At 49.9% G+C, this 57671-nt stretch carries 50 protein-coding genes and 1 tRNA gene (1 of these 51 running past the window's edge); 20 read left to right on the forward strand and 31 right to left on the reverse strand.

Translation table 11 applies throughout. From position 1 onward, the window contains the following. Positions 1 to 287: 287 nt before the first annotated feature. Positions 288 to 1052, forward strand: a complete 765-nt coding sequence (locus E6C74_RS08350) for a DNA repair protein (RefSeq protein WP_136484245.1) — start codon at positions 288 to 290, stop codon at positions 1050 to 1052. Positions 1053 to 1123: 71 nt separating this feature from the next. Further along, the gene (locus E6C74_RS08355; RefSeq protein ID WP_136484246.1) at positions 1124 to 1900 is read left to right on the forward strand and encodes a tRNA isopentenyl-2-thiomethyl-A-37 hydroxylase MiaE; all 777 of its coding nucleotides are present in this window, start codon (positions 1124 to 1126) and stop codon (positions 1898 to 1900) included. Between the two features lie 140 nt (positions 1901 to 2040). Here the strand turns inward: E6C74_RS08355 and pyrF are convergent, their stop codons facing one another. The 13 genes from pyrF to tig form a co-directional block, all read right to left on the reverse strand. Beyond that, positions 2041 to 2736 carry an orotidine-5'-phosphate decarboxylase gene (gene pyrF / locus E6C74_RS08360; protein ID WP_136484247.1) on the reverse strand — a complete coding sequence of 232 codons (696 nt, stop codon included), beginning with the start codon at positions 2734 to 2736 and terminating at the stop codon, positions 2041 to 2043. A gap of 89 nt (positions 2737 to 2825) precedes the next feature. Further along, the gene (gene lapB, locus E6C74_RS08365; protein WP_136484248.1) at positions 2826 to 3995 is read right to left on the reverse strand and encodes a lipopolysaccharide assembly protein LapB; all 1170 of its coding nucleotides are present in this window, start codon (positions 3993 to 3995) and stop codon (positions 2826 to 2828) included. 12 nt (positions 3996 to 4007) lie between these two features. Further along, on the reverse strand, positions 4008 to 4292 hold the full coding sequence (locus E6C74_RS08370; protein ID WP_136484249.1) for a lipopolysaccharide assembly protein LapA domain-containing protein: 285 nt from the start codon (positions 4290 to 4292) through the stop codon (positions 4008 to 4010). 279 nt (positions 4293 to 4571) lie between these two features. Then, the gene (ihfB, locus tag E6C74_RS08375; protein ID WP_136484250.1) at positions 4572 to 4856 is read right to left on the reverse strand and encodes an integration host factor subunit beta; all 285 of its coding nucleotides are present in this window, start codon (positions 4854 to 4856) and stop codon (positions 4572 to 4574) included. A 233-nt stretch (positions 4857 to 5089) separates the two neighbouring features. Then, positions 5090 to 6760 carry a 30S ribosomal protein S1 gene (gene rpsA, locus E6C74_RS08380; protein WP_136484251.1) on the reverse strand — a complete coding sequence of 557 codons (1671 nt, stop codon included), beginning with the start codon at positions 6758 to 6760 and terminating at the stop codon, positions 5090 to 5092. Between the two features lie 104 nt (positions 6761 to 6864). Then, complete coding sequence (gene cmk, locus E6C74_RS08385) at positions 6865 to 7545, reverse strand: (d)CMP kinase (protein WP_136484252.1); 681 nt, start codon at positions 7543 to 7545, stop codon at positions 6865 to 6867. 291 nt (positions 7546 to 7836) lie between these two features. Then, on the reverse strand, positions 7837 to 8148 hold the full coding sequence (locus E6C74_RS08390) for a ComEA family DNA-binding protein (RefSeq protein WP_136484253.1): 312 nt from the start codon (positions 8146 to 8148) through the stop codon (positions 7837 to 7839). Between the two features lie 135 nt (positions 8149 to 8283). After that, positions 8284 to 10143: a peptidylprolyl isomerase gene (gene ppiD / locus E6C74_RS08395; RefSeq protein ID WP_136484254.1), complete on the reverse strand. Its 1860-nt coding sequence runs from the start codon at positions 10141 to 10143 to the stop codon at positions 8284 to 8286. 189 nt (positions 10144 to 10332) lie between these two features. Beyond that, positions 10333 to 10605, reverse strand: a complete 273-nt coding sequence (locus tag E6C74_RS08400) for an HU family DNA-binding protein (protein ID WP_136484255.1) — start codon at positions 10603 to 10605, stop codon at positions 10333 to 10335. Between the two features lie 190 nt (positions 10606 to 10795). Then, on the reverse strand, positions 10796 to 13150 hold the full coding sequence (lon, locus tag E6C74_RS08405) for an endopeptidase La (RefSeq protein ID WP_136484256.1): 2355 nt from the start codon (positions 13148 to 13150) through the stop codon (positions 10796 to 10798). Positions 13151 to 13270: 120 nt separating this feature from the next. Beyond that, positions 13271 to 14551: an ATP-dependent protease ATP-binding subunit ClpX gene (gene clpX / locus E6C74_RS08410; protein WP_136484257.1), complete on the reverse strand. Its 1281-nt coding sequence runs from the start codon at positions 14549 to 14551 to the stop codon at positions 13271 to 13273. An 83-nt stretch (positions 14552 to 14634) separates the two neighbouring features. After that, entirely contained in the window at positions 14635 to 15261 is a 627-nt protein-coding gene (gene clpP, locus E6C74_RS08415; RefSeq protein WP_136484258.1) for an ATP-dependent Clp endopeptidase proteolytic subunit ClpP, read from the reverse strand. Positions 15262 to 15368: 107 nt separating this feature from the next. Beyond that, positions 15369 to 16673 carry a trigger factor gene (tig, locus tag E6C74_RS08420; protein WP_136484259.1) on the reverse strand — a complete coding sequence of 435 codons (1305 nt, stop codon included), beginning with the start codon at positions 16671 to 16673 and terminating at the stop codon, positions 15369 to 15371. A gap of 513 nt (positions 16674 to 17186) precedes the next feature. Here tig and E6C74_RS08425 point away from each other — a divergent pair. The 3 genes from E6C74_RS08425 (at position 17187) to E6C74_RS08435 (ending at position 20627) form a co-directional block, all read left to right on the forward strand. Then, entirely contained in the window at positions 17187 to 19037 is a 1851-nt protein-coding gene (locus tag E6C74_RS08425) for a sensor histidine kinase (protein ID WP_136484260.1), read from the forward strand. Then, entirely contained in the window at positions 19030 to 20367 is a 1338-nt protein-coding gene (locus tag E6C74_RS08430; protein WP_136484261.1) for a sigma-54 dependent transcriptional regulator, read from the forward strand. Before E6C74_RS08425 ends, E6C74_RS08430 begins: the two co-directional genes overlap by 8 nt. A gap of 80 nt (positions 20368 to 20447) precedes the next feature. Beyond that, the gene (locus E6C74_RS08435) at positions 20448 to 20627 is read left to right on the forward strand and encodes a hypothetical protein (protein WP_136484262.1); all 180 of its coding nucleotides are present in this window, start codon (positions 20448 to 20450) and stop codon (positions 20625 to 20627) included. Positions 20628 to 20634: 7 nt separating this feature from the next. Here the strand turns inward: E6C74_RS08435 and E6C74_RS08440 are convergent, their stop codons facing one another. The 10 genes from E6C74_RS08440 to E6C74_RS08485 form a co-directional block, all read right to left on the reverse strand. Continuing rightward, positions 20635 to 21996 carry a TRAP transporter large permease gene (locus E6C74_RS08440; protein ID WP_136484263.1) on the reverse strand — a complete coding sequence of 454 codons (1362 nt, stop codon included), beginning with the start codon at positions 21994 to 21996 and terminating at the stop codon, positions 20635 to 20637. A 3-nt stretch (positions 21997 to 21999) separates the two neighbouring features. After that, positions 22000 to 22668: a TRAP transporter small permease gene (locus E6C74_RS08445; protein ID WP_136484264.1), complete on the reverse strand. Its 669-nt coding sequence runs from the start codon at positions 22666 to 22668 to the stop codon at positions 22000 to 22002. Positions 22669 to 22737: 69 nt separating this feature from the next. Then, entirely contained in the window at positions 22738 to 23736 is a 999-nt protein-coding gene (locus tag E6C74_RS08450; protein WP_136484265.1) for a DctP family TRAP transporter solute-binding subunit, read from the reverse strand. Between the two features lie 547 nt (positions 23737 to 24283). Beyond that, entirely contained in the window at positions 24284 to 25396 is a 1113-nt protein-coding gene (gene ugpC, locus E6C74_RS08455; RefSeq protein WP_136484266.1) for a sn-glycerol-3-phosphate ABC transporter ATP-binding protein UgpC, read from the reverse strand. Between the two features lie 5 nt (positions 25397 to 25401). Then, a complete protein-coding gene (locus tag E6C74_RS08460) occupies positions 25402 to 26259 on the reverse strand; it encodes a carbohydrate ABC transporter permease (RefSeq protein WP_136484267.1) in 858 nt (285 codons plus the stop codon). Further along, complete coding sequence (locus E6C74_RS08465) at positions 26256 to 27179, reverse strand: sugar ABC transporter permease (protein ID WP_136484268.1); 924 nt, start codon at positions 27177 to 27179, stop codon at positions 26256 to 26258. Before E6C74_RS08465 ends, E6C74_RS08460 begins: the two co-directional genes overlap by 4 nt. 97 nt (positions 27180 to 27276) lie before the next feature. Beyond that, positions 27277 to 28524 (reverse strand): ABC transporter substrate-binding protein, encoded by a 1248-nt coding sequence (locus E6C74_RS08470; RefSeq protein WP_136484269.1) that lies wholly within the window; start codon positions 28522 to 28524, stop codon positions 27277 to 27279. Positions 28525 to 28645: 121 nt separating this feature from the next. Continuing rightward, a complete protein-coding gene (locus E6C74_RS08475; protein WP_136484270.1) occupies positions 28646 to 30100 on the reverse strand; it encodes an ATP-binding protein in 1455 nt (484 codons plus the stop codon). Between the two features lie 2 nt (positions 30101 to 30102). Beyond that, positions 30103 to 30828, reverse strand: coding sequence for a response regulator transcription factor (locus E6C74_RS08480; protein WP_136484271.1), 726 nt, complete (start codon positions 30826 to 30828; stop codon positions 30103 to 30105). Between the two features lie 118 nt (positions 30829 to 30946). Beyond that, the gene (locus E6C74_RS08485) at positions 30947 to 32416 is read right to left on the reverse strand and encodes a protein adenylyltransferase SelO (protein ID WP_136484272.1); all 1470 of its coding nucleotides are present in this window, start codon (positions 32414 to 32416) and stop codon (positions 30947 to 30949) included. A gap of 539 nt (positions 32417 to 32955) precedes the next feature. Here E6C74_RS08485 and E6C74_RS08490 point away from each other — a divergent pair. Continuing rightward, positions 32956 to 34323 carry an L-serine ammonia-lyase gene (locus tag E6C74_RS08490; protein ID WP_136484273.1) on the forward strand — a complete coding sequence of 456 codons (1368 nt, stop codon included), beginning with the start codon at positions 32956 to 32958 and terminating at the stop codon, positions 34321 to 34323. A gap of 108 nt (positions 34324 to 34431) precedes the next feature. On the opposite strand, the gene E6C74_RS08495 is transcribed toward E6C74_RS08490, so the two are convergent. After that, positions 34432 to 35175 (reverse strand): hypothetical protein, encoded by a 744-nt coding sequence (locus E6C74_RS08495; RefSeq protein ID WP_136484274.1) that lies wholly within the window; start codon positions 35173 to 35175, stop codon positions 34432 to 34434. A gap of 252 nt (positions 35176 to 35427) precedes the next feature. Here E6C74_RS08495 and E6C74_RS08500 point away from each other — a divergent pair, with 252 nt between their 5' ends. From E6C74_RS08500 to E6C74_RS08510, 3 genes are all read left to right on the forward strand, one after another. After that, complete coding sequence (locus E6C74_RS08500) at positions 35428 to 36960, forward strand: bifunctional GNAT family N-acetyltransferase/carbon-nitrogen hydrolase family protein (RefSeq protein WP_136484275.1); 1533 nt, start codon at positions 35428 to 35430, stop codon at positions 36958 to 36960. Positions 36961 to 37288: 328 nt separating this feature from the next. Continuing rightward, positions 37289 to 37771 (forward strand): oxidoreductase, encoded by a 483-nt coding sequence (locus E6C74_RS08505; protein ID WP_240798150.1) that lies wholly within the window; start codon positions 37289 to 37291, stop codon positions 37769 to 37771. 24 nt (positions 37772 to 37795) lie between these two features. Then, positions 37796 to 39721 (forward strand): bifunctional diguanylate cyclase/phosphodiesterase, encoded by a 1926-nt coding sequence (locus tag E6C74_RS08510; protein ID WP_240798151.1) that lies wholly within the window; start codon positions 37796 to 37798, stop codon positions 39719 to 39721. A gap of 102 nt (positions 39722 to 39823) precedes the next feature. Here the strand turns inward: E6C74_RS08510 and E6C74_RS08515 are convergent, their stop codons facing one another. Beyond that, positions 39824 to 40579 carry a ferredoxin--NADP reductase gene (locus E6C74_RS08515; protein ID WP_136484399.1) on the reverse strand — a complete coding sequence of 252 codons (756 nt, stop codon included), beginning with the start codon at positions 40577 to 40579 and terminating at the stop codon, positions 39824 to 39826. A gap of 172 nt (positions 40580 to 40751) precedes the next feature. Here E6C74_RS08515 and E6C74_RS08520 point away from each other — a divergent pair, with 172 nt between their 5' ends. The 7 genes from E6C74_RS08520 to E6C74_RS08550 all read left to right on the forward strand — a co-directional run bounded on the left by E6C74_RS08520 (position 40752) and on the right by E6C74_RS08550 (position 49336). Further along, the gene (locus E6C74_RS08520; protein ID WP_136484276.1) at positions 40752 to 41231 is read left to right on the forward strand and encodes a thioesterase family protein; all 480 of its coding nucleotides are present in this window, start codon (positions 40752 to 40754) and stop codon (positions 41229 to 41231) included. Between the two features lie 95 nt (positions 41232 to 41326). Then, the gene (locus E6C74_RS08525) at positions 41327 to 41947 is read left to right on the forward strand and encodes a LysE family translocator (protein ID WP_136484277.1); all 621 of its coding nucleotides are present in this window, start codon (positions 41327 to 41329) and stop codon (positions 41945 to 41947) included. Positions 41948 to 42221: 274 nt separating this feature from the next. Further along, entirely contained in the window at positions 42222 to 42854 is a 633-nt protein-coding gene (locus E6C74_RS08530) for a recombinase family protein (protein WP_136484278.1), read from the forward strand. A gap of 293 nt (positions 42855 to 43147) precedes the next feature. Continuing rightward, positions 43148 to 45031 (forward strand): beta-glucoside-specific PTS transporter subunit IIABC, encoded by a 1884-nt coding sequence (locus tag E6C74_RS08535; RefSeq protein WP_136484279.1) that lies wholly within the window; start codon positions 43148 to 43150, stop codon positions 45029 to 45031. 11 nt (positions 45032 to 45042) lie between these two features. Continuing rightward, complete coding sequence (locus tag E6C74_RS08540; protein WP_136484280.1) at positions 45043 to 46482, forward strand: 6-phospho-beta-glucosidase; 1440 nt, start codon at positions 45043 to 45045, stop codon at positions 46480 to 46482. Between the two features lie 136 nt (positions 46483 to 46618). Continuing rightward, a complete protein-coding gene (locus tag E6C74_RS08545) occupies positions 46619 to 47605 on the forward strand; it encodes a LacI family DNA-binding transcriptional regulator (protein WP_136484400.1) in 987 nt (328 codons plus the stop codon). A 321-nt stretch (positions 47606 to 47926) separates the two neighbouring features. Beyond that, complete coding sequence (locus tag E6C74_RS08550) at positions 47927 to 49336, forward strand: hypothetical protein (RefSeq protein ID WP_136484281.1); 1410 nt, start codon at positions 47927 to 47929, stop codon at positions 49334 to 49336. A 161-nt stretch (positions 49337 to 49497) separates the two neighbouring features. On the opposite strand, the gene E6C74_RS08555 is transcribed toward E6C74_RS08550, so the two are convergent. Next, positions 49498 to 49574: transfer RNA gene (locus E6C74_RS08555), tRNA-Arg, on the reverse strand. A gap of 202 nt (positions 49575 to 49776) precedes the next feature. Between E6C74_RS08555 and folD the strand changes: the two genes are divergently transcribed. Further along, positions 49777 to 50634: a bifunctional methylenetetrahydrofolate dehydrogenase/methenyltetrahydrofolate cyclohydrolase FolD gene (gene folD / locus E6C74_RS08560; protein WP_136484282.1), complete on the forward strand. Its 858-nt coding sequence runs from the start codon at positions 49777 to 49779 to the stop codon at positions 50632 to 50634. A gap of 111 nt (positions 50635 to 50745) precedes the next feature. On the opposite strand, the gene E6C74_RS08565 is transcribed toward folD, so the two are convergent. The 4 genes from E6C74_RS08565 to E6C74_RS08580 form a co-directional block, all read right to left on the reverse strand. Continuing rightward, positions 50746 to 51951 (reverse strand): NupC/NupG family nucleoside CNT transporter, encoded by a 1206-nt coding sequence (locus tag E6C74_RS08565; protein ID WP_136484283.1) that lies wholly within the window; start codon positions 51949 to 51951, stop codon positions 50746 to 50748. 316 nt (positions 51952 to 52267) lie between these two features. Then, a complete protein-coding gene (locus E6C74_RS08570; protein WP_136484284.1) occupies positions 52268 to 53206 on the reverse strand; it encodes a LysR family transcriptional regulator in 939 nt (312 codons plus the stop codon). Positions 53207 to 53302: 96 nt separating this feature from the next. After that, a complete protein-coding gene (locus E6C74_RS08575; protein ID WP_136484285.1) occupies positions 53303 to 54274 on the reverse strand; it encodes a lytic murein transglycosylase in 972 nt (323 codons plus the stop codon). A gap of 24 nt (positions 54275 to 54298) precedes the next feature. Further along, positions 54299 to 54577, reverse strand: a complete 279-nt coding sequence (locus E6C74_RS08580) for a YcgL domain-containing protein (RefSeq protein WP_136484286.1) — start codon at positions 54575 to 54577, stop codon at positions 54299 to 54301. A 191-nt stretch (positions 54578 to 54768) separates the two neighbouring features. Here E6C74_RS08580 and minC point away from each other — a divergent pair, with 191 nt between their 5' ends. Genes minC through minE form a run of 3 tightly spaced genes read left to right on the forward strand, consistent with a single transcriptional unit; the run spans position 54769 to position 56549 of the window. Continuing rightward, the gene (gene minC / locus E6C74_RS08585) at positions 54769 to 55431 is read left to right on the forward strand and encodes a septum site-determining protein MinC (protein WP_136484287.1); all 663 of its coding nucleotides are present in this window, start codon (positions 54769 to 54771) and stop codon (positions 55429 to 55431) included. Between the two features lie 35 nt (positions 55432 to 55466). Further along, positions 55467 to 56279, forward strand: coding sequence for a septum site-determining protein MinD (gene minD / locus E6C74_RS08590; RefSeq protein ID WP_136484288.1), 813 nt, complete (start codon positions 55467 to 55469; stop codon positions 56277 to 56279). A 6-nt stretch (positions 56280 to 56285) separates the two neighbouring features. Beyond that, positions 56286 to 56549: a cell division topological specificity factor MinE gene (minE, locus tag E6C74_RS08595; RefSeq protein WP_136484289.1), complete on the forward strand. Its 264-nt coding sequence runs from the start codon at positions 56286 to 56288 to the stop codon at positions 56547 to 56549. Between the two features lie 49 nt (positions 56550 to 56598). Here the strand turns inward: minE and E6C74_RS08600 are convergent, their stop codons facing one another. Beyond that, a protein-coding gene (locus E6C74_RS08600) for a M3 family metallopeptidase (protein WP_136484290.1) crosses the window boundary here: on the reverse strand, positions 56599 to 57671 show its 3' portion. The gene runs 775 nt beyond the window's last position; the window shows 1073 of its 1848 coding nt (coding positions 776-1848); its start codon lies off the right edge, out of view — the gene reads right to left on this strand; it ends in the stop codon at positions 56599 to 56601.

Consider the following 57671-nt stretch of genomic DNA (forward strand, 5'->3'; position numbering starts at 1 on the left):
GTAGATTTTGAGCGACGCACGTCATCGCAAATTCATAGTTTATAATTATTAGTTATAACGTGTTGAGAACATAATTCAAAGAGGAACGGCGAAATTGTTTTTGAAAACACTGCCCTTTTCGAGCAACTGAAGAAAAAACTGCCACCGGGCACCCAAAGTTACCAATCCGTTAAAGCGTCTGCGCAATAAACAGACGATAATACGATTTATAAAATTGTTGGTGTAGTAGAAAGTTAGGATAGTGTATCCTTTGTCAATAGGCCTTTGAAAATGAAGACACGGATTATATGAATATCGGTTTAATTATCGCTCTGATTGCCATCTTATTGGTGCTGGTTTTGGGCTATAACATCATGCTTCAGTACAAAGTCAAAGTTGAAACCGCGAAGAAGCAAGAGTCATCCCGTTACCTGACCATCATCGATGCCACTGAGGATCTCATCGGTAATGCGCACCATTTGCCCTACAGCAAAGAGTTATTGGTGTGCCTTAACAACCGGATTCTCGACGCACTGCAAAACATGTACGAACTCGATCCGAAGAACAAGCAACTGGCGCAGCGCATCGAGAACATGAAGGAGCAGATCAACAATCTGCAGCAAAATCATTCCGGCAGTGAGAGTACAACCTTTAAAGTGCCAAGCAGCGATAAACAGGCGATTGTGATGCTCAAACTGGTGAAGCGTCTGCGCGATACTATCCGCAGTGAACACAATAAAGGCCGTTTTGAAACCCAGGCCTATGTGGCAGAAAATGCACGCCTGGAGACCATTCAAATTCGCATCAACATCGAGAACGTGATTAAACGCGCCAACGACTCGATTGTGCGTGGTCAGCCAGGAACAGCAGTACAACTGCTGCGCAAAGGCCTTGATGTTCTGAGTTCGAAGAGCGACAGCTACTCGGTACAGGCTCGGGAAAAGCTGCAAACCATGTACGACGATCTCGAAAAACGTCGCCAGAGCAAAAATGCGGCGGATTTGGAGAAGAAAGAAGAAAGCGAACGCCAGCACGACATGGACATGCTCTTTGGCGAAAAGAAAAAATGGTAATATACTAGCCGTTTTCGAACCGATTAATTAACACAAAGGTCGCCAAGGCGGCCTTTGTTATTGTTGCGACCATGATAAATACCCCTGCGATTGAAAAACTTCTCGAGCCTATCCATCAGTTTCTGCATTGCGAGACTCCGGTTGAATGGATAGAGGAAGCGCGTAAGCCGGACAACCTGCCGGTCATTCTGCTTGATCACCTGATGTGTGAGCTCAAGGCAGGCCAGTCAGCCATGTATCTGATTCGTAAGTATGCGGTAGACCAACAGAGCCAGCACTCGCTGCTCGACTGGTTTAAACCTTATGAAGACTTTACCTATCGCAACATTGGCAGCATTGAGACGCTGAAAGGCAAAAGTCAGATCTCCAAGGCCATCATGGCCAAATCAGATTCGCCCTACAGCCAGGATCTGATTGATAAGATGGTATTACTGATCAAAGAAGAATTGCACCACTTCTATCAGGTACTGGAAATCATGCACAGCAGAGGCATCAGTTACGAATCAATTCCGGCCAGCCGCTACGCCAAAGGATTGCTGTCGCATATGAAAACCCATGAGCCGCAAACCCTGATCGACAAACTGATCATCGGTGCGTACATTGAGGCCCGCTCATGCGAGCGCTTTGCGCGCCTGGCACCTCACCTCGATGATGATATCGCCAAATTTTATATCTCGTTGCTGCGCTCAGAAGCGCGTCATTATCAGGATTACCTCAGTCTGGCTGAGCAGATTGCCGGGACAGACATTTCACAGCGCATTGCCTATTTTGGCCAGATAGAAGCAGAATTGATTCGCTCGCCGGACAGTGATTTTAAATTTCACAGCGGTAAGCCAGTGTTAAACTGAGGCCTGTGTTCAACAGAAGCCCGTGTGAAACAGAAGCTAGTGTGAAACACAAGACTCACTGCCTGGCTATGCAAAGCCAGGCAGTAAAAAGGTCAGCCTGTGAGCTGACCTTTTTCGTTTTGTCCGAGCCTGGCAAAGATTTACACCAGCGAGGCGTTAATCGCCGTCAGAACTTTGGCCGGATCGGTGGCCTGAGTGATTGGACGACCGATAACCAGGTAATCCGACCCCGCCTGAAGCGCTTCATATGGCGTCATAATACGGCGCTGGTCACCCGCATCAGAGCCCGCAGGGCGAATACCCGGAGTCACTAGTTTGAACTCTTTACCCAGGCCCTGTTTCAGCACTGACGCTTCCTGTGCCGAACACACCACGCCATCCAGACCCGCATTCTTGGTCAGAGTCGCCAGACGCATCACTTGCTGCGCAGGTGCGACATCCAAACCGATCCCGGCCAGGTCGCTCTGTTCCATACTGGTCAGCACAGTGACTGCGATCAGCAACGGACGATCTTTACCGTAGGGCTCAAGAATTTCGCGTGATGCGGTCATCATGCGTTCCCCACCGCTGGCGTGAACATTGACCATCCAGACACCCAGTTCAGCAGCAGCACGAACCGCTTTGGAACAGGTATTTGGGATATCGTGGAATTTCAGATCCAGAAAAACCGAAAAGCCCCTTTTGTGTAGTTCACGAACGAATTCCGGACCAAAGAGTGTAAACATCTCTTTGCCGACTTTTAACCGGCAACTGGCAGGGTCGATCTTGTCGACAAATGCCAGGGCATCCGCTTGGTTGTCATAATCCAGTGCAACGATCACTTTCTGGTCGTTCATTTCTACTCCTAAGATATGCTTTTAGCCTATAAAAATGCAGCTCATACAAGCTGCAAATCTGAAACAACCGGCGTAAGGCCAATCATTATTTATTCTCCGTCCAAGCCTCGAATCGGCTTGATCGAACCCCACCCCTTACATGAAGGACAGTGCCAGTATAGTGAATGGGTAGAAAAACCGCAGCGGCGGCAACGATAATGCGGTTTGACTTTGAGCTGCTCACCAACCAACTTTTGCAAAGTCGACAAACTGGCCTTGGCACGGCCCTCTTCCGCTTCGGCAATATGGTAATCGATCAGGCGATAAAAGCCTTTCATGGTCGGGTTTTTAACCAGCTGACGGGTTAATAGCTCCTGTGCTGAAGCCACGCCTTCATGTTGCGCGACCAGTTGAGCCAGCATCAGCTCCGCAGATACCCCTGCCTTGTTCGAGATACATTCACGCAGAAACTGAACCAGTTCCTGCTCACGGCCGAGGTGGTGATAGCATTCCGCCAGTGTCGGCAGGACTTCACCAATGAAATCGATATCCTGTTCGAGTACCTTTTCCATGTATTGAATGGTTTTGTCATACTCTTCATTCTCGAGATGCAGCTTACCCAGAGAGATGCTGGCTCGCACGCACTTAGGATCTTCCTGCAAGGCCTTTTTAAACAGGTTAATCGCTTTGCTGTTATTGCTGTCTGCTTTTTCCATCATGGCCAGCTCACACCAGTAATGGGCAATGCTGGTTTTCATCCGTTTACGGCCCATCTTGACCAGTGCCTGCGCGGCATCAATAGCTTTATGCCATTCACGGGTTTGCTGGTAGATAGACGCCAGTTGCTGCAGCGCCGACTCACGATGTTCCGGCTCATCGACCAACTGCTCAAAGATTTTCTCAGCCCGATCCAGAAAACCGGACACCATGTAATCTTTAGCCAGTTGCTGCAGCGCCAGATTTTTCTGGTCTATGGTCAGCCCGGAGCGGGAGATAAGATTCTGGTGGATGCGGATAGCGCGATCCACTTCGCCGCGCGAACGAAACAGGTTACCCAACGCCAGGTGGGTATCAATGGTTTCATTGTCGACTTGCAACAGTTCAATAAAGTGATCAACCGCTTTGTCTGACTGATCAGACAACAGCAAGTTAAGACCCGTCACGTACTGACGGGAAATTTGGTGGGAATGTTTCTGCTTGTCTTGCTGGGCACTACGATTACCCATATACCACCCGTAAGCGGCAGCAATTGGCAATAACAAGAAGAGGATTTCTAACATCTAAAAACGACCTTATTCGATATTCGCTTTCTGCTCTGAAACGTCGTTGGCCGATGACTGTTTTTTCAGCTTTCTGTTTAGCTTGCGAATTTCAAGTTGTGATTTTAAATGCATGCTGCCAAAAATGAGCCAGGCAATCAGAAAACCAACCACAAACACTGAACCCAGAAGGGTAGATAAATGGAACTCGCCCTGTGCCAGCAGATAATTGAAAGTCACTATCTCCTGATTCTGCGAGCCTAATGCCAACGCAATCAGGAAGAGAGCAAGTAACACCACGATTTTTATTATTTTCATAATCCATTACCTATCTATTCACGAATACAAGCACCCTGATTATGCAGGAAAACAGCCTGACAAACCATGGCTATTATCGGTACTTCAGCGCTTTTAAACGTATTTTTGCAGCGTATGTAGACGCATTAACCGCTGCCCGATAAAGAGTGTGTTTAATTCAACACCAATCCGGGATCTCACCATAGTCTGGATAGCACTGACAGGCCGGGCACGACATCAGATCGCAAAAAAGCGGCACACTGAGACAGTATGCCGCTTTAACAAAATTCGCTACTTAAATCAGATAGCTTCGTTTACACGCTCACGAAGCTCTTTACCTGGTTTGAAATGAGGAACGTACTTACCTTCCAATTCCACCTTCTCACCGGTTTTCGGATTACGTCCGACTCGAGGCTCACGATAGTGCAAAGAGAAACTACCGAAACCACGAATTTCGATGCGTTCCCCATCTTCTAAGGTTTTCGCCATGTGCTCAAGAATGTCCTTCACCGCGTCTTCGATCTCTTTCGCAGACAAGTGGGTTTGCTCGGCACAGAGTCTTTCAATTAATTCAGACTTAGTCATAGTTTCCCTCTTCGAGTTTTTACCTGATTATAGTCAGTATTCTCAGTTCCAACAAACACTTGCTTAATATTGTAGGAAAAGATTTCAAACTTAACTAAATCTTTTCATCACTCAAATCAGCCGTTGACTGTGTCAGCACGCTGTAGAGCTTAAAAACAGAGGCTTTCAAGTGTGTGGTCAAGCAAGATAAAAAAAGGAGCCTTACGGCTCCTTTTTATTCAGCGATAATTAAATTATTCGCCTTTAGCTGCTTTGAAAGCGTCAGCCATTGCGTTACCGAATGCGCCGTCATCTTGCTTGTTGATAGATGCCATTGCTTCTTGCTCTTCAGCTTCGTCTTTCGCTTTGATAGACAGGTTGATTACGCGGTTCTTACGGTCAACACCAGTAAATTTCGCTTCAACGCTGTCACCAACGTTCAGGATCAGAGTCGCATCTTCTACGCGGTCACGAGAAACTTCAGATGCACGGATGTAACCTTCAACGCCGTCTTCCAGCTCGATAGTTGCGCCTTTCGCGTCAACTGCAGTTACAGTACCGTTAACCAGAACACCTTTCTTGTTGTCTGCAACGTAAGCGTTGAATGGGTCATTTTCCATTTGCTTAACGCCCAGAGAAATGCGCTCACGCTCTGCGTCTACTGCTAGAACTACTGCAGAGATTTCGTCGCCTTTCTTGTATTCACGTACTGCTTCTTCACCTGGAACGTTCCAAGAGATGTCAGACAGGTGAACCAGACCGTCGATGCCGCCGTCAAGACCGATGAAGATACCGAAGTCAGTGATAGACTTGATCTTACCAGTTACTTTGTCGCCTTTAGCTTGTAGCTCAGCGAATGACTGCCATGGGTTAGCTTTACACTGTTTCAGGCCTAGAGAGATACGACGACGTTCTTCGTCGATATCCAGAACCATAACCTCAACTTCGTCGCCAACATTAACAACTTTAGATGGGTGGATGTTCTTGTTAGTCCAGTCCATTTCAGAAACGTGTACCAGACCTTCAACGCCTTCTTCGATTTCAACGAAGCAGCCGTAATCAGTCAGGTTAGTAACACGACCAGTCAGTTTGTGACCTTCTGGGTAACGCTTAGCGATTGCTACCCATGGATCTTCACCCAGCTGTTTCAGACCTAGTGATACGCGAGTACGCTCACGGTCGAACTTAAGAACTTTAACTGTGATTTCATCACCAACGTTAACGATCTCAGATGGGTGCTTAACGCGTTTCCAAGCCATGTCAGTGATGTGCAGAAGACCATCAACACCACCAAGGTCAACGAATGCACCGTAGTCAGTAAGGTTCTTAACGATACCTTTAACTTCAGTACCTTCTTGCAGAGTCTCAAGAAGTTCGTCACGCTCAACGCTGTTTTCAGATTCGATAACAGCACGACGAGAAACAACGACGTTGTTACGCTTCTGGTCCAGCTTGATTACTTTGAACTCTAGCTCTTTGTTTTCCAGGTGAGCAGTGTCACGGATAGGACGTACATCAACCAGTGAACCTGGCAGGAATGCACGGATACCGTTCAGTTCAACAGTGAAACCGCCTTTAACTTTACCGTTGATGATACCAACAACAGTTTCAGCTTCTTCGTAAGCTTTCTCAAGAACGATCCAAGCTTCGTGACGTTTCGCTTTCTCACGAGAAAGTTGAGTTTCACCGAAACCGTCTTCAACCGCGTCAAGTGCTACGTCTACTTCAGAACCAACTTCAACTTCAAGTTCGCCAGCAGCGTTCTTGAACTGTTCAGCAGGGATTGCAGACTCAGACTTAAGACCAGCGTCAACCAGTACGTAGCCGTTTTCGATAGCAACTACAGTACCTTTAACGATAGTACCTTGTTGGAATTCAGTCTCGTTTAGAAACTCTTCAAAGAGTTGAGCAAAAGATTCAGTCATTTAATTAATCTTCAATAAGTAAACTACCACGGGTGTCCTACCACATGGGGTTATTAAATTCGCCGGTCATCATCCTTGCGACCAACGCTCTTAACTGACGTGGTTTATTCCGCCAGCTTCGATTCGATATATTGTAGTGCCTTTTCTACCACTTCGTCGATAGACATTTCGGTAGAATCAAGCAACAGCGCATCCTCTGCAGGGCGTAATGGAGCCACTGGGCGGTTACGATCACGATCGTCACGCTCTTGGATTTCGCTTAAAAGGGCGTCAAATTTAACATCAAGCCCTTTCAGTTGCAACTGCTTGAATCGACGACGTGCACGCTCTTCGGCACTGGCGTCCAAGAAAATTTTCACTTCAGCCTGCGGGAAGACAACCGTTCCCATATCGCGGCCATCCGCAACCAGACCTTTTTCATCGGCAAATGCACGTTGACGGCGCAACAATGCTTCACGAACACGTGGTAAAGCAGCGACTCTTGAGGCTGCCATTCCGGTTTCTTCTTTGCGCAGCTCTTTCGACACATCCTCGCCTTCCAGAATCACTTTGACGAGATCGCCTTCCGCAATAAACTGGACATCGAGGTGCGTTGCCAGCGGCACAAGTGCATCTTCTGATTCGATATCGACACCGTGATGAATGGCAGCCAGAGCCAGCACACGATAAATGGCACCAGAATCTAAAAGATGAAAACCGAGTTTGTTAGCCAACAGCATGCAAAGCGTACCTTTACCCGCTCCGCTTGGTCCATCAACGGTAATCACCGGTGTTTGAGAGGACATGTTTTACTCCACTTTGTTTTTGTTCGCGACGGATTATGTCTGCGATTTACCGGCGGCAAATTATAGTTGGAATCGTCTCCGGGTGCTAGGCAGGATTGGGTAAACGGTTATATTTTGCTACAAAACAGAAAACAAAAACTCAGATCTGGGATCTGAGTTTTTTCTCATTATGGGCTGTGGCAGGTAACTGACAATAGCAACAGAGCAAGACTTTAGAAAAGAGCAGTCGCAACGTACTCTTGACCGCAAAAACCTGCACATGGCCCAATAGCGGGTCTTCTGACTAAAGGCCTAGAGCAGAATGCGCGCTTCGTTTTTCGCCACGGTGGCCTCCCCTATCCCCTTAACCTTGGTCAGATCCTGCTTGGTTTGGAACTGTCCGTTAGCCTGTCGGTAATCAACAATGGCTTGCGCTTTTTTCAGCCCTATCCCGGACAACAGCGTCGCGATCTCTTCGGCAGAAGCTGAGTTAACATTCACCGTGATTTCGATACCCTGTGACGTTTCGGCTTGCACCGGATTCTCTTCTGCGGCAGCCAATGCATTCGCAGCAGGCCAGCTCAACGCCAGTAAGGCAGACAACAGTAAAGATTTAAGTTTCATCGTGGACTCTCCTTGTTAGGTTATGAGCCCCGATAATAGGGGAAGCGGAAAGGCGCATCTAACGCCAACACGACAAAGTAAAATGGGCTGCATTCGCAGCCCATTCTGTTAAACATCTCAGTTACATTACAGCCATTACTGGCTCGCAAGGTAATATTCGATATCAGTATTATCACGCAGTACGCTGATCACACCAGACAAGTCCTGCTGGGTGCCGATACGGGAAAGCTGAGCGCCAATCTGATCCTGATACTGCTCATTCACTTTCGCTTCCACTTTGTTCAGCTCAACCACCACGACGTTGCCATCAAAATCTGTGGTCTGCGAGTAAGTCACAGCATCCTGCTCTGGCTTAGGCATCGCATAAACCGTTTCAGCCAGTGGTGAACTACGATCAATCATCTCAAGCTCGCCAAACGCCAGGTTATGCTCTTGCAGCGGAGATTTGTCACCCTGTTTCAGTGCATCAACCAGATTCGTGGCCAGCTCTTCGGCCTGCTCCTGACCTTTTTGCTTAGACAGTTCAGCAACAACCTGATTTTTTACTTCATCCAGTGGCAGAACCACCTGCGGACGCGCTTCTTCAACACGAACCACAACCACATGTTCAGGAGCGACTTCAATCACTTCTGAGTTCAGGCCGTCTTCTTTCACTTCCGGAGAGTCAATCGCCTGAATCACGCTTGGGTTATTCAGCACTGATGGCAGATCCTGCTCAGAGACAAAATCGGTCTTTTCGATTTTGGCTGACACTGCTTTGGCGGCGTCATCAAGTGAATCCGGCGATTCAAAAGCTACTTTCTGCAGCTCAGTTTGCAGTTCGTAGTAACGATCAATTGCCTGCTGGTCGGTCAGCTCAGTTTTGATCTGCTCAGCCACTTCCTCATAAGGTTTGGCAACCGGAGCTTTCAGCTCATCAAGCTTGATGATGTGGTAACCAAAGTCAGATTTGACCAGACCAGACACATCACCGGCTTTTTGCAGGGCAAATGCCGCAGCATCAAATGCCGGGTCCATCGTGTCACGTTCGATCCAACCCAGTGAACCACCGTCCTGTGCGCTGCCGATGTCTTCCGATTTTTCTTGTGCCAGTGTCGCGAAATCTGCACCGCCATTCAGCTCGTCAAGAATCGCCTGCGCTTTTTTCTCATCGTCGCCCTGAATCAGGATGTGGCTGACTTTACGCTGTTCTGCCGAAGAGTACTTGTCGAGGTGCTCCTGGTAGTACTGTTTGGCCTGCTCGTCGCTGACCGCCAAATCGCTCTTGAGTTGCTCGGCAGAAAGTTCGATATACGCCAGTTTTACCTGCTCCGGACGAGTGTAGTTATCCGGATTCTCTTTATAGTACTGGGTAATCTCGTCATCCGTCAGTTTCACGTTTTTAGAAAACTCCTGCGGAGACAGGGTAATGGTGCGGATGTCACGCGTTTGAGCAACCAGTTCACCTTGCGCAGTGACTTCACCCTGCAGGGTAAACTCGCTGCCCTGCAGCGCAGAAACCAGCTGGTTACGCACCATGTCGCGGCGCAGATACTCAGCAAACGAATCCGGTGAGAAGCCAGCACGACGCAATGCAGACTGGTAAATATCCTGGTCAAATTTACCTTCGTTTTGGAACTGAGGCATGTCCAGAATCGCCTGACGCACCTGGTCATCACTCACGCGCAGACCCAGAGATTCAGCATGCTGCTCAAGCAGCAGGTCGTTAACCATGCGATCCAGGACAGATTTACGGAATGATGCGACGTATGACGGGTCCGCCAGCAGGTTGGAGAAGTAATCACCCAACTGCGACTGCATACGGTTACGTTCGTTTTGGTAAGCTTGTTCAAATTCGCCGCGCGCAATCTCGGTTTCGCCGACTTTGGCTGCTGCATTATTGCTGCCGCTAATCAGGTAGTTACCTACCCCTGCGAAGATAAAAGAAAGGATGATTAATCCAAGGATAATTTTTACCGCGATGCTGTTCACGCCTTCGCGTAATCGATCCATCATAGTTTTACTGCTCTCCGGGTTTGAAGTGACACACTTCAGCCAAAAATTGAATAGCGCGATAATATCAGAAAAAGAAATGCGCATCAGTATGATGCGCATAATTTCAAAAGGTTCGAATTAATTTTGCCTCTAAACGGCCAAAATCATTCTGTTTGATTAAAAACTGATGGGTCGCAACCGATGAACCGATTAGTTGCAAGCGTCTTTCAACGCTTTACCAGCTTTGAACGCAGGTACTTTAGCTTCTGCGATTTGGATTTCTTCACCTGTTTTAGGGTTGCGGCCAGTGCGAGCTGCACGAGTGCGAACTGCGAATGTACCAAAGCCAACCAAAGCCACCTGATCACCTGATTGAAGAGTGTCACTAACTGCGTCGATGAATGCGTCTAGTGCGCGACCAGCTGAAGCTTTTGAGATATCAGCATTTGCTGCAATTTGTTCTACTAATTGTGTTTTATTCACTGTGAATTCCCCTTCGGCCACCAATTATTATTTTGTTCGGTGCCTATTTCGTTCCATTAATGTAAAAACTGGCCTAAAGCCTTGTTACAACTGGGCTCAAGACTTAGTGAGTAACGTTAGCGCCCAAAAAAAACGCTGACAAGCCTTTTTAGACCTATCAGCGTAAACTTTTACTTATTTTTGCTGCACATCACTCTTTTTTAGCGCCAAACTCGACACCAGTCGGGTCATTTTCCAGCGCTACCTGCAGCACTTCATCAATCCAGCGCACAGGAATCACCTTAAGATCTGCGATGACGTTATCCGGAATCTCTTCCAGGTCGCGCTCGTTATCTTTAGGAATCAGCACAGTTTTAATACCACCACGGTGAGCAGCCAGCAGTTTTTCTTTCAGGCCGCCGATAGGCAGTACTTCACCACGCAGAGTGATTTCACCCGTCATCGCCACTTCCGCTTTCACCGGATTACCGGTCAGGCTGGAAACCAGCGCAGTGCACATCGCCGTACCCGCGCTCGGGCCATCTTTCGGGGTCGCACCTTCAGGGACGTGAACGTGAATATCACGCTTCTCGTAAAAATCAGGATTGATACCCAGTTTGTCAGCACGTGAGCGAACCACGGTCATGGCTGCCTGGATAGACTCCTGCATCACATCGCCCAGCGAACCGGTCTGCGTCAACTTGCCCTTACCCGGCATTGACTGCGCTTCAATCGTCAGCAGATCGCCGCCAACTTCAGTCCAGGCCAGACCAGTCACCTGACCCACACGGTTGAATTCATCCGCTTTACCGTAGTCAAAACGCTGTACGCCCAGGAATTCCTTCAGGTTTTCCTGATTCACCACCACTTGCTTGGTACCGCCGTTCAGCAGAATCTTCTTCACTGCCTTACGACAGATTTTCGAGATTTCGCGTTCCAGGTTACGCACGCCCGCTTCACGGGTGTAGTAACGAATCACACCAATGATGGCTGAATCTTCAATCTCGATTTCACCGGCTTTGAGGCCGTTACGCTCAATCTGTTTGTTAACCAGGTGGCGCTTGGCGATGTTGAGTTTTTCATCTTCGGTATAACCCGACAAACGAATCACTTCCATACGGTCCAAAAGCGGGCCTGGAATGTTCATTGAGTTGGACGTTGCCACAAACATGACGTCCGACAAATCGTAATCCACTTCCAGGTAATGGTCGTTGAACGAGTTGTTCTGTTCCGGATCCAGTACTTCCAGCAGAGCTGACGCCGGATCGCCTCGCATGTCGGATGCCATCTTGTCGATTTCATCCAGCAGGAACAGCGGGTTTTTAACCCCGACTTTCGACATTTTTTGGATCAGTTTACCCGGCAGTGAGCCGATATAGGTACGGCGGTGACCGCGGATTTCCGCTTCGTCACGCACGCCACCCAGCGCCATACGCACATACTTACGCCCCGTCGCCGATGCAATAGAACGACCCAACGACGTCTTACCGACACCCGGAGGACCAACCAGACACAGAATCGGACCTTTCAGCTTATTGATTCGGCTCTGCACGGCGAGGTACTCAAGGATGCGTTCTTTCACACGATCCAGACCATAGTGGTCTGCATTAAGGATCTCTTCCGCTTTGGTCAGGTCTTTTTTCACTTTGGAACGTTTGTTCCAAGGCACGCTGACCATCCAGTCGATATAACTGCGTACCACGGTCGCTTCGGCTGACATCGGCGACATCATTTTCAGCTTTTGCAGTTCCTGCTCGGTCTTCTCGCGTGCCTCTTTAGGCATCTTCGCGTCTTCGATTTTCTTCTGCAGAGCTTCAAACTCATCCGGCGCGTCATCCATCTCGCCGAGTTCTTTCTGAATCGCTTTCATTTGCTCATTCAGGTAGTACTCGCGCTGAGATTTTTCCATCTGCTTTTTAACTCGGCCACGGATGCGTTTTTCAACCTGAAGCAGGTCGATTTCTGACTCCATCTGACCCATCAAAAATTCCAGACGTTCCGACACGTCCAGAATTTCCAATACTTTCTGCTTGTCGACCAGTTTAAGTGGCATGTGCGCAGCGATAGTATCAGCAAGGCGAGCGGCCTCATCGATACCATTCAGTGACGTCAGCACTTCCGGCGGAATCTTTTTATTGAGCTTGATAAAGCCTTCGAACTGATTGATCGCACTGCGAACAATCACTTCCTGCTCTTTTTCATCAAGTTCTGGTGTCAGCAAGTACTCGGCGTCTGCCGAGAAGAACTCGCCTTCATGAAATTGGTGAATTTTAGCGCGCTGCTGACCTTCCACTAACACCTTCACGGTACCGTCAGGTAGCTTCAACAACTGAAGAATGGTGGCAACCGTGCCGACTTCGAACAGATCGGCGATTTTAGGTTCGTCAGTCTCCGGTTGCTTTTGAGCGACCAGAAGAACCTGCTTGTTGTTATCCATTGCCTCTTCCAGGCACTGAATCGATTTTTCGCGACCAACAAACAGAGGAATCACCATATGTGGATAGACCACCACATCGCGCAGAGGTAGTACTGGGATCTCGATACGCTCGGAACGTTCCAAGTTCATATTTTTCTCTCTTCTGCTTTCTATATATCGCAGTATATGGGGGCTAACTGACTGGATTCAATGACAGAATAAAAAAAAGGAGGTAATAATTACCTCCTTTTTCTCATTTAGTGACGGGATTTACTCTGCGCCGGCAGCCTGGCTTTCACTACCAGAGTAGATCAGCAGCGGGTCAGACTCGCCGTTGATCACAGACTCATCAATCACCACCTTCTCAACTTCGTTCATCGAAGGCAGTTCATACATGGTCTCCAGCAGCACGTTCTCAAGGATAGAACGCAGGCCACGTGCACCGGTTTTACGTTTCATTGCGCGAGCGGCAATGGCACGCAGTGCATCTTCACGGAATTCCAGGTCCACGTTTTCAAGCTCAAACAACGCCGAGTACTGTTTAGTCAGTGCGTTCTTAGGCTCTGACAGGATCTGAATCAGCGCTTCTTCATCCAGTTCAGTCAGCGTCGCCGTAACTGGCAGACGACCGATGAATTCAGGAATCAGACCGTATTTCACCAAATCTTCCGGTTCAACCTGAGTGAAAAGTTCACCCACGGATTTGCTTTGATCTTTCGAACGGACTTCTGCGCCAAAACCGATACCGGTCCCGGTTGCCACACGTTGTTCAATCACTTTATCCAGGCCAGCGAATGCACCGCCACAGATAAACAGGATCTTAGACGTGTCTACTTGCAGAAACTCTTGTTGCGGGTGCTTACGACCGCCTTGTGGCGGAACGGAAGCGACGGTACCCTCAACCAGTTTCAGCAGCGCCTGCTGCACACCTTCACCAGATACATCACGGGTGATAGATGGGTTTTCAGCTTTACGTGAAATCTTATCGATTTCATCGATGTAGACGATACCACGCTCTGCTTTCGCAACGTCGTAGTCACACTTCTGCAGCAGTTTCTGGATGATGTTTTCAACATCTTCACCCACATAACCTGCTTCAGTCAGCGTCGTAGCATCTGCCATCGTGAACGGTACATCAAGGAAACGAGCCAGCGTTTCAGCCAGTAGAGTCTTACCACTACCGGTCGGACCGATCAGCAGAATGTTACTCTTGCCCAGCTCTACGCCTTCACTTGTTGTATCACCGTTACGTAAACGCTTGTAGTGGTTATATACTGCAACCGCGAGCACTTTTTTAGCGTGTTCCTGGCCAATCACATAGTCGTCCAGATGTTCACGAATTTGACGCGGCGTAGGAAGCGCCGACGACTCTTTCTTAGGCAGAACATCTTTAATTTCTTCACGGATAATATCGTTACATAAGTCGACACATTCGTCACAAATGTAAACAGAAGGACCTGCGATTAGCTTGCGAACTTCGTGCTGGCTTTTGCCACAGAAAGAGCAGTACAGCAGTTTACTACTACCACCCTCTTTGCTTTTGTCTGTCATTCGCTAACCTCTTAGCCTTTACTCTCTATGGTTTGAGTGTATAACAATTTGAACCAAATTGCGTTAAACAATTCCCAGAACTGTTACTCGCCACGATGGGTCAGAACTGCGTCCACCAGACCATAATCTACTGCCTGCTGGGCAGACATGAAATTGTCTCGGTCAGTATCACGTTCAACCACTTCCAGAGGCTGGCCGGTATGTTCTGCCAGCAAGTGGTTCAGCTTGTTCTTAATGGTCAGGATTTCCTGAGCGTGGATCTGAATATCCGACGCCTGACCCTGGAAACCACCCAGTGGTTGGTGAATCATGACACGCGAGTTCGGTAACACGTAACGTTTACCTGGCGCACCGCCAGCTAACAGGAACGCCCCCATTGAACAAGCTTGACCAATACACAGTGTGCTCACGTTTGGCTTAATAAACTGCATGGTGTCATAGATTGACATACCCGCAGTTACACTGCCACCCGGAGAGTTAATGTAAAGGAAAATGTCTTTATCAGGGTTTTCAGATTCTAAGAAAAGCAGTTGAGCCACGACAAGGTTCGCCATGTGATCTTCTACTTGACCAGTTAAAAAAATCACGCGGTCTTTTAATAAGCGAGAATAGATGTCGTATGAGCGCTCACCACGAGAAGTTTGTTCGACCACCATGGGTACTAGCGCGTCAATGATTGGCGACATTGCATTTTTTTCTTGGTAGCTCATAGTCTTATGTCCCTAAAATAAATGGCCCGGATGATGGGCAATCACACGGACCATTGTTAGCAGAATAGTTAACGTCTCGTCAACCTTTCTACACGAGAACTTGCTTATTAAGCAGCAACTTGAGGGTTCATTAGCTCGTTGAAGCTAACTGCTTTCTCAGTTACGTTTGCTTTAGCAATGATTGCGTCGATTGCTTGCTCTTCTAGAGCAACGTTACGCATGTTGTCCATCATTTGTGGGTTTTGCTCGTAGTAAGCAATCACTTCTGAAGGATCTTCGTAAGCAGTCGCCATCTCTTCGATCAGCGCTTTCACTTTCTCTTCGTCTGCTTTCAGTTCTTCAGCTTTGATCACTTCACCCAGCAGAAGACCTACTACTACGCGACGTTTTGCCTGCTCTTCGAACAGTTCACGTGGCAGTTGGTTAGCCGCTTCAACGTTACCACCGAAGCGCTGCGCAGCTTGCTGACGCAGTACGTTGATTTCTTGATCAATCAGAGCAGAAGGAACGTCGATGTCGTTCTCTTTTACCAGACCTTCCAGAGCTTGATCTTTGATGCGAGCTTTGATCGCTTGCTTCAGTTCGCGATCCATGTTCTTACGAACTTCAGCTTTCAGTGCGTCAACGCCACCTTCAACCACACCGAACTTAGCAACGAATTCGTCGTTCAGTTCTGGCAGTTCCTGAGCTTCAACTTTGCTTACTTTGATTGCAAACTTAGCTGCTTTACCTTTCAGGTTTTCTGCGTGGTAATCTTCTGGGAAAGTCACGTCAATTTCGAATTCCATACCAGCAGTCTTACCTGCGATACCGTCTTCAAAACCTGGGATCATGCGGCCTGCGCCCATTTCCAGAGGGAAGTTTTCAGCTTTACCGCCTTCGAATTCAACGCCGTCGATAGAGCCAACGAAATCGATAGTTACGCGTTTGCCTTCTGCTGCTGCTTCGTCAACTTGAGTCCAAGAAGCTTGCTGCTTACGCAGAGTGTCCAGCATTTCAGTTACGTCTGCATCCGTGATTTCTGTAGTTGGTTTTTCTACAGTAATGTTTTCCAGGCCTTTCAGTTCAACTTCTGGGTAAACTTCGAAAGTCGCTGTAAATACTAGATCTTCGCCTTCATTGTTAGCTACTGGAGCAAACGTTGGTGCGCCCGCTGGGTTGATCTTTTCTTTTACGATCGCTTCGATGAAATGACGTTGCATAACTTCACCAAGAACGTCTTGACGTACTGCTTTACCGTACATCTTAGCAACCATCTTCATCGGCACTTTGCCTTTACGGAAACCATCGAAACGACGGTTTTTCGCGATGTTGCGTAGTTCAGCTGAGACTGCATCTTCGATGTTAGCAGCAGGAACAGTAATATTAAGACGGCGCTCTAGGCCTTCTAGCGTTTCAACAGTAACTTGCATTGTTTATAAACCTCAAAACTGGCTCAGTATTCCTGAGCGTCATGAGCCAGAACCCGGTTCTGGCTGCATCCTTGTGTGGTACCCGTAAGAGCACTTAACTGTAATTATTGAGCATCGGTATTCAAGCGCTTGTGGCCTCAATACCGGACTAATGAGTGATATCTTTGCCGCAATGAGCAGCCAACGGTATCTCTGATTAGTCTCAGGACAAAAATTTAGACGCCGCATTCTACCGACCAGAAGTATGGCTGTCGAGCTAATCCCCGGTCAGAGAAAGGTCAATGTCTTAAAAAGTCAACTGAGTGCTAAAAAATCCATCAAACCAAAGTGTGATTGCCATGAAATGGGGACAATAAAGGCTTTTTCAAGGGAATCGAGGCTTTTTTTTCTGCAAAAGCCCAAAAAGAGATCTTGCTCTTGTTTTGTGCTCGCAATTTACCATCTTTTAAACCACTCAACAGCCAACTCCCAGTATCATGGAGGCCGGGCTTAAACACCACGCGGGACAACAGGATGTTATCGATTCGCCGACTCAGTATACTGTTTTTTATCGTATTTATTACGGTCACCGCGGTTTGCGCCCATTTGGCCTGGCGTTATCAGTATCAGAGCCTGCTTACCGAGCAGCAATCGGAGCTGGATAAGTTTTCCAGTCACATCGTCACCAAGCTGGACAAGTACGCTCACATCCCGCGTCTGCTGTCAAAAGACAAAGAGTTAATTGATGCCCTGCTCAATCCGCACAATACGGCTCAGCTCGAAATCACCAATCGCTATCTGGAGCAGGTCAACGACGTCATCCAGGCCGCAGACACTTACCTGCTTGACGCTTATGGCAATACTTTAACGGCCAGCAACTGGAACCTTGAACGCACCTTCATCGGACGTAACTTTGCCTGGCGTCCCTATTTTTATCAGGCCATTCAGGGCAACAGCAGCCAGTATTTCGCCCTGGGCTCCACCTCAGGTGAACGCGGTTACTACTACGCCTATCCTGTGGTATACGCGGCTGAAATTCTCGGTGTGGTGGTAGTGAAGATGGACTTATCAGCGATCGAAGAGAACTGGCAAAGCCGCAACAGCTATTTTGTCGCCACCGATGTCAATCAAGTGGTTTTCATGTCCAGCCAGCCTGACTGGCTGTTCAAAAGCGTCGCCACCCTCAATGAACAGACCCGCGATGCGATCCGCAACAGCCGTCAGTATCTCAATCAGCCCATCATTTCTCTTGGCCTGCAAGGCGATTTTTCTGCCGCGCAAAGTGAATGGAAAAACCCCAGCCAGGGCTGGATGAAAGGCGACTTTATCGTATCAAGCCGGCGCCTGACCTCACCACAACTGACCATCCATGTCCTGTCGCCCAAGATTGAGGTGTTCTGGGACGTATTCGGACTGATCATGATTTTAACCATGTTGTTTATCATTGTTTATCTGGCGCTGTTGCTTAATCAGCACCGTAAACAGCGTCAGCGCCAGATTGACCAGTTGCAGCTCGAAGCAAAACAGAAGCTTGAGTTCCAGGTCATGGAGCGGACTGCTGAACTGCATGCCGAAATCCGGGAACGGATTAAGACCGAAGACGCCCTGCGTCAGACTCAGAATGAGCTGATCCAGGCTGCGAAACTGGCCGTCCTCGGCCAGATGTCGGCCAGCATCAGTCATGAACTGAACAATCCGCTGGCGGCGATTCGCAGTTTTGCCGACAACGGACGCCGCTTTCTCGCCGGCGGCAAACCGGAGCGTACCGATGAAAATCTGACCCGCATTTCCGCTCTGACCGAACGTATGGCCAAGATCAGCGAACAACTCAAATCGTTCGCGCGTAAAAGCAGCAGTGAAGAACGGGCTGACGCTCAATTACAACCGATTGTGGTTTACGCCAAAGAGCTGATGCAGGCCCAGTTTAAGTCGCAAGGTGTTAAATTTGAGGTCAGCACGCCACCGCAACCGGTCTGGGTTAGTATCAACCCGATACAACTCGAGCAGGTGCTGATTAATCTACTGACTAATGCAATGCAGGCCGTGGCAGATCAGGCGCAACGACAGGTTCATCTCACCTTAACCCGGGATAATCAGCGGGCCTATATCCATGTTGACGACAATGGCCCGGGCATCAGTGAAGACAAACGGGCTCAGCTGTTTGAGCCCTTTTTCACCACAAAGCAGAATGGTCTCGGACTCGGGCTGTCTATCTCACAACAGATTGTCCAGAGTATGGACGGTGAACTCGATGTCAGCACCGCGCCGCTTGGGGGTGCCCGGTTTACGATTCGTCTTCCGATCATTGCACCCCGTCAGCCAAGCCTGACCCCCTCTGCTGATTCAATACCACAAGTAACTACCCAAGGAAGTCAGGATGTGTGACGTATTTTTCATCGATGACGAAACCGACATTCGTATCGCTATCGAACAGAGCTTTGAACTGGCGGATATTGAAGCGCGCTATTTTGCCAGCGCAGAAGAAGCATTACTGGCAATTAAACAAGGGGAAATGCCCCTGGTTGTGGTCACCGATATCTGCCTGCCGGGGCTGAGCGGCCAGAACTTGCTGACCTCGATTCATCATCAGGATCCGGATGTGCCGGTGATCCTGATTACCGGCCACGGTGATATCTCAATGGCTGTTCAGGCCATGCACGACGGTGCCTACGATTTTATTGAAAAACCGTTTTCTCCTGAAAGGCTGATTGAAACCGTCAACCGGGCGATAGATAAACGCAAACTGACCTTAGAAAACCAGCAACTTAAACGCAGCCTGAAAGCGAGCCAGACCCTGGGGCCGCGCATTATCGGTGATACCGACAGTATCCAGTCCCTGCGTGATACCATCGCCACCGTCGCCGACACCGATGCCGACATTCTGCTGTTTGGCGAAACCGGTACCGGTAAGGAACTGATTGCCCGTTCACTGCATGAGCAGAGTTCACGCCGAGAGCAAAACTTTGTCGCGGTCAACTGCGGGGCGGTGCCGGAAAATCTGATTGAGAGTGAATTATACGGCCATGAAAAAGGCGCGTTCACCGGCGCTGACAGCAAACGAATCGGTAAATTTGAACACGCCCAGGGCGGTACTCTGTTCCTGGATGAAATCGAATCAATGCCGATGCAGGCGCAAATTCGCTTGCTGCGGGTGCTACAGGAACGGGTGATTGAACGGGTTGGCTCCAACGAATTGATCCCGCTAAATTTTCGTGTCATTGCTGCGACCAAGGTCGATCTTAAACAAGCGGCGATGGAAGGTTCGTTCCGCCAGGATCTCTATTACCGTCTCAATATCGTCACCCTCGATCTGCCACCGTTGCGCGAGCGTAAAGAGGATATTGCGACCCTGTTCCACCACTTTTTACTGGTGGCAGCCGCGCGTTATGGTAAAGCGGCGACTGCGCTCAATGCCCAGGATCTGCAAACTTTGATGAACCATGACTGGCCGGGCAACGTGCGCGAACTGCGTAACGTTGCCGAACGCTTTGTGCTACTTGGTAAACTGGCGCAATTGGATGATGCTCCGGTCGTCAGTAGCTCCGGCAGCCTGGCCGACCAGGTGGCAGAATTTGAAAAAGTTGCGATCGAAAAGGCGCTGATTGAAAGTAACGGCAGTATTAAGCTCACCATGGAACAACTCAATATTCCGCGTAAGACGCTGTACGACAAAATGCAGAAATATCGTATCGACAAAGATAACTTTAAAAACTGAGTCGCCTACTTCACCCTGTCGGTGAGAGGTTATACTTAACCTATCGGGGTCCTAGGATCCGCAGCCACCGGTACGCCGTCATGAAAAAGTTACCTCTGGGTTATATTACCGATACAGTTCTGCATGACGGTGTCTATTACCCGGAAAAACGCTTTCATCGTGAACGCCGCACTCATCTCCAGAAATGGCGCTTTTACGAACGCAGAAAAATGCCCGGAAGCAGACGCCATCCGGGCAAAGTCATCGACGAAATCATCTGATTTGAAATTACTTCGTCAGGATTTCCGGCCCCATCAGTGTGGTTGGCAGCCAGGTAGAAACCCAAGGCACATAAGTGACGATGATAAGGAACAGGAACATCACCGCAACCCAAGGCAGGGCGGCTTTGACGACCCGCATCATCGACATTTTCGCTACCCCGGCGGTCACGAACAGGTTGAGACCAACCGGAGGGGTAATCATACCGATCTCCATGTTAACCACCATGATGATACCAAGATGAATCGGGTCAATACCCAACGCCATCGCAATCGGGAACACCAGCGGCGCGACGATAATCAGCAGGCCTGACGGCTCCATGAACTGACCACCAATCAGCAGCAGAACGTTGACCACGATCAGGAAGGTGATGGGTCCGAGACCGGCGGACAGCATCGACTCAGTAATCATTTGCGGTACACGTTCTTCGGTCAGCACGTGTTTCAGAATCAATGCGTTGGCAATGATAAACAGCAGCATAATGGTCAGTTTGCCCGCATCATACAGCGTCGCTTTGGTGTCTTTGTGCACCAAAGCCTGACACACCTTGATCAGCGCCGGTTTAGTGTTGGTTTTATCGGCAAACGGGCCCATATCGCAGTAAACAAAGTTCGCAATCAAGAAGGCGTAAACGGCGGCCACGGCGGCGGCTTCAGTCGGAGTAAAGATACCGCCGTAAATACCACCCAGGATAATAACCACCAGCAATAATCCCCAGCTGGCATCTTTAGCTGCCGCGAAGGCTTCGCTCCAGCCAACAAAAGGCTGCTTAGGCAGGTTCTTTACCCGGGCTGTAATATAAATGGCGATGATCAACATCAGTCCTGCCAGCAAACCGGGGATGACGCCCCCCAGGAACATACGTCCCACAGACACATTGGTTGCCGCAGAGTAGACCACCATCACAATCGACGGCGGGATCAGAATCCCTAACGTACCGGCGTTACAAATCACCCCGGCAGCAAACTCTTTGCTGTAGCCGTTTTTGACCATACCAGCGATAACAATACTACCGATAGCCACCACGGTGGCCGGTGATGAACCGGACAGCGCCGCGAACATCATACACGCCACAACAGAAGCGACCGCCAGACCACCACGGAACCAGCCGACCATCGCAATCGCAAAGCGAATGATACGTTTCGCCACACCACCGGTAGACATAAAACTGGAGGCCAGAATAAAGAAAGGGATCGCCAGCAGTGTGTAGTGACCTTCAAACGCATTAAACAGAGTCTGTGCCACCGAAGCCAGCGAAGCTTCTGAATGCCACATCAAAAACAGAATACTGGATAAACCCAGTGACACAGCAATCGGCACGCCCACCAGCATGAAGCCAATCACCATGATAAAAAGCATAAGAATAGCCATGGCTTACTTCTCCTTACCGTTCGCGTCAGGCTTGGTGCCCATCACATCACCCGCATCTTTCAGCTCTTCTTTCAGCGCTTCCAGCTCCTCTTCCGCTTCATGACCGGCAATCAGACGATCCAGTTTTCCGGTCAGGATTTGATAGGCGATTTGCAGAAAACGGAAAGTCATCAATGCCATCCCCAATGGCAGGGCCATATAAGGAATGAAACGCGGCATTTTTTCGTAACGTTCACCCTCGTTGAACCAGTCAGCCAGGAACTGCAGCATGTCGGGCATCGGAATATCATCGGTTTCATACCAGGCGCGTTCGCTGATAAACGGATACCAGTAATTCCAGGAGCCAATCAGCAACAAAATAGAGAAAGCGAGACAGCAGGCAACCGAGAACAGAGCCAGCAGTTTACGCCCCCCTTCCGGTGCCAGGTTGATCACCACATCAACCCCGATATGGAAATGTTTCTTCACGCCGTAAGAAGCACCAACCAGAACCATCCAGGCGAACATGAATACGGTTAGCTCAAGCGCCCACAGAATGTTGTCGTTAAAAAGATAACGTAAAATAACGTTGACGAAAGTCAGCAGAGTCATGGCACCCAGGAAGAAGGCGATCAAGGTTTCCTCCGCCTTATCCGTCCATTGACCTACTTTTGCAAAGAAGGACTGTTGCATAAGATACATCGCTCTGATAATTGAGTATGGCGGGCAAATGGCCCCGGCGCATTCCCGGGGCCGCTTGCTTTACTTCTGATTTGACGCCAGGGCAGCGTCAATCAGGTCCGAACCAATATCTTTTTCAAACTTCTTCCAGACCGGTTTCAGAGCGTCAACCCACTGCTCACGCTGTTCCGGAGTCAGCTCACGCACCACACCGCCTGCTTCAACGATGTACTGCTTGTTCTGCTCTTCCACGCGGTTAGATTCAGCGTTACGGGTTTGAGTCACTTCCTGAAGGATAGTAGCGAACTGATCACGTACGTCTGCTGGCAGACCATCCCACCATTTGGTTGAGGTCACCACCAGGTAATCAAGAATACCGTGGTTAGTTTCAGTGATACCGTCCTGTACTTCGAAGTACTTCTGGCCATAGGTGTTTGACCAAGTATTTTCCTGACCATCGATAACTTTGGTTTGCAGGCCGCCATACACTTCAGCAAACGACATTTTCTGCGGGTTAGCGCCCAGTTGTTCAAACTGAGCCACCAGCACATCCGATGCCTGAACACGGAACTTGAGACCTTTCGCATCTCCGGGCACCAGCAGCGGTTTGTTCGCAGAAATTTGTTTCATGCCGTTGTGCCAGAATTCCAGACCTTTCACGCCACGACGGTTCATCGCATTTTTCAGCGCTTCACCCGACTCAGAGTTCTGGAAACGGTCTACGGCATCAACATCATCAAAAAGGAAAGGGAGATCGAACAAACGGAACTTTTTGGTGAATTTTTCAAACTTCGACAGTGAAGGTGCGGCCAATTGAACATCGCCATTGAGCAGCGCTTCCAGCACTTTGTCATCATCGTACAGAGTCGAGTTAGGGAACACCTGCATACAGGCTTTACCATTCATCTCTTCGTTAACGCGTTTTTCCAGCAGCGAAGCAGCGATGCCTTTCGGGTGTTTATCGGTGTTGGTCACGTGACTGAACTTGATCACGATTTCACCCGGATCACAGTTTGCGGCAGCGTTGAAGCTGGTGACAGCAAGAATAGAGGCAGTTAACAGAGTAAGAGGCTTGAACATTATAATTCTCCTTAGTTTCATTTATCAGCCCCATCTATGGGTGCTGGTTATTCACTAAGGAGCAATTAGCAGGCCAATATGCTACATTTTATTAACATTACTTGTTTTACAAACAGTTACACTCTGTTACCTGATTTTTAACAATGACTAAGGCGCTGAAAGTCAGTACAAATGGGTGGAATCTGACCCATAGAAAAATAGTGATTGGGTCATTTTCCATCCATATCCTTATCCCTGCGGATATCGGCTATTCAGGCTATTCAGGCTATTGACGTTCGACTAAAACGTATCAACATTCTACGTGCCGACAACGACCAAGATGATAACCATTTGAAAAAATTATGCTAAACAGGACAAAGCGGGGAAATATGAGGGAATGAGGGAAACGTTAATAGTGCCGAGAGTGAAGAGGTAAGTGCACTCTCCGTCCGGGTCGCAAGCCTGACCCGGCAACACCCCATAATTAACCCAAGTCTCCCCCGAGTACCTGAGTCATTGATTGGAGAGTGCACTTAAACTGGCGGGCTGGTATCACAGCACCAGCCGGTTAAAAATGAATGCGCTGCTCAGTCGCAGCGTCGAAAAACACGGCCTTTGACAAATCAAAATGCAAAGTCGCCGTTTGTCCGGGTTTGACCTGATACTCAGGTGACAAGCGACACGCCACCTCTTCATCATTCACTTTAACCATAGCAATAATATCCGGCCCTGTCGGCTCAAGTACTTCGAGCAGCAGTTCAAGTCCGGTCGATGTTTGCTCATCCTTACCCGGCTGCTCAGTGATATGCTCCGGGCGTACGCCGATGACAATTGAGCGGCCAGCTTGCTCACGCAGCGCCGCTGGCAGCTTGATTTCATGCTCTCGGGCATCACTGCCACGCACTTTAATCACTGGCTGTTGCTCACTGTTCCGTTCCACCTGAGTATGAATAAAATTCATCGAGGGTGAGCCCATAAAGCCGGCAACAAACATGTTGTTCGGATGATTGTAAATCTCCTGTGGCGTTCCTAACTGCTGCAACTCGCCATCTTTCATTACCGCAATTCTGTCCGCCAGCGTCATGGCTTCTATCTGATCGTGGGTCACATAAACAATGGTTGTTTTTAACTGCTGGTGCAGACGCTTAATCTGATGACGCATATCCACTCGCAGTTTCGCATCCAGATTCGACAAAGGCTCGTCGAACAGATACAGCTTAGGCCGACGTGCCAATGCGCGTCCCATCGCTACCCTTTGGCGCTGACCACCGGATAATTGCGATGGTTTACGCTCCAGAAGATGGCTGATTTGCAGCATTTCGGCGACTCGATTCACTTCCGCATCGATCGCCTCTTTGGCCATTTTGCGGATCTTCAAACCGAAAGCAATATTATCGCGCACCGTCATATTTGGATACAATGCGTACGATTGAAATACCATTGCGATGTCACGATCTTTGGGTTCAACATTGGAGACATCTACGCCATCAATCACAATTTCACCTGAGGTAATATTCTCCAGACCCGCGATGGTATTCATCAACGTTGACTTACCACAACCGGATGGGCCAACCAGAATCAAAAACTCACCGGACTCGATACTGATATCAATTCCCTTCAGGGTTTCCTGTTCCGCATTGCGATACGTTTTGCGAATCTGTTTTAAATCTAATGCTGCCATGCGGATTATCCTTTTACTGATCCTGCGGTCAGACCGCGTACAAAATACTTCCCGGCCAGCACGTACACCAGCAGCGTCGGCAACGCTGCAATGATGGCGGCGGCCATATCTACGTTATATTCCTTCACTCCGGTACTGGTGTTGACCAGGTTATTCAGAGCAACGGTAATCGGCTGTGTATCGGAGCCGGAATACACCACACCAAACAAGAAATCATTCCAGATGGCGGTGAACTGCCAAATAATGGTGACCATGATGATCGGGGTTGAAATCGGCAGTAAGATGCGGAAAAAGATGGTAAAGAACCCTGCGCCATCCAGTTTGGCCGCTTTGACCAGTTCATCCGGCACCGCAATATAGAAATTACGGAAAAACAAGGTGGTAAAAGCCATCCCATAAATCACATGCACGATGACCAGCCCCGTGGTGGTGTTCGCCAGACCAAGCTTGCCCAGCACCGCCGCCATCGGCAGCAGGATCACCTGAAACGGGATAAAACAACCAAACAGTAGCAGGCTGAAAAACAGGTTAGAGCCGCGGAATTGCCACTTCGTTACCACATAGCCATTGAATGCACCCAGCAGGGTCGAAATCAGCACGGCCGGGATCACCATCTGAAACGAGTTCCAGAAATAACCTTTAATGCCGTCACAACTAACACCGGTACAGGCGCTGTCCCAGGCTTTTAGCCAGGCATCCATCACCCACTCCTGAGGCAGTGAAATCAGGTTCCCGGCACGAATATCCGGCAAGGATTTGAATGACGTCAGCACCATCACCAGCAGCGGCATCAGATACATCAGACAAAATGCCAGCAATAACGCATAGATTCCTAAACGGGCGAAATTCATTGAACGGTTCATGATTTTTTCTCCCTTAATTCGGAATAAAGGTATGGCACCAGAATGGCGAGAATACCGCCCAGCATCATCATCGCACTGGCCGCACCCAGACCAATCTGACCACGGGTAAAGGAGTGCGCATACATAAACAGCGCAGGCAGATCGGACGAATAGCCGGGGCCACCGGCCGTCATGGCGGTCACCAGATCAAAGCTTTTGATGGCGATGTGCGAGGTAATGATCACCGCACTGAAGAATACCGGGCGCAGACAAGGCAGCACAATTTTCCAGTAAATGACCGGCAGACTGGCACCATCAATTTGCGCCGCTTTGATAATCGAGGCATCGATACCACGCAAGCCGGCCAGAAACATGGCCATCACGAAACCGGAGGATTGCCACACTGCCGCGATCACCAGGGTATAGACCGCCATATCAGAGTCCACCAGCCAGTCAAACTGAAACCCGGTGAAGCCCCAGTCATGCATCAGTTTTTCAAGCCCGAGCCCAGGGTTAAGAATCCATTTCCAGGCGGTACCGGTCACGATAAAAGAGAGCGCCATCGGATAGAGATAAATGGTACGAATTGCCCCTTCCTGACGGATGTTCTGGTCAAGAAAGATAGCCAGAAAAACCCCGAGCACGATGGCAATCAGCATAAACAGCAGACCAAATATCCCCAGATTAGTAATTGAGGTCAGCCAGCGGTCGTTGTCCATCAGTTTGCTGTACTGAGTGAAACCGACAAAATTAAAACTGGGTAAAAAACGGGAGTTGGTGAGTGACAGCGCGGCGGTCCAGAAAATAAATCCATAGATACACACCAAAGTAACCACTATGGTCGGTGACAGGACGATTTTCGGCAGCCAGTGCTGCAGTCTGTCGGCAAAGCTTCGCTTTGGCGCAGAATAAGTCGTTGGACGCTTCAAAACATGCTCCATAACTTTCCTTGTAAGAAAACAGCTTGTGACAAGACAGAGCGCGGATGCCCTCTGTCTTGCACAATTCAACAGTAACGGTTGGAGATTGAAGCAGCGCTTACATGGCGGCTTTCACAGCCTTGGCCAGTTTCTGCGCCGCCTGTTTTGGATCGGCATCGCGGTCATTGAAGAAGTTGGTCACAACGTCAAAGATAGCGCCCTGTGCATAGCTGGTCGTCGACATGCCGTGCGCCATACTCGGTACCAGGCCGCCATCGGCAGACGATGACTTGAACTCTTTCATTGAGTCCATCGCACACTGGTCAAATTTCGCCATGTCCATATCCGTACGGACCGGAATTGAACCTTTGTTGAGGTTAAAGACTTCCTGGAACTGAGGTGAAATGATGGTTTTTGCCAGAGCTTTCTGTGCCTTGATATTTTCTGCATCTTTCAGCTCAAAGAAGGCAAAGCTGTCCACGTTGTAGGTAAATTCCCCTTGCGTACCCAGAGCAGGGAAGCACAGGTAATCCTGACCAGGCACCTTACCCGCTGCGGTAAATTCGCCTTTCGCCCAGTCACCCATGATCTGCATCGCAGCGTCACCATTGATCACCATAGAAGTCGCAACGTTCCAGTCCCGACCCGGTGAGTTATCATCGATGTAGTTGTGCAGTTTTTTGAATTGGGTGAACACCTGAACCATCTTATCGCCGGATAAGGTATCCATATCCAGGTCAACGAAAGCTTTCACATAGTCTTGTGGTCCGAGCACATCCAGTGCAACCGCTTCAAAGACAGTCGCGTCCTGCCACGGTTGACCACCGTGCGCCAGAGGGATGAAACCGGCCGCCTTGATTTTGCCTGCCGCAGCAAAGAATTCATCCAGATTCGTCGGTACTTTCGCTCCGGCTTTCTTGAACACTTCCGGGTTGGCCCACATCCAGTTCACACGGTGCACGTTGACAGGTACTGCCACGTACTCGCCGTCATACTTCATCACCTGGTTGATCATCGGCGGAATGATGTCATCCCAGTGCCCTTCCACAGCCACATCATTCAGATTGGTCAGAAAACCCAGTCCTGCCCATTCCTGAATATCATGACCTTTAATTTGCGCCGCTGATGGCGGATTCCCGGACACCGCACGGGTTTTCAGTACCGTCATGGCACTTTCACCGCCGCCACCGGCTACAGCAAAATCTTTCCAGGTGTGGCCTTCTTGCTCCATCAACTGTTTCAAAACGGCGACGGATTTCGCTTCACCACCGGATGTCCACCAGTGAAGTACTTCGACTTCACCAGCCTGAGCCAGTGACGTTGCGGATAGCAGAGAGAGAGTCAGTAGAGTTTTGGTTAGTTTCATTCTGGTTATCTTCCATGTTTGGATTTGGCTGTCGGCGCTTAAAGCGCTCTACAACCAGCATAGATAACTCAAAAACTTTGTCTGCAACATACAGTAACAACAAGGTAACAGTTAAGTTACATTAGACATCAATATTAGGTGGAACAAAGACTTGTGCTAACAACCCGCCTTCCAGTGAGTTGGCAATAATGAGATCTCCGCCGTGTCCGTGCAGAATGTTACGGCATATCCCCAGCCCCAGACCATGCCCCTCTTCATCATCAGCCAGACGAAAATAGGGTTCAAAAACCGCTTCCAGTTTGTCAGCAGGAATACCGGGGCCCTGATCCTGTAAAGTGATAACGATCCACTGCGGCGTTTCCCTTAGCGTCACTGTCACTTCCTCACCATATTTCACCCCGTTATCAATCAGGTTGCTAAGGACACGGCGCATCGCAAGCGGTTTGACAATCAAAGGCTCCATCGTCACCGGAGTAAAATGCACCCGTTCCCGTTCAAAATTGTAGCCTTCCGCAATGCTCTGAATCAGCTCACTGAGGTCAATGTAATCATTGTTTTCATGCAATTCCGTATCACGTACACATTGCAAAGCGCCTTTGACCATCATCTCCAGCTCATCCAGATCACGATTAAACTTGTCACGCTTCACATCGCTCTCCAGCAGCTCCGCGCGCAGTCGTAAACGGGTAATCGGCGTCTTTAAATCATGGGAAATGGCGGCAAACAGATGCTCACGGTCAGCAACATAGCGCCGGATACGCTGCTGCATCCGGTTGAACGCGCGGGTCGCCATCACCAGCTCACTTGCCCCCTCTTCACGCAGCGGCCGCTGGGCGATATCCATACTGAGATCGTTGGCTGCCCGGGCAAGGTTCTTCAATGGCCGAACCTGACGCCGCACCAGAAGGTAAGTCAGCAGCAATAAAATCGTGGTGGACAGCAGCAGAAACAGCAATTGCTCACGGCCGAGCAGATTATCGTCAAGATTAACGTAGGGCGCAGGTAATAAGGCCGCAATGTATAGCCACTCATGGCTGGCCAGTTCAATCTGGACCACCATGACCGGCGGATTGAGCGGCTCCAGTGTCAAAGTATGATGCGCCCATGAGCGAGGCAGATCGTTGAGATAAATGTCATTCTTCAATAAACGCAGATGCTCGGGACGGGTAAAATCGACCCGAATTTCACCAACATTATTGAGCTTTTGCTGCAACACCTGACGTACAGCACTGACTGATGCCAGTTTAAAACGGGTATTTTCAATCGGATCTACGAGCAACTGCTGCTTATTGAACGAAACAAAGAAGCGGGTGCCGCCCATATTGCGGATCTGATCCAGCACAATGTGGCGGTAACGCACCGGCAACGACTGAAAAAAGGTCACGGTCGAAGCAAACATACCGGCCATGCTGGAAGATGCCGAGCGTATCCCTTCCAGTTCATTCGATTTGGACTGGCTGTACCAGATAGAGGTTGCCAGCCCCTGAGCCAGCAACACCGCGAATAAAGTCAGCAACAAAGTTCGCGCCACCAGCGAGGTCGGCTTAATCAACTGCAATATCCGGCGGGCAGACATACTCAGTACTCAAAGCTGACCGGCACGGACAGAAGATAGCCATTGCCACGTAACGTTTTGATGTAGTTCGGGTATTTGGCGCTATCTCCCAGCCTTTGCCGTAAGCGGCTCAGCTGGACATCAATACCGCGTTCAAATGGCAAGGCTTCCCGGCCCCGGGTCGCAAAAGAGATGGTGTCGCGATCCAGAACTTCATTGGCCCGGGACAGGAACAGCATCAACAGAGCAAAATCACTGCCCGATAATTCATGTTCCTCACCGCTTTGCTGATGGGTCATACGATGCGATAACGTATCGAGCCGCCAGTCACCAAACACGATACGCTTGGGTAACGGATCGGCCGATTTTTCTTCACTGACTTGGGCCCGGCGCAGCAGAGCTTTAATGCGCGCCATTAACTGACGCGGACTGAAAGGTTTGGCGATGTAATCATCGGCCCCAATTTCCAGACCGATAATCTGGTCGGTTTCATCGGAAACGGCTGTCAGCATGATGATAGGCACATCAGAACTGCGCCGGATTTTCTGACACAGAGTAAATCCGTCATCGCCGGGTAACATGACATCGAGCAGCACCAGGTCCGGATAACCGTGCTGCTCAATGTGGGCAAGCAAAGCCCGCCCGTCGCATACCGTCGTCACCTGATAACCTGATTTACTCAGATACTCATCCAAAAGCTCACAGATTTCGCGGTCGTCATCCACGACAACAATACGTGTGCCTTCCATTGCTCACCTGTCTTGTACAAATTCTTAACAAGCAGTGTATCGGGACGGATACCGAATGATTATCGATATTTAACGGAAATTTGATGCTGTTCTAAACCAAGATCACATTTTCAGCTGCTCATGACGAGCAGCTGATTTCCAGCTTCTTACCCCACTCAGGCGGCAGACGGGCGTAATCTTCATACTGCGGCTGATCCTCAAAAGGCGTCTTGAGAATTTCTGCCAGGCGGTGCACCTCACTAAAGTCTCCCTGCTCTGCCTTATCTATCGCCAGTTGCGCCAGATAATTACGCAAGATGTACTTAGGATTAACACGGCGCATCGCACTGCAGCGCTCACCAGAGCTGAGCGGTTGCCCTACTGCGTCCAGCTCTTGCTCACAACGGCTCAAATAACGCTGCAGCCAGGTTTGTGCTGCCTCGCGATCGATAAACAGGTCCAGTACTGCCTGCTGAGCATCACGATCTAACTCAGATAACTGACGCATAAAGCGGGTGTAATCAACTTTATGCTTTTCCAGCAGCCCAAACATTTCGTCAAACAGAGCACCGTCATTCTCCAGCCTGCGATTGAGGCCAAGCTTGGCGCGCATCAGGGCACTGAAATGGCCGTTGAGCTGGGTTTCGTAGGCACTCAGCGCCGCTTCCAGATCCGAACGCTCAACTAAAGGTGATAAGGCCTGGGCCAGCGCAGACAGATTCCATAACGCCACTCGCGGCTGCTGGTCAAAAGCATAACGTCCCTGGTAATCAGAATGGTTACAAATGAAATCCGACTGATAATCATCCAGGAAGGCAAACGGGCCGTAATCGAACGTCTGGCCCAGAATCGACATATTGTCGGTGTTCATCACACCATGCGCAAAACCAACCGCCTGCCACTGGGCAATCATCAGTGCAGTTTGATCAACCACCTGATTAAACAAGGCGGCATAAGGGTCCGCTTCATCGGCACAATGCGGGAAATGCCATTCAATCACTTTGTCGGCCAGTAGTCGCAGCTCTTCATGTTGGCCGGTATAAAAGAAGTGTTCAAAGTGACCAAAGCGAATATGACTCTGAGCGACGCGCACCAAAAGCGCACCACGCTCCTGCTTCTCACGATAAACCGGGGTATCACTGTGCATCAGAGCCAACGCACGCGTGGTCGCTATGCCCAGCCCTGCCATCGCTTCGCTGCACAAATACTCGCGAATCGATGAGCGCAGGACCGCGCGTCCGTCACCCATACGAGAATAAGGGGTCAGTCCGGCTCCTTTGAGATGAATATCAAACACCTCGCCCTGACGCGAGCGCATTTCCGCCAGCAGCAACCCACGACCGTCACCCAGATCCGGGTTATACACCCCAAACTGATGGCCGGCGTATTTCATCGCCAGTGGTGCGAACGCTTCAGGCATTGCCCGTCCAGACAGAGCCTGGAGCAACTCATCGTTCGGTTGGGCCGGCAAGCCAAATTGCCCGGCTAACTCCGCATTCCAGCTTACCCAGCCGACATTGCTCAGCGGCTGTGGTTTGACCGGGGTATAAAACACCTCCGGCATAGCCCGAAAACGGGTTGATAATGTCACATTGTCCCAAACCGACATACGTATTCTCTCATTGACTGTTTGTCGGAACGTTAGCAAATACCTGACACTTATACTAGGTTTTAGCCAAAAGCTGCTCGGTTTTAGCACAAGGCCTGAGTGTCCAAAAACCAAAACATCCAAAAACCAAAAAGCCCACGACATCTCTGCCGTGGGCCTGATTCTGCGTTCACAGTGTCGTTATGTACTGTGGTTTCAGTAAGTACTGTGGTGTCAGTTAGTCACCACGCTGATTACACCACGCTGAACACAGCAACGATAGCAAAGAGGGAGAACAGAATCGTTCTGCCTACCACACCTAAGACGCTGGGTTGAATCATTTCTTCGTGCATTTTCCTCTCCCTCTGAATGTGACAACCTAATGACAATATGATGAAGTTTTAAAATGTTCTCAATAGATTGAGATATTAAATTTTTGTTACATCGCCGGTAATTACAGGCATCAGCCACCATGATTAGGGTCTATTCTTGAAGAGTAAAACTGTGCCAGACCAACTGGCCAGCAGCCTCTTCAATCCCTTTTCGCACAAGGTGTTTGTATGTTATCGATCTTTGATATTTTCAAAATTGGGGTTGGTCCTTCCAGCTCACATACCAATGGCCCCATGATCGCCGGCTACCATTTTCTCAGCCTGCTCAATCCACTGGAACGAGTAAAACGGATTCAAATCGATTTGTATGGTTCTCTTTCGCTAACCGGCAAGGGGCACCACACCGATAAAGCTGTCATTCTCGGCTTGCTGGGCAATCAACCGGATACCATCAAAATGACCAGCGCCAACAATGCCCTGCAACGGGCGCTGGATGACGGTATGCTGATGCTTGGCGGCCAGCAGGAGATCAGTTTTGATTACGCCGGTGATTTGCTGTTCCATACCAGCAATCTGCCATTACATGAAAATGGCATGACTCTGACCGCATTCGACTCTCACGGCCAGCCGATAGGCTTTGAAACCTACTACTCTATCGGGGGCGGCTTTATCGCAACAGCCGACGAACTCGAACATGGCACCAAGACACCTAAAGTGCTGGTGGATTATCCGTTTGACTCCGCCGAAGCCCTGCTTAAAAAAGCGGAACGGCATGGTTTGAGTCTGGGCGGATTGGTGCTGCGCAATGAACTCGCTTTCCATACTCAGAGCGAAATTGATGACCGCGCCGATCAGATCTGGAAAGTGATGTCGTTGTGTATGCAACGGGGGTTTGAGACTGAAGGCATTCTGGATGGCGGCCTGAATGTGACGCGTCGTGCGCCGGCCCTGCTCAAAAAGCTCGAGGCGAATGCCAAAATTGAAAACGACCCGATGGAGATCATGGACTGGATAAACCTGTACGCCTTTGCTGTCAGTGAAGAAAATGCAGCCGGCGGCCAGGTCGTCACCTCTCCCACCAATGGCGCAGCAGGTGTCATTCCCGCGGTATTGATGTACTACCATCGTTTTATCCATCCGCTCGATACCAAACAGCTCAAGGACTTCCTCGCTGTGGCGGGGGCCATCGGCATCCTGTATAAAACTAACGCATCGATTTCCGGTGCCGAAGTGGGCTGTCAGGGTGAAATTGGCGTTTCATCGTCCATGGCTGCAGCCGGGCTGACCTCGCTGCGCGGCGGCAGCAACGAACAAATGTGTATTGCGGCTGAAATTGCGATGGAACACTCGCTGGGTATGACCTGCGATCCGATCGGCGGTCTGGTTCAGGTACCGTGTATCGAACGCAACGCCATGGGTGCGATGAAAGCGATCAACGCCTCACGCATGGCGCTAAAACGCACCAGCAAATGTTTGATCTCTTTAGATAAAGTAATCGATACCATGTATCAGACCGGTAAAGACATGAACAAAAAATATCGTGAAACATCACTGGGCGGGCTGGCACTGATTCATCTTGCTCCACCTTGTGAATAACCCCCACTTTCCGCTGACCACAACATGATGCCGGTAACAACAGCATGATAGTGTGAGGCAGCCACATCGCTGTATTGTGATGCAGTGACACAAAAAATGGTGATGCAGCTACAGAATGATGTTGCGCTGCGGGCGGTTGAGAATTTTCTCAATCGCCTGGCGCTGCACGATCCATTGATAGCTCAGCGATAGCACGCAAATCTCATACGCCCAGGCCAGATAAGCGACCGGCCCAATCAACACCGCCACCGCCACATGGTCACAACTGACACTGACCAGAAGCAGAGCCAGCAGCGCTGGTAGCAACCCGATTAAGACAAACAGAGCACCGCGATACTGACGGGAGACCTGCCAGGCAAAATGCAATCCATGCTCTTTATCCTCCACCGCCGTGGCGGGAATGGCCAACCCCCAACGCGAAATAACCCAGGCCAGCGGCACCATCAGCATCAGCTCTGAGCCAAGTTGTAACCACAGCACCTCGCTCTGCGTCAGCATGCCGGCCAGTAAACAGGCCAATCCCACCAGCATGATAACCAGCACATAGCCCAGAATACGAACTTCGAGCTTCGCACTCAGAACCACATTCTCTGGCTGCGCTTGCGACTGACGCATTAAAATAGCCCGGTGCCAGCGTACCGTGGCCCAGACCAACACCGCAATAAACACCATTATGTTCAGCAGCGTTGCCAACAGGCCGTCATCAGACTGAAAATACCACACTCGCAGCGCCGTTAGCATGCTCACTAATAAACAAGGCCAGGAAAGACATAACATCAGACGCCATTGCCGTTTCATCAGCGTTGCCGAGCTGACTAACATATAAAGAATAGGAAGGTGGTCATTTTTCATGTCAGGTTCCCTGAACGTACCTGTATAAACTATGACTCACATCGCCTTAGTTTACACTTCAAGCTAAGTGACCTTATTCAAGATTATATAACCAGTAAGTAATATATTACTTACTAATAAACCGATCCGGCCCGCCCTTTTCTCAGGACAAGAGCGCGTTAAAATTAGCCACAGCGCTTGAATTGACCTAACAACTTGTTCAGTATGGATTAAATAACGGAAAGAATAAGAAGCCACTGAGGAATAAAGTGCATGAGTAGCGATACACCACGTTTAACATTACGTGTGATAGAAAAAAGCGATTACCCCGAACTAGCAGAACTGATGGATTTGGTTTTCCATGATGTGGGTGGGGCCTGGCCACGCATGACCATTATGGACTTGATCCACCAGTTCCCTGATGGTCAGATATGTATTGAAGACAACGGTAAAATCATCGGTGCCGCACTCACCATCAAAGTCGACTACAACCGCTTTTCCCTCCCTCACGTCTACACTGACATCATCAACGAACACAACGTCATCCAACACAACCCCAACGGCGATGCCTTGTACGGGCTGGATGTTTTCGTTCACCCGGATTATCGCGGCCTGCGTCTCGGCCGACGCCTGTATGCCGCACGTAAAGAGCTGTGCCGCAGCGACAACCTGAAAGCCATTCTGGCCGGCGGACGTATTCCCGGTTACATCAATTACGCGGATTCGATGAAGGTGACCGACTACATTGAGAAGATCAAACGCCGTGAGCTGTACGATCCGATCTTGTCGTTCCAACTCGCCAATGACTTCGACGTCAAACGTATGATGCGCCATTACCTGCCGGAAGATGACAGCTCGCGCGGTTATGCGACGTTACTGGAATGGGACAACGTTTTTTATGAGGAAGATGTTCATTCGATCCACGATATCGAAAAAACTCTGATTCGTATCGGTATCATCCAGTGGCAGATGCGTGCCATGTTAAGTGTTGAAGACCTGATGGATCAGGCGGAGTTTTTTGTTGACTCACTCTCCAAGTACCAGGCGGATTTCGCCCTGTTCCCGGAGTTTTTCAACGCCCCGCTGATGGGATTGCAAAATGACCAAAACAGCGTAGAAGCGATTCGTTTTCTGGCATCGTTCACCGACGAAATTAAAAGCCGCTTCTCGCGTATGGCGGTCGAGTACAACATCAACATCATCGCAGGCAGCATGCCGGTGATGCAGGATGGCCAGCTGTATAACGTGGCTTATCTGCTGCATCGTGATGGCTCTATCGACGAACAGTACAAGATTCATATTACTCCGCACGAAAAACGTGACTGGGTAATCGACGGCGGCAACCAGGTCCAGGTGTTTGATACTGATGCCGGCCGGGTGGGGATTTTGATCTGTTACGACAGTGAGTTCCCCGAGTTGGGACGTATGTTGGCCGAACAGGATGTGCAAATCATTTTCGTGCCGTTCTGGACTGATACTAAAAACGGATACCAACGTGTTCGTCTGTGCGCTCAGGCGCGTGCGATTGAGAACGAATGTTATGTCGCGATTGGCGGCAGTGTGGGTAACCTGCCCCGGGTCGACAACGTTGATATTCAATATGCCCAGTCAGCGGTATTTTCACCATCCGACGTGTTCTTCCCGCACGATGCGACCATTGCTGAAGCCAGTCCCAACACGGAAATGATCATCTTTGCCGATGTGGATCTCGACAAACTAAAGCAACTGAACACTGAAGGCTCAGTGACTAATATTCGCCACCGACGTCTCGATCTTTATGGAAGTTTCACCCAGCCCAAATCCTGATAATTGATTGACGACGTTCACATAATTCTAACAAAGTATAACGAACGGAATTTATAACATTCCGTTCGTTTTTTTCAATTTGGGAACCAAAATATAATTACAATCATTATATTAGGTTCACGCTTGTGTAAAATGCAACCGGCTTCGCAATTTGCAAAAACAAAAAACCTTAAAAATCATAGCGTTATACCGTTCACCACTTAAGAGTTATAGACTATGCTCACTCTTGCATTAGGTTTTGAATCCTTTTATAAGAATCAGTTAATAGAAAACCCAAAACCATCACCCCTGAAAATACCATCTATTGCTGTTCGTTAAGGAGCCCAATATGAGCACATTTAAACTTTTTCGTCCGTTCATAGCTGCGCTGCTATGTACCTGTTCTGCATTGAGTTTCGCCAATGAAAACGATGCAATCCTGACCGTAAATGATCACGGCAAGAAAGCCTATTTCACCCTTGAACAGCTATTGGCTCACGCAGATCAGGAGATCATGACGGATACGCCATGGACCCAGGACAACACCAAGTTTGTCGGGGTATCCGCCCAAGAATTACTGAAGCTTATCGGACGAGATAATGCGGATCTGAAAGTGGTCGCATTGAATAATTACTGGTCAACCATTCCCTACAGTGATATCGAAAAATACAATCCACTGTTCGCGGTGAAAAAAGATGGCGAAGTGATGAGTGTGCGCGATAAAGGGCCAATCTGGGTTATCTATCCGCTGACGGATTTTGACGAACTGAACAATGAAGTTCTGCACAGCCGTATGGTTTGGCAAGTCAGCCAAATTGAAACGATGAACTAACTGCCGACAGGATTGAGTTTATCTGTGAATATCAGCCGTCATATTGCATTTTATATCGTATTTGTTTTTGGACTGTTTCTGTTTTCCATCTGGACACTGATTTCATTCCATAATACCTATAACCTGCTGACTAAACATACCCAGCTGTCCGCCTGGTCTCTGTCCCAGCTGGAGATAGAGACCTTGGAGTTTTCCAATCAGCTGGATCTGTTTTTGCTGCGCGACAGACGCTCGTTACGTCAACTCAATCTTAAGTACGATATTCTGTGGAACCGTTTCGATACCTTTCTGACCAGTGATGAAACTGAAGCGGTTCGCCTGCAGGGCAGCGCTCAACCTATCATTTCCGCTGCGTTCGACATCCTACGTAAATATGAAGCAGCAGTCATTGCTGGCAGAGTCGAAGCGCTCAATCAGTTTTCTGATGAACTGAAGTCATACATGCCGCTGATTCGCAACCTGATCATTACCACCCTGACCGGGGAAGAATCAGTGCGCAGCCGCGCCATTATTGAAGAGAACAAACAGACGGTTCTGTACAACATGGCGTTGATTTTGGTGGTTCTGGCCTACCTCTCTTTTCGGGTCTATCGCGATACCCGCTACCAAAAGTTCATGGCCTGGCACGACCCTCTGACCAAACTGAAAAACCGCAACTATCTGTTAAAGCAGATTCGCAGTCTGGGCAAACAGCGCGCCGATTTTTCACTGGTGCTGCTGGATATTTGCCATTTCCGTGAAATCAATGACGTGATCAGCTATGAATACGGTGACCGGATTCTCAGTGATATCAGCCATATCATCAACCAACACGCTGAGCATTATCAACTGCTGTGCGCGCGGGTTGGCGCAGACCAGTTTGCTATTGTGGTTGACCGTCTCGATATCAATCTTGATATGTTCATCGCCAGCCTGCGCAGTGAACTGGATAGTAAACTGCAATTTCTCGACCCTTCACGCCGGATGCACATCGCGATTGGTATCGCATCCAGTGATCAGGTTGAACACACTCACCCTCAGCAGAGTAAAAAATTCAGTGTCTTACTCAACAATGCCGATTTAGCGTTAAACGTAGCGAAGAAAAACGCCGCACAGCGGATCATCTACTTCACCAAAGAACGCGATCTGGCACACCGTAAAAAACGCGAACTGTGTGATGAACTGGAAGTGTTGCTGTCCATAGACGATCAACAGCAACTGTTTATGGTCTACCAACCGATAATCAATCCGGGCTGTGCACGTCTGGGATGCGAAGCTCTGTTACGCTGGGATCATCCGACCTACGGTTTCATTAATCCGGAGTACCTGATTCGCATTGCTGAGGAATCAGGCCAGGCCAAAGCTCTGGGGCGCTGGATTATGGAGCAGGTTTATCGGGCTCTGTCCACCGACTGGCATCACTTCGATGCGCGGATTGATGTCGCGATCAACCTTTCAGACTCGCTGTTTGATGAAGAGTTGCCTGAGTTGGTGCAGGAGATTTTTAGCAGAGAGAAAAACTATCTCGACTCGATTGTGCTGGAAATTACCGAAACCATGACACTGGATGAAATTGACCGCAGTGTCAGTATTATCCGCCGTTTGGAAGATCTCAATATTCGTCTGGCTCTGGATGACTTCGGAACCGGTTGGTCATCCCTGTACAACCTCAATCATTTACGTTTCAACAAGCTGAAAATCGACAAATCGTTTGTGCGTGATTTATGCACCATGGACCAACAGAAATTCTTTATCTCTGCCATCGTGACTCTGTCCCATCAGTTAGGCATTAAAGTCGTCGCTGAAGGGGTCGAAGATGAGATCCAACTGCATCACCTGCAGCAACTGGGGGTCGACGAATACCAGGGCTACTACTTTTCCAAGCCCATCAGCAAGCAACTGTTTGCTCTGTTTAGCCAGCAGTATTTCGCCAACCCCCGGGAGAAAGTGCTAAGCAGCCACTACGCGTAACTACTTTAAGCGACTGATTCCGTTGTGAGAGACTAATTCCGTTTTGAGAGACGGATGCAATAGCGCTCTATTTTCTGCTCGTCGCTTTCTAATCATCGCTTTTTACCAGTAGCGTTCATGAATGATATTGCCGCCAGTAGCCTGACGATAGCGTTCCAGGCCCTGGTTTTGCAGTGACTTAATCGTGTCTTTAATCATATCCGGATTGCCGCATAACATGGCAAAGCTGTGCTGTGGTGACATCCGGACTCCGGCTGCATCTTGCAGCGCAGCGCTGTCAATCAGAGCAGGGATTCGTCCTTGCAGCGTATTTTCCACCGGCTCACGGCTGACCACCGGATGATAACTAAGCTGGCCCTGATACTCATTCAATAGCTTGTGAATCAAAGCCTGATACGCCAAATCCCGGGCAAGTCGCACCCCATGTACCAAAATGATTCTGCGCGGCGCAAGTTGCCGCCCCTGCAACAAGGAAAGAAAAGGTCCGATCCCGGTCCCCGTCGCTAACAACCACAAATCCTGAGTCTGCTCCGGGACAGAAGCCCGGGTCAAATCGCCGTGCGCACTGTCACCGACCCAGATGCTATCGCCCGCAACCAGAGCCTGCAGCGAGGGAGAAAGTTTCCCTTGTGGCACAGTCGTAATCAGAAATTCATGCCCGTTTTGTGTATCCGGGGCATTAACCAGTGAATACGCACGGCTGATTAACTCACCATCAGCTGTTTCCAGGCCCAGCTTAGTAAACTGACCCGCGACAAAATCCAGTGGGGTATGAGAGACGCGCAATGAAAACAATTCATCGGTCCAGTCAACACGTTCAACAACCTGGGCGCGATGATATCCGGTATGTGAACTCATCATTGTTCCTCCTCACCAGTGAGTGGATCTTCACGTTACGCCTGACACCTAAATATGTAAAGTTTTAAGTTTACATATTTAGGTTAATATTTTGTTAACGACCTCACCGACAACCCTATCCGATAAAGCTTAGAATAATTAGTCTAAATTACCGCTATTAAGGAACCAAGGTATGAACGAGCTGCTGAATGATTTCCCGGTTGTCACTGAGATCCCGGTCGCCTGGGGAGAGATGGATGCGCTGCAACACGTCAATAATGTGGTCTATTTTCGTTATTTCGAAACCGCACGTATCGATTATTTCCACCATATCAATCTGATGGATGAACTCGCCCGTGACAACATAGGTCCTGTGCTGAGCGAAACCCATAGCCGTTACAAGATTCCGGTAACCTATCCGGACACCCTGCTGGTTGGCTCCAGAGTGTGTGATATTCACTCCGACCGCTTTAGTATGGAATATCAGATTGTCAGTAAGAAACTCGGTAAAGTGACCACCACAGGCACAGCGACGGTGGTGATGTTTGATTTTAACCACGGCAGTAAAGCGCAATTGCCGGACAGTATCGTCAGTGCTATTCGCCACCTGCAAGGCTCAGATATTGCCGTTCCGGTACAGAGCCTGAGTGAAAACGATAACGCAGAGCGATAAGAGTAAAAAAACGGCCCGCAACGCATTTGGTATATTGCTTAACCGAGTAGCACGGATTATTGTTGGCCTTTCAATAACATCTTTTAGGCTTTGCTATGAATACCGCCCTGCTCGGCATGTTTATTCCGACCTTTTTCTTTGTTTCTATTACTCCGGGGATGTGCATGACTTTAGCACTGACTCTGGGAATGAGTATTGGCTACAAACGCACCCTGTGGATGATGATTGGTGAACTGGTCGGTGTGGCTGTGGTCGCAGTCTCCGCAGTGGTCGGTATTGCCGCCATCATGCTTAACTATCCGTGGCTGTTTGTGGCCTTTAAAACCGTAGGCGCAGCTTACCTGTTCTACCTTGGCATTCAGATGTGGCTATCTAAAGGCAAGCTGGCCCTCAGTGCAGAAACCGGGACCACTTACCAAGGCAGCCAATGGGGCCTGGTGGTGCAGGGATTTGTCACCGCAATCGCCAACCCGAAAGGCTGGGCATTTATGATCTCGCTGCTGCCTCCCTTTATCGATCAGTCCGCCAGCCTGGCGCCGCAGCTGATATTTCTGGTCTCTATCATCATGCTTTCTGAGTTTGTCTGTATGACGCTGTACGCCACCGGAGGAAAAGGACTGAAACGTGCACTGAGTAAATCCCAGAATGTACGCCTGATGAATCGAATCGCCGGCTCACTGATGATGGGCGTCGGTATCTGGCTTTTTGTCAGCTGATTGCCCCGCATCCCACCAATTTCTCTTGTAACCAGCGGCCCAGGCCGTTGGTTTTGTTTTGCAGCATAGGTTGAGCAGACCAAACATAGGTTAAGCGGAGCAAACATAAGTTAAGCGGACCAAACATAAGTTAAGCGCACCAAACATAGGTTAAGCAGCCATGGTTCCGGCAAATATGCTTCAAGCAAACATGGCTTGATGAAGCGCAGGTTTACATAAGATGACGAAACGGTATATTTATGAGCTATAACATCAAATAGACCCAAGTGCCGTGATGACCCAATATACCTATTCACGCTTTTCTCCGCGAAATCCGGATTTTCAGCGTAATAAGCAAGCGTTGCAGGCTGCGTTTCCCGCAGCGATTCATATCGAAGATTCAGCGCGCGGCCGGATGGCTCCGCTGGAACGACCGGATTTCGCCGCTCTGCTGGCGTCGCTGCAGCCCGGCGATGTATTGATCGTCAGCTGGCTGACGAGTATCAGCCGTGACTTTCAGTTATGTCAGCAAGTGATTGCCCAGCTAATAGAAAAGAGAGTCAAGCTGCAAACCCACCAGCCTGCACTGGTCATCCAGCCTGACAGTGAAAGCGCCACAACCATCTTGGCATTGCTGCAAGGTTACGCATTAGCTGATACCCGCTACAGGCTACAGGCGGCAGAGTTAAGCCGGCAAGTGCTACGCGACGATCCTAAAGCATGGCAGGAAAAATTCCGCGGTCGTCCGGCGGACAAAAAAAAGCACCAGCAGATAGCTGCCTTGTTGTGGGAAGGCAAGACGCTCGACGAAGTCGCACAACGCTGTCAGTGCAGTTTGTCGACCGTGAAACGGGTCAAACGTAAAATCCGCCATTTTGATGAATCCGACTCACTGCGCGACCGGACTAAGAAACCCGCCAACCACTAACGCTTTTTTGGGTGACGTCAAACAATCGCTAATCCGTTGAAAGTCACCCGAAATTAAAACCAAACAATTTCATAACCTTAACTACATTCCTCACGCTTCACACCTCCTCTCTTCACTCTGACTTGACGAAAAAGCGATCAAGCTCGCAGAACAATCGCAATTTGATAGCAGGCACACACTTCACTTTGAAACCGGTTGCAGCAACCGGTTTCAAATTATACGCTGCAACCGGTTTCAAAAAATAAACACAACAGAAACAGCCTACTGAACGTTAAACAAAAAGGTGATAACTCATGGCTACCATCCGAGATTATGCCCAGCTGGCGAAGGACATCCTGTCCCACGTCGGCGGACAAGAGAACATCATTAGTTTTACCCGTTGTGCCACCCGCCTGCGCCTGGTTTTAAAAGAGGTTCCCGATTCTGCTGCCGACCAGATTAAATCCCTGCCCGGTGTCATCACTGTCGTGATCAGTGGCGGTCAGTTTCAGGTCGTCATTGGCACGCACGTTGCCGATGTGTACGAAAGCTTATCAGGCCTGGTTGACCAGAGCCTGCTGCAAAACAGTGACAGCAAGGTGCGTATTTTCGATGCGGTTATCGCATCGATGTCCGCCATCTTTGCGCCGATCATTTTCGTCCTCGCCGCAGCCGGTATTTTGCAGGGCGCACTGATCGTCACCCGCCATTTTGCACCGGGCGTCAGTGAGAGCGGTACCTTCGCGGTGCTGAACTTTATGTCCTGGACCCCGTTCGTGTTCCTTCCTGTGTTCATCGCCATGACGGCCGCCAAACATTTTCGCTGTAACCCTTTTATTGCGGTGCTGTGCAGCTGTGCGTTGATCAACCCGTCATGGGGTGAGATGGCTGCGCAAATCGCCAATGGCGAGCTCATCACCTTCCTGTCGATCCCGCTGGCTAAAACCGTCTATACCGCTTCCGTTTTGCCGCCGATTTTCATGGTGTGGGGCATGTCTTACGTGGAGCGCTTTGCCAAGCGTGTCATTCCTGCCGTGGTCAGCGAACTGTTCACGCCGCTGGTCTGTATGCTGGTGATGGTTCCTCTGACTCTGATCCTGATTGGTCCGGTTACCAGCGCTGCCGCGAGCGGTATTGCAGCAAGCTATAACTGGCTGTTTGATACCTTCCCGCCGCTGGCTGCCGCTCTGGTAGGTGGTGTCTGGCAGATGATCGTGGTGTTCGGTGTGCACTGGGGTATTACCCCCGTCGTCATTTCCAACTTCGATACCTATGGCCGCGACTCCTTCCAGGCCTTTCAGTCAATTGCCGTGATTGCCCAGATGGCCGCTGCATTTGCCGTCGGCTTTAAGTCACGCAATAAACTGTTCAAAACCACCTCGTTCTCAGCAGGTATTACCGGGATTTTTGGTATTACCGAGCCCGCGCTGTACGGTGTCACGCTCCGTCTGAAAAAGCCGTTTCTGTGCGGCTGTATCGGTGGTGCCATTGGCGCTGTCGTCACCAGCCTGTTTGGCAGCTACTACTACGCTTATGCGGGTCTGCCTGGCCTGCTGACAATTGTCAACGCCATCAGTCCGGAGAACCCGATGTCCTTTATCGGTCTGCTGGCGGGTGTTGTGACTGCGATTGTCGTCACCACCACACTGGTGTACATGATTGGGTTTGAAGATCCTCAGTCTGAATCGGACCCGAAAGCAAAAGCGCCAACCAGCGAGTCACAACCTGCTGTGGAACCCGCAGCCAAAGCTCTGACCCTGCTCAGCCCGGCCAACGGAGCCCGTATTGCCCTGAGCTCAGTCAATGACGAAAGCTTTGCGCAAAAGCTGCTGGGTGATGGTATTGCCATCGTGCCAAGTGAGGGATTGATCACCGCCCCCTGTGACGCTGAAGTCTCTTCGGTTATCGAAAGCCAGCACGCGGTCGGGCTGACCTGCCGTAATGGCGCCGAGCTGCTGATCCATGTCGGCCTCGATACCGTCAATCTGAAAGGACAATACTTTAAAACTCTGGTTAGTGTCGGCCAGCAAGTGCGCGCCGGTGATGCCCTGATTGAATTCGACAAACAACCGATTGAACAAGCCGGTTACGATCTCACTACGCCGTTCATTATTCTCAACAGTGACGAGTTTTCACTGCAGTTTCTTGCTGATGACGGTCAGATTTCCACCGGTCAACCTATGATTCAAATGTCTTAACAGGAGTAGTTATGAACAACACATTTCCAAATGATTTTCTCTGGGGCGGCGCGGTCGCGGCACACCAGCTGGAAGGTGGCTGGGACCAGGATGGCAAAGGTGTCAGCGTAGTCGACGTACTGACTGCCGGAGCCCATGGCGTACAGCGTCGTATTACCGATGGCGTGCAGCCGGATGAGCAGTACCCTAACCAGGTCGCGATTGATTTTTACAACCGCTACCCGCAAGACATTGCACTGTTCGCCGAAATGGGCTTTAAGTGCTTCCGCACCAGTATCGCCTGGACGCGTATTTTCCCGAATGGTGACGAAGCTGAACCGTGTGAAGCCGGACTGAAATTCTACGATGACCTGTTTGACGAGCTGCTCAAACACGGCATCGAACCGGTCGTGACCCTGAGCCATTTCGAGATGCCGTATCATCTGGCTAAAGAGCACAAAGGCTGGATGAGCCGCAAGGTGATCGATTTCTTCGTCAAGTATTCTATGACCGTGATTGAACGCTACCAGCACAAGGTCAAATACTGGATGACCTTTAATGAGATTAATAACCAGAAGAACACATCAGCGGATATCTTCGGCTGGATGTGCTCCGGGGTGAAATTTTCTGAATACGAACGCCCGGAAGAAGCCATGTACCAGGCGGTACACCACCAGTTTGTTGCCAGTGCCATGGTGGTCAAGCAGGCCCATGCGCTTAACCCGAATCTGCAGGTCGGCTGTATGTGTGCCATGGTGCCTTTCTACCCGTTCTCTTCCAAACCGGACGATGTGATGCTGGCCGAAGTGGCGATGCGTGACCGTTATTTCTTCTCTGATGTGATGGTGAAAGGTCACTACCCGTCTTACGCCAAACGCGACTGGGCCCTGAAAGGCTATCAGATTGCCATTGAGGAGGGCGATGAAGCCATACTCAAAGAAGGCAAAGCCGATTACATGGGTTTCAGTTACTACATGTCAAACACGGTCGATTCCACGGTGCGTAACTCAAACGGTGAGAGCATGGACGGCAGCAGCGAGTTCTCGGTGAAAAACCCGTATGTGAAAGCGAGTGACTGGGGCTGGCAAATTGATCCGGTAGGCCTGCGCTTCTCTCTCGCTTCGCTGTATGAACGTTACGAAGTGCCGCTTTTCATTGTCGAAAACGGCTTTGGCGCCGTAGACACCATCGATGAAAACGGCGAAATCAACGATGACTACCGTATCGATTATCTGCGCGAGCACATCCGCGAAATGAAAAAAGCAGTCACTATTGATGGCGTTGACCTGATGGGTTACACCCCTTGGGGCTGCATTGACCTGGTCTCCTTTACCACCGGCGAAATGAAAAAACGTTACGGCTTTATCTACGTGGATAAACACAACGATGGCAGCGGCACGCTGGAACGGATGAAGAAGAAGTCATTCCACTGGTACAAAGAGGTGATTGCTTCCAATGGGGAGACTCTCTAATATTACTGACCTGACGCCAAGCCATTTCGCTTGGGGACACAAGCCTTAACCGCAATATGCAGTCAGCACCGCCAGAACAGTCAGCCCCCCGCGACGGTTCTGGCAGGTGTGGCACTGATAATGAATGGAAAACACTATGGTGACCATGCAGGACGTAGCCAGACGAGCTGGCGTATCGAAATCGACCGTATCACGCGTGCTGAACGGCAAAAACATCGTGCGTCCCGAAGTCACTCAGGCGGTATTTAAAGCAATAGAAGAGACAGGTTACCGCCCTAACCTGCTGGCCAGGCAGCTCGCCACGCAAAAGACTCACTTTATCGGCTTTGTCATGACCAACGCGCTGTATAACGGCCCGTATTTCTCCTCTTTGGTCTATCATGCCGCCGCTTTCAGTGAACAACATGGCCACCAGCTGGTTCTCGCCGATGGCAAACACAGCGCCGAAGATGAACGCAACGCAATTAATTTTCTGCTCGATATGAAATGCGCCGGGATTGTGGTTTATCCAAAGTACCTGAGCGACCGGGCACTGACCGAGATTATCCAAGCGACCCCCACCCCGATTACTGTGCTTAACCGCAGTCTGGAACCCTACAGCGTAACCACCGATCACTACCACAGTGCCGTCATGATGATGGAGCATATCCTGCAGCAGGGCCATCGTCGCATCGCCTTTATCCGCGGCAGCAACGGCTCAGTAACCGGAGAGATCCGCTATCAGGCCTATTGTGACCAACTGGCACAGCATGGTTTAACGCCAGATCCTCAACTCATCGTCCAGGGTGACTGGACTCCCGAAAGCGGCTATCACGCTGCACAGCAACTTATCGCCCGCAAGACAGATTTCAGCGCCGTATTATCCGGCAACGATGATATGGCGCTGGGCGCGATGAAAGCCCTGATGGAACTTGGATACACGATTCCACAGGATATCTCGATTGCCGGGTTTGATAATATCAAGATGGGTGAATTTGTCACACCGAGCCTGACGTCCGTCAGCGTCCCGCTGGAGCAGATGATTCAAAAAGGAATTTTACTCGCTTTGGGTGAAAAAGAATCCGCCAACGCGCTTAGCCTTGCCGGAGAACTCAAGATCCGCGACTCAATCGCCGCACGCTAAGCGCCGGTTCAAAATATCAGCCGCAGTGGAAGAGTTTTGCCACTGCGGACATCAATAACTTCCTCCGGCGGAAAAGCTCTGCCACCATCAGATCCCAAAAGCGAAAAAACATAATATTAAATTGATTTTACTGAAATATTTTTCAGGTACGCTTTTTGCTTTCATCTGATCATTATTTGTATTGAGAGACCTCTGATGAATGCTAAGCTAACCATAACAGCGAACTTACTGGCTGCAACCCTACTGACCGGATGTGGCGGCGGTGGCGGTGGCGGCGGCGGCTCATCCAGCCCGGCGCCCGCAACCTTTAACGTGAACTTTGTGCGTCTGGCAAATTCGGCAACGACAGCCAACTCCACTTGCCAAATTTTTGCTGAAACAGCAGATAGAAAAACAATTGGATACAGTGCTCCACCGGCAGACACTTCCGGTCAGGCATTTTCGGTTGTAATTCACAATGCCGACGGCTCGGTCGTAACAACTATCACTGACATCTCGTCAAGTAGCTATCGCTTCAGACAATCATCCGTCCCAAATGGCGGATTTGTGAGCTTTGTCATGCGGAGTGAAACTGGCAGCTATCGTGCAACCACTTTTGCCAAAGATCTTTTGCCTGTGAATTTACAACTTGGTGTGCGCTCATCCGCAGTCAGCACAAACTGTATTGGCTCAACAGCAGTTGCCGAGAATACCTACAATGCCTACATTGAAGACACCAGTGCTCAAGTCGATTACTACGGTTTTAACCATTACAATCAAGACCTGAGCAATTTGGATAGCTATTATAATGTCGGTGGATTCATCGCCGGCGGGCTTGAATTTAGCTCAATTAACAATAAGCGTGTGCTGATTGCTCAATACAGCAATGGCGGTAACAACGGGACACGTGGCGAACTTGGCGCTCTACAAGCGTTTACTCTGGTGAGCCTATCGCAGGTTTCTGAGGATGCGAACGTACCAAATACACTCAATAATGGTGGTGGCACAGCACCCACTCCGCTAACCTGGACCGCACCGCAAGACGCCGATTTGACCTTAAGTTCGGCCAATATGTTCATTCACGAAGGCACCACCGGGGCTTTGCTGTGGCAACCTCTCTCTGCCACTAACGCAACTAGCCCATTCAGTTACGCATCATCGATTGGTGATAATAACTATTATGTAACGATGGAAGGTCAATACAAAGGTTGGGCACTCGAAGGAAGTGAACAACTGAGCGCACCAATGTATGACGTGAGCTCGCCGTTGGCGACTACGCTGCCAAGCGCTTTGGGTAACGTGACAAGCTTCACACCGGATGTTATATCGTGTAGCCTCGCTGATTCCGGTAGCTGTTTTACCGTCGCAGACACCGGGCAAACAGATTACAGTGACACCATTGTGCGAGTTTATCATCGTATCAATAACACCAATGCACAGTACACACTGTATGCTCATTACAATACCGACTTACCGGTCATGAGCTTTGACGGCGATAACGAAAGCCTGCAAGACTACTTATCAAGCGGCAACATTACCGATTCTGAACTGTCGCTGTTCACCGCCGATGCCGACGAAAGCTTCGACAGCTTTATCTACGGTCACAACGGTGCCGATGATATTGCGAGAATCGCAACGGCAACCAGTTCATTTGGCGACGCAATCACCCCGCTCAGCTCAACGCAGCAACACACAGAGTATCGCGATAAACTGAAATACCAGCCGCACACCTGGCTGAGTGCTTCGTTCTAAACTGAAAACAGCGCCTGTGGGCGCTGTTCTTTTATTGCGGTTCAGATTACGCTGATAATTGCCACACCAGTGTCAAACTCAGTCGCTAGCATCACAAAGTTAATCGATGAGCTAGAATGCAAAAGGCCCCGACAGAAACTGCCGGGGCCTTTTTAAATAAATGGCACGCCCTGTAGGATTCGAACCTACGACCACATCCTTAGAAGGGACGTGCTCTATCCAGCTGAGCTAAGGGCGCGCTACAGGGAAAGGATTATACGAGTTCAAATGTGTAAATCAACGGCTTTCACTAACATTCTGTTTCAAATGACTAAAAATTTGTCACTTAGTGGGTAAGCGTTGAAAAACACAACAAAGCAAACGTTTGCTTATAGATGTTATCTCAAATTTCTGCGACAATGCGCGCGAAAATTTTCGCTACGAATGTGTAAAGGAAAGTCATGACCGCTCAAAATATTGATGGGACACTCATTTCTCAAACAGTCCGCTCCGAAGTTGCGGCCCGTGTTAAGGCCCGTACTCAGGCAGGGCTACGCGCTCCCGGACTGGCTGTTGTGTTAGTGGGTGAAGACCCGGCTTCTCAGGTGTATGTCGGCAGTAAACGCCGCGCGTGTGAAGAAGTTGGCTTTGTATCTAAGTCGTATGACTTACCGGCCTCAGCCACTGAAGCCGAGCTGCTGGCCCTGGTTGACCAACTGAACGAAGATCCTGAAATCGACGGTATTCTGGTTCAGCTGCCACTTCCAGCCGGAATTGACAGCACACATGTGCTGGAGCGTATTGTTCCTGAGAAAGACGTTGATGGTTTCCATCCATACAACGTGGGCCGTTTAGCGCAACGCATTCCAAAAATTCGCTCTTGTACGCCAAAAGGCATCATTACCCTGCTGGACCGTTACAATATCCCGCTGCGCGGCAAACACGCTGTTGTGGTCGGTGCATCGAATATCGTTGGCCGCCCAATGACACTGGAACTGCTGCTGGCAGGTTGTACCACCACAACGTGTCACCGCTTCACTAAAGATCTGGAGCACCACGTACGTCAGGCTGACGTTCTGGTTGTCGCTGTGGGTAAACCTAACTTTATTCCGGGCGCCTGGATTAAAGAAGGTGCGGTGGTGATCGATGTCGGTATCAACCGTCTTGATACCGGTAAACTGGTTGGTGATGTGGAATATGATGTTGCGCGCAGCAAAGCCAGCTTCATCACTCCGGTACCAGGCGGTGTGGGTCCGATGACGGTTGCCAGCCTGATTGAGAACACCATGCTGGCGTGCGAGCAATACCACACCAAGTAAGTGCCGTATCTCAGTCGGTCGATGTCCGAGTCAGCGCTGCGGCGCTGAACAGTAAAAAAGCACCCCAGCATGGCTGGGGTGCTTTTTATCCGGATAAAGGTCAGAGGCGGCTTACAGTGACAAAATCACACCGGCAATTGCCGCACTCATCAGGTTCGCCAGTACACCGGCTGCAATCGCGCGAAAGCCGTATTGCGCGATAAAAGGACGACGCTCAGGAATCAGGCTACCCAGGCCACCAATCAGGATCGCCATACTGGAGATGTTGGCAAAACCACACAGGGCAAAGGTCACGATGGCTTGAGAATGCGCACTGAGCTGGCTCTTGACATCCATCAACTGGATAAAGGCCACAAACTCGTTCACCACGATCTTGTTACCGATCAGCGAGCCCGCCACCATGGCTTCACTCCATGGCACACCAATTAACCAAGCCAGAGGTGCAAACAGGTAGCCCAGCAGCAGTTCAAAGCTCAGTTGCATGCCGAACAGATCGCCTACCCAGCCTAGCAGACCATTCAGCATCGCAATCACACTGACAAACGCCAGCAGAGTCGCACCAACCGCAACCGCAATGCGCAGACCAGACATGGCACCATCTGCGACCGCTTCCACCACGTTGGTCGCTTGCGGCATTTCAGGTTTAAGATCTTGTGCCTGAGCCAGCAACGGCTCCTGCTCTGGAACCAGCAGTTTCGCCATCAGAAGACCGGCTGGCGCTGACATAAACGCCGCCGCAATCAGGTAGCCAAGATCCACACCCAAAGATGCGTAGCCGACCAGAGTTCCCCCCGCAACAGAAGCCAGACCACAGGTCATCACCGCAAAGAACTGTGAATCGCTCATCTGTTTCAGATAGGGTTTCACCACCAGCGGCGCCTCCACCATACCCACAAAAATGTTCGCGGTTGCCGACAAAGATTCCGCACGGCCAGTGCCCAGCAGTTTCTGAATACCGCCACCGATCAAGTTGATGATGCGCGGCATCAGACCAATGTGGTACAAGCCAGAAATCAGCGCCGAGAAGAAGATAATGATACCCAGCACGTTGATGGCAAAAACAAAACCGACACTGCCGGTCGCAATGCCACCAAACATAAAGCTGATACCTTCCTGACCATAGTTGATCAGGTTCGATACGCTCTGGGTAACCGTATTCAGCACCTCTTTACCTGCCGGTACGTAAAGCACTAACAGCGCGAACACAACCTGCAGCGCAAAGGCCAGGCCAACGGTACGCAGCCGAATATTTTTTCTGTCAGTAGAAAGTAACCACGCAATCACCAGAATTGCGCCAACACCAATAAGAGAAGACATACGCCATCCAATCACAAAAGGGAAACAGGAAAGGCGCCGGATTCTATAGCAGGAAAACGTGTGCGCAACCGATGTTTGTTAATCAGGTGTAGGGATGCAACAAGCTGACGACGTGTTAGAAATAAACCATTGATCTGCAATAACTTAAACGTTTGCCTTGGCTTTTATTTTCTATATGGAAAAAATGTTTTGAGCCTGAGAAATAATGTTTTGAGACTGGGAGCCGTGTTTTGAGGCTGGAAATCGTGTTTCACTCACGACAGGCCGCCGTTTGCTAACCAAGCCGAGCCGCCGGAACGCTGCGCGATCAATGCGATCAGAGCCGGACATAAGGCGCAAGACGGGCGTCCCAGTAGCAGGGCTCCCCGATCCGCTGCTTGAGGAAATCGATCACCACTGAGGTTTTCTTGGGCAGATGTTTACGACTTGGGTAAACCGCATAAAATGGCATATTCTGACAGGCCTGCCAGTCCGGCAGCAACTGAATCAGTTGACCATTACGAAACTCGTCACGAATCAGATAGGTTGCCAGGTAAGCAATGCCCCAACCGGCGACCGCCGCTTCGCGTACCGCTTCGGCCAAATCCACCGAGTAGTTACCCGCCACCTTGATATTGAGCTGCTGCGCCCCCTGACGAAAAGCCCAGCTGGTGTAATCGCGTTCCCAGCTCCGGTAAATCAGGCAATTGTGATCCTGTAAATCATAAGGCGTCTGCGGGCTGTCGTGATGCAACAAGTATTCCGGCGACGCCGCCACCACAAACTGGCAATCGGCCAGACGGCGGGCAACATACCCCTCCGGTAAATGCTCATTACTGGTAATCCACAAATCCAGCCCTTCATTGAGCATATCTATCTTGCCATCAAACAGATGTACTTCGACCTTCAGGCTCGGATACAACTCTCTCAGCTCCTGCAGGGCTGGCAGTACATGTAAACTGCCAAATGACTGGGACAAGCCAAGGCGCAGCAGGCCGGACACTTCCTCACGCTGACTGTCGAGCTCACTCTGGGCATCACTGACCAGTGCCACCAGTTGCTCGCTGTGACGATACAACGCCTGCCCGGCTTCGGTGACTGTAAAACTGCGCGTGGTGCGCTGCACCAGCTTCATCCCCACCGAGGCTTCAAGCTGGGCCAGTTGCTTACTGACATGTGACACCGATACACCCAGGCTGTGGGCTGCCGCAGTAAAGCTCTGATGTTTAATCAGCGTAGCAAACATCACCATCTGACTGGCCCGTTCAGCAAACACTATGGCACCTCAGGCAGCGGAATAGCCGCAAAAAATGGCAAAGACATAACAACCTTTTTAAATAAATAAGGGCTCTGATGAGCCCTTAACATGACACTAAAATTTAATCCGGTCGGCGAGATGGCTGACCGCGAGCGCAAAGTAGTACGAGCGGTTCCATTTCATCAACACGTTGTAGTTATTATAAACCAGATAAATACGGCCGCTTTCGTCGTCCGGCATGATCAGCCAGGCTTTGATGTCGTTATCCAGTTTTGGCAGAGGCTTGCCATCATAACGGGTCACGCCCAGTTTGCTCCATTCCTGCAGCAACTTACCTTTGTCAGCTTCACGCCCTTGCAGGTCATGCTCAAAACCGTGCGGGATCTTGACCTGGCGGCCCCAGGTAAATTTGTCATCCCAGCCTGAACTGCTTAGATAGTTGGCGGTTGACGCAAACACATCGGCTTTGGTGCCCCAGATGTCTTTCTTACCATCTCCGTCGCCGTCAGCGGCAAAAGAGAGGAAGGAGCTTGGCATAAACTGACATTGCCCCATCGCACCCGCCCAGGAACCTTTCATTTTATCTGCGCTGATATGACCCTGTTCGAGGATTTGCAGGGCCGCCATCGCCTCTTTGCGGAAAAACGCCTCACGGCGTCCTTCGTAAGCCATGGTCGACAAAGCATCAATCACACTGTAGTTGCCCATATGACGGCCGAAATTACTTTCGACGCCCCACAAAGCAACGATAAAGCGCGGCTGCACACCATATTGTTTGCCGATACGCTGTAGCTCGTCGTAGTGCTCGTCGTACAATTCCTGCGCTTGTTTGACTTTCCAGTCCGGTACCGCGCGCGGAATGTATTCATCCAGAGTGAGTTTTTTTTCTGGCTGATTGCGATCAGCCACCACAGCGCGTGGCTTGTACTCGACGCCGTCAAACGCCTCAGTCAGTATCTGTTCTGAAATACCTTCCTGACGCGCCTGCTGTTTAAGACCTTCGACATATTGTTCAAAGCTGACCTCATTGGCCAGAACGGGTGTTGCAAGGGTGAATCCCAGAATAACTGACAGTAATTTTTTCAAGATGCCCTCCCCGAGTCATCCCGCTCAGTGTTTGGTTTGAGCTTTTCGTTGTTTGTGTTGTTCTAACAGGTTCTCTGGTGGTGGCGGCAATTGCAAGAAGAAGCCTTGTTCGTCAAGCGAGGCTTTGACCTTCTCCACATCAACCAGCGCTAACTGGCGCTTTTCCAGATTCACCAGCATAACAAAGACAGGTTTACCAAACATCTGCATTAAAGTGTCAGGAACCTGTGAAAAGTCATCGCGTTTCGGAATGTAAAGGTAAGTACCTTCTTTCTTAGAACTTTTATAGATAGAACAAAGCATGAGGAGCCTTTTATTAACCTAATGGCGGTTTTTGTTTATAAATGGTCAACTTTTACCAAAATTGTGCCCAAATCACTCATTTGACCGCAAGACTGCTTGCTGCGTCAATGCGCTGAATATAACATGAGTCACCTAGTCTCAGGCAACGCTCTTTGTCATGCAGCCACGAGTTTATTGAGGTCAACGTTACAATGTCGAATACCCATGACCTGAAAGGTAGCAGTTTTACTTTATCGGTTTTACACCTTTCTGATAATCACATCGCCAGTGCGGTCGATTTTCTGAAACAGAAGGTGTCACAGGCGCCTGCATTTTTTGCTAATGCACCTGTGGTGCTCAATATTGCCAAAGTCGAACAGGATCTCGACTTTCCGGCCCTGAAACAGGGCATGAGTGAAGCCGGCCTGATCCCGGTTGGTGTGACCGGGTGTAAAGACAAGCGTTGCCAGTTACAGGCATCAGAGGCCGGGTTTGCAGTGATGACCACCAGCAATAACCCGAATAAAGCGCCGGCAAAAATGGCACCGACAAAAATAGTCCGTACGCCGATCCGATCCGGTCAGCAGGTCTATGCTAAAGATGGTGACCTGGTGATCCTTAATCACGTCAGTCCGGGTGCGGAAGTCATTGCCGACGGGTCTATTCATATTCATGGCACACTGCGTGGCCGGGCAATAGCCGGGGCCAGTGGCCAGAAAGAAGCTAAAATTATCTGTCATGATTTACAAGCTGAGCTGGTATCTATCGCGGGTAATTACTGGCTGAGCGATAAAATTGAAAGTGAGTTCTGGCAGAAAAAAGTGATGCTCAGCATGACTGATGACTCACTGCATTTTGAAGTACTCACCATTTAAAAAAATTCGTAAAAAATTCGGAAGGAAAAACTCAAATGGCACGCATCATTGTCGTTACGTCAGGAAAAGGTGGGGTTGGTAAGACCACCTCCAGCGCAGCTATCGCGTCAGGTTTAGCGCTGCAAGGTAAAAAGACCGCGGTAATCGATTTTGATATCGGTCTGCGTAATCTGGATTTGATCATGGGTTGTGAGCGCCGCGTAGTCTACGACTTTGTTAATGTGATCAACGGAGAAGCCACGCTGAACCAGGCGCTGATTAAAGATAAGCGCAACGAGAATCTGTTCATCTTGCCGGCTTCACAAACCCGCGACAAGGATGCACTGAGTAAAGAAGGCGTACAGCGCATTCTTAACGAACTGAAAGAGATGGATTTTGACTTCATCGTATGTGACTCACCGGCCGGTATTGAGCAAGGCGCTTTGATGGCATTGTATTACGCCGATGAAGCGATTGTGACCACGAACCCGGAAGTCTCATCGGTGCGCGACTCTGACCGTATCCTGGGTATTCTGGACTCTAAATCACTGCGTGCTGAACAAGGCCTTGAGCCAGTGAAACAGCACCTGCTGCTGACCCGCTACAGCCCGCTACGTGTCACTCAGGGTGAAATGCTGTCGGTGCAGGATGTGGAAGAAATTCTGCATGTGCCTCTGGTTGGTGTCATTCCGGAGAGCCAGGCGGTACTGAATGCGTCTAACAAAGGTATTCCGGTCATTTTTGACGATCAGTCGGATGCGGGCCAGGCTTATCAGGACACAGTGTCACGTCTTCTGGGTGAGCAAGTGGAATTCCGTTTCCTGACCGAGCCGAAGAAAGGCATCTTTAAACGACTTTTTGGGGGCTAAACCGTTATGTCATTACTTGAGTTTTTTCGACCACAGAAGAAAACCTCAGCCAACCTTGCCAAAGAGCGTCTGCAGATCATCGTGGCCGAGCGCCGCAGCCAGAATGATCCGGCTCCGAACTACCTGCCGCAGTTGAAAGAAGACATTCTGCAGGTGATTGCCAAATACGTAGCGATTGACCCAAACATGGTCGAGCTGTCGTTTGAACACAAGGGCGACGATCTGGCAGTGCTGGAACTGAACGTTAAGCTACCGGATGACGAGAAGTAAGTGACAAAGAGCCGACCTCAGGTCGGCTCTTGTTTTTCTGCTATCCGGCTCAGCAGTGATAATGCTTGGCAATATACTGCTCAAACTGCTGGCATAACTCTTCATCAGACTGCTCATTCGACGCAATCTCTTGTGCGCCGTTGACCACCTTAATGGTTGCATTGAGCGATGCGACCGGTGCCCGCTCACGTGTCGCCAGCGCGGTTATCTTATCCTGCTGAACCTGCCAGGCCTGCTCAGAAGATAAGTTACACACATCCGCCAGGTACTTGGCATTAAAGCCCTCTCCGGTCAGGCTCTTGATTGTGTCATTGTGCGACTGACTGTTTCCGCAATGCCAGTAGTTTTCGGCCAGTAGCGGACCAATACGCGGGTTATCGGTCAGATAACCCAATGTGTCGAGGAAATAGGCCCGGGTCTGGTAAACCGCCATGTGCGCCAGCAGATAACCGTGATAGGCACAAGCCGATTCATCGGACAGCAGATGCGGAATCGCCAGCAGCGGTCGCGGACTGCACCCTAAACCGACAATACGCTGCTCCGTTTCACGCGCCAGTGCGGTAATGCGTTGCGGCGTTAGCTCTGCATCGCTGAGCTCATAGAGCGCACGTTCAAAGTACGGCACCAGCAGAATACTGCGCTCCTCATAAGCTTTAAATGGCTGGCGGCTGAAGACCATGCTTTTAATCACTTCATCCGGCACCGCCTCACCTTTAGCGTTAAGAGCGTAGGTTTTCAGCCAGTCAGCATCGGTCAGCAGACTGTCGCAGAACATTGACTGGGTTTCAGCATAGGCCATGGAGGTGGGCGCAAACTCCTGAGAAAAACACGGAGCGTTCATTTTCACGTTGGCAAAGTGCGCCGCGTGACCACCTTCATGGAACAGAGTGTTAATACCGTCGTAGCCGCTGCCGACCTGATCCGGCTTAGCGTTACTGGTGAAATTGACTTTTGCCGCCACCCAGTGGCCCTGGTCATAAAACGACGGAATCGGCCCGTGGCAAAAACCGTTCGGATATTTGCCTTTGCGATCGAGCAGATCCAGAGTCAGCTCAGCACCGGAATAATCAATATTCAAACGACCAAACGATTCTACCCAGCGCCGTAGGGAACGGGAAAACG

Origin of the sequence: Vibrio sp. H11 (assembly GCF_004804295.1) — a bacterium.
Taxonomy (GTDB): Bacteria; Pseudomonadota; Gammaproteobacteria; order Enterobacterales; family Vibrionaceae; genus Vibrio; species Vibrio ostreae.

Coding starts and splice junctions, on each gene's coding strand:
- rpsA (WP_136484251.1), bottom strand. CDS start 6,760: ATGACTGAATCTTTTGCTCAACTCTTTGAAGAGTTTCTAAACGAGACT.
- lapB (WP_136484248.1), bottom strand. CDS start 3,995: ATGTTAGAAATCCTCTTCTTGTTATTGCCAATTGCTGCCGCTTACGGG.
- E6C74_RS08445 (WP_136484264.1), bottom strand. CDS start 22,668: ATGCAACAGTCCTTCTTTGCAAAAGTAGGTCAATGGACGGATAAGGCG.
- clpP (WP_136484258.1), bottom strand. CDS start 15,261: ATGAGCTACCAAGAAAAAAATGCAATGTCGCCAATCATTGACGCGCTA.
- pyrF (WP_136484247.1), bottom strand. CDS start 2,736: ATGAACGACCAGAAAGTGATCGTTGCACTGGATTATGACAACCAAGCG.
- E6C74_RS08565 (WP_136484283.1), bottom strand. CDS start 51,951: ATGTCTTCTCTTATTGGTGTTGGCGCAATTCTGGTGATTGCGTGGTTA.
- E6C74_RS08530 (WP_136484278.1), top strand. CDS start 42,222: ATGACCCAATATACCTATTCACGCTTTTCTCCGCGAAATCCGGATTTT.
- E6C74_RS08545 (WP_136484400.1), top strand. CDS start 46,619: ATGGTGACCATGCAGGACGTAGCCAGACGAGCTGGCGTATCGAAATCG.
- minE (WP_136484289.1), top strand. CDS start 56,286: ATGTCATTACTTGAGTTTTTTCGACCACAGAAGAAAACCTCAGCCAAC.
- E6C74_RS08430 (WP_136484261.1), top strand. CDS start 19,030: ATGTGTGACGTATTTTTCATCGATGACGAAACCGACATTCGTATCGCT.
- clpX (WP_136484257.1), bottom strand. CDS start 14,551: ATGACAGACAAAAGCAAAGAGGGTGGTAGTAGTAAACTGCTGTACTGC.
- E6C74_RS08425 (WP_136484260.1), top strand. CDS start 17,187: ATGTTATCGATTCGCCGACTCAGTATACTGTTTTTTATCGTATTTATT.
- folD (WP_136484282.1), top strand. CDS start 49,777: ATGACCGCTCAAAATATTGATGGGACACTCATTTCTCAAACAGTCCGC.
- E6C74_RS08475 (WP_136484270.1), bottom strand. CDS start 30,100: ATGTCTGCCCGCCGGATATTGCAGTTGATTAAGCCGACCTCGCTGGTG.
- ihfB (WP_136484250.1), bottom strand. CDS start 4,856: ATGACTAAGTCTGAATTAATTGAAAGACTCTGTGCCGAGCAAACCCAC.
- E6C74_RS08490 (WP_136484273.1), top strand. CDS start 32,956: ATGTTATCGATCTTTGATATTTTCAAAATTGGGGTTGGTCCTTCCAGC.
- E6C74_RS08355 (WP_136484246.1), top strand. CDS start 1,124: ATGATAAATACCCCTGCGATTGAAAAACTTCTCGAGCCTATCCATCAG.
- ugpC (WP_136484266.1), bottom strand. CDS start 25,396: ATGGCAGCATTAGATTTAAAACAGATTCGCAAAACGTATCGCAATGCG.
- E6C74_RS08515 (WP_136484399.1), bottom strand. CDS start 40,579: ATGAGTTCACATACCGGATATCATCGCGCCCAGGTTGTTGAACGTGTT.
- lon (WP_136484256.1), bottom strand. CDS start 13,150: ATGAACTTGGAACGTTCCGAGCGTATCGAGATCCCAGTACTACCTCTG.
- E6C74_RS08520 (WP_136484276.1), top strand. CDS start 40,752: ATGAACGAGCTGCTGAATGATTTCCCGGTTGTCACTGAGATCCCGGTC.
- E6C74_RS08580 (WP_136484286.1), bottom strand. CDS start 54,577: ATGCTTTGTTCTATCTATAAAAGTTCTAAGAAAGAAGGTACTTACCTT.
- minC (WP_136484287.1), top strand. CDS start 54,769: ATGTCGAATACCCATGACCTGAAAGGTAGCAGTTTTACTTTATCGGTT.
- E6C74_RS08495 (WP_136484274.1), bottom strand. CDS start 35,175: ATGAAAAATGACCACCTTCCTATTCTTTATATGTTAGTCAGCTCGGCA.
- E6C74_RS08435 (WP_136484262.1), top strand. CDS start 20,448: ATGAAAAAGTTACCTCTGGGTTATATTACCGATACAGTTCTGCATGAC.
- E6C74_RS08540 (WP_136484280.1), top strand. CDS start 45,043: ATGAACAACACATTTCCAAATGATTTTCTCTGGGGCGGCGCGGTCGCG.
- E6C74_RS08505 (WP_240798150.1), top strand. CDS start 37,289: ATGAGCACATTTAAACTTTTTCGTCCGTTCATAGCTGCGCTGCTATGT.
- E6C74_RS08390 (WP_136484253.1), bottom strand. CDS start 8,148: ATGAAACTTAAATCTTTACTGTTGTCTGCCTTACTGGCGTTGAGCTGG.
- tig (WP_136484259.1), bottom strand. CDS start 16,673: ATGCAAGTTACTGTTGAAACGCTAGAAGGCCTAGAGCGCCGTCTTAAT.
- E6C74_RS08440 (WP_136484263.1), bottom strand. CDS start 21,996: ATGGCTATTCTTATGCTTTTTATCATGGTGATTGGCTTCATGCTGGTG.
- E6C74_RS08525 (WP_136484277.1), top strand. CDS start 41,327: ATGAATACCGCCCTGCTCGGCATGTTTATTCCGACCTTTTTCTTTGTT.
- E6C74_RS08470 (WP_136484269.1), bottom strand. CDS start 28,524: ATGAAACTAACCAAAACTCTACTGACTCTCTCTCTGCTATCCGCAACG.
- E6C74_RS08535 (WP_136484279.1), top strand. CDS start 43,148: ATGGCTACCATCCGAGATTATGCCCAGCTGGCGAAGGACATCCTGTCC.
- E6C74_RS08465 (WP_136484268.1), bottom strand. CDS start 27,179: ATGGAGCATGTTTTGAAGCGTCCAACGACTTATTCTGCGCCAAAGCGA.
- E6C74_RS08450 (WP_136484265.1), bottom strand. CDS start 23,736: ATGTTCAAGCCTCTTACTCTGTTAACTGCCTCTATTCTTGCTGTCACC.
- E6C74_RS08460 (WP_136484267.1), bottom strand. CDS start 26,259: ATGAACCGTTCAATGAATTTCGCCCGTTTAGGAATCTATGCGTTATTG.
- E6C74_RS08485 (WP_136484272.1), bottom strand. CDS start 32,416: ATGTCGGTTTGGGACAATGTGACATTATCAACCCGTTTTCGGGCTATG.
- E6C74_RS08500 (WP_136484275.1), top strand. CDS start 35,428: ATGAGTAGCGATACACCACGTTTAACATTACGTGTGATAGAAAAAAGC.
- E6C74_RS08370 (WP_136484249.1), bottom strand. CDS start 4,292: ATGAAAATAATAAAAATCGTGGTGTTACTTGCTCTCTTCCTGATTGCG.
- ppiD (WP_136484254.1), bottom strand. CDS start 10,143: ATGATGGATCGATTACGCGAAGGCGTGAACAGCATCGCGGTAAAAATT.
- E6C74_RS08350 (WP_136484245.1), top strand. CDS start 288: ATGAATATCGGTTTAATTATCGCTCTGATTGCCATCTTATTGGTGCTG.
- cmk (WP_136484252.1), bottom strand. CDS start 7,545: ATGTCCTCTCAAACACCGGTGATTACCGTTGATGGACCAAGCGGAGCG.
- minD (WP_136484288.1), top strand. CDS start 55,467: ATGGCACGCATCATTGTCGTTACGTCAGGAAAAGGTGGGGTTGGTAAG.
- E6C74_RS08480 (WP_136484271.1), bottom strand. CDS start 30,828: ATGGAAGGCACACGTATTGTTGTCGTGGATGACGACCGCGAAATCTGT.